The following is a 56,323-nucleotide window of genomic DNA, read 5'->3' as shown; positions in this document are numbered from 1 at the left end:
ACCCGGCGCACCCCGTCGACGAACAGGACGCAGGCGGGCGGCAGCACCCCTGGGGACGGGTCGACCGGCGCCCATTGCTGTGCCGGCACCTCGATGTCGACCGCGACCTCGGCGGTCGACTGCCCCAGCTCGGCGTCGAGGCTGGTGCCGTAGGTGGGGTCCCACGGGTCGACGCTGAACCTCACAGGTTCTCCCGCTCGACGGACGACGTGCGCTGGTCGCGGGTGACGGTGAACCGCACCGGCACGCGTTCGGCCAGCGCCGGCACGTGCGTGATCACCCCGACCATCCGGTCGCCGCGCGCGGCGAGGCTCTCCAGCGTGCTGGCGACCACTTCGAGGTTGGCCTCGTCGAGCGTGCCGAACCCCTCGTCGAGGAAGATCGACTCCAGCCGGGCGGCGCCCTGCGCGGCCAGCCCGGACATCTGCGCGGAGAGCGCGAGCGCCAGCGCCAGGCTGGCCTGGAACGTCTCGCCACCGGAGAGGGTCTTCACGGGGCGCCGCGCGTCGGCGTCGGCGTGGTCGATCACGAGGAACTCACCGCCGGAGTGGGTGAGCTCGAACTGCCCGCCGGAGAGCTCGGCGAGGCTCGCCGAGGCGTCGGCGACCAGCGCGTCGAGCGCAGAGGCCACCAGCCAGCGCGGGAACCCGTCGGAGCGCAGCAGGCTGCCCAGCATCTTCGCGACCTGCTGCGCCGAAGCGGCCTCGTCGCGATCGGCCGCGATCGTCGCGGCCGCAGCACGCCGCTCGACGACCCGGTCACGCAGGCCGCGAGCCCGTTCCAGCATCCCGACGGCAGCCGGGAGCGCCGTGCGGCCCAGCGGGGAGGCCGCAGCGACCGCGTGGGCGGCGAGGTCGTCGGCGAGCCGGCGCTCGGCGGCCGCCAGTGCCTCGCGCCCGGCGGTCGCAGCCTGCTCGGCCGCGGTGAGCTGCTCGGCGCGGGCGCTCGCCGCGCCTGCCGCCCACGCCGTGAGCGTCTCCCATGCCGGGAGCAGTGGCCCGCCCGCGTCCAGGATCGGCGCATCGAGCGCGACGAGCGGGTCGCGCGCGCGGCGCAACGCCTGCCACGCCGCCGCGACCTGCTGCCCGACCTCGGCGGCGGCCTGCTGCGCGGCGCGCGCGGCCGCCCGGGCCGCGCGCAACGCGGCGTCGGCCTTGCGGGCGGCCGACTCCAGCTCCGCCAGCCGTGCCAGCTCCGCCGCGGCTGCCTCGGCGGTGACGGCGCCCTCCAGCGCGGCCCGCAGCTCCGACGAGCGGCGTTCGAGCTGCTCGGCGACGCCGCGCGCCTCCTGTTCCGTGCGCGCCGCTGCCGTCTCCTCCTCGCGCCGCTCCTGCGCGCGGCGCTGGGCGGCGAGCAGCGCGCGTTCGGCGTCGGCGAGCGCGCGCTCCGCGGTGGTGACGGCGTTGCCGGCCTCCGGGAGCGCGGCCTCGCGGACCTCCGCCTCGGCGTGGGCCCACCTGACCAACGCGCCCCAACCGGCAAGCACGTCGTCGTCCTCGACGGCGGGCGCCCCGAACGGCACCAGCGGGTCGCGCGCCGCGCGCAGGCCCGCGGTCGCCGCCGCAACCTCCTCGCGCACCGCCTCGGCCTCGCGTGCGGCGTCCTCGCGGCCACGACGGGCCTTGCGGACTGCGGTGTCGGTCTCCTCCAGCTGCTGGGTGAGCCGATCGAGCGCGGCGAGCGCAGCCTCCAGCTCGGCGGACGTCACCACGGCGCCGGGCTCCTGATCAGGCAGGACCCCGGTCAGCGCGGAACGCAGCCCGGTGATCGTCGACGCGAGGCGGGTGACCTCGGCGACGGCCTGCGCCTGCCCGGCCGCCGCGGCGCTCTCCCGGCGCCGCGCCTGCTCGTGGGCGGCCTCCGCCTCGCGCACGGCCGACTCGGCCTCCTCGAGGTCGGGATCCGGGGCCGCGGCGGGAAGCACCTGGACGGTCTGCTCGCAGACCGGGCAGGCGTGCCCGACCTCCAGCGCCGGTCGCAGCGACGCCGCCAACCCGGCGCGCGCGGAGGCCGCGTTGCGCTCACGGGCATGGTCGAGCCGGTGGCGTGTGGCCGTCACCTCGGCCGTCGCGGCCTCGGCTGCCTTCTGCGCCGCACCGGCCCGCTCGACGGCCACCCGGTGCTGCTCCTCGGCGGCCACCAGCTCGCGGCGATCGCGGCGGGCCTCCTCCAGCGGGCCGCGGGCGGGCGCGGCGGCCAGCGCCTCGCGAGCGTTCGTATCGGCGATCTCGGCTCCGGCGAGCGCGGCGGCGGCCCGCTCCAGCGCGCGGGCCGCGCCGGAGCGGCGGCCGTCGACGGCCTCCAGACCTGCGGGAACGTGCAGGCCCCGCAGGCCGTCGCGCTCGGCGACGAGCCCGGCGACCGTGTCGCGCGCGGCCGTCGCCGCCGCGGTGGCGGCGTCGCGCTCGGCCCGGGCCGCCTCGACCGCCGCGCCCGCGTCGGCAGCGTCGCTCGCGGCCGTCTCGAACGCGGCACGGGCCTTGTCGCGGCGGTCGCGCGCGCCCGGCAGCTCGGCCTCGCACACCGCGAGCTCGGCCCGTTCGCGACGCACCTGCTCCAGCGGCCCCCGCGCCGGCGCGGCGGCCAGCAGCTCGCGCGCGGCGGTGTCGGCCTCCTCCGCGACGCTCGCCCGGTCCCCCGCCTGCTCCAGCTCCGCGGCGACACCGCGGTGGCGGGCGTCCAGCTCGGCCAGCCCGTCGGGCGCGCGCAGCGCGGCGAGCCGGTCGCGTTCGCCGCGCAGCCGCTCGACGGTGGCCTGCGCCGCCTGCAGCTCGGTGGCCGCGGCCGCCAGCTCGGGCACGGCCGCGCCGACCCGCTCGACCAACGCCTCCAGCTCGACGACCCGTGCGGTCGCGACCTGCTCGGCCTCCGCGGTGGCGTCGGCGTAGGCGTCGAGCTGCTCGGTGAGCACCTCCGCGCGCTGCCGCGCCGCGGCGGCCTCGCTGTTGGCCTCGCGGGCGATGACGTCGTAGACGCCCAACCCGAGGATGCGCACCAGCTTCTCCTGGCGCTTGCGCGGCTCGGCGTGGAGGAACTCCGCGAACTCGCCCTGCGGGAGCACCACACACGTGCAGAAATCGCCGAACGGCAGCCCGAGCAGCGTCTCGACGGCCGTGGTCGTCGGGCCGGCGCCGTCGGCGAGCGGCTCGGTCTCCTCGTCGACCGCGCCGAGACCGGCCGGGTCGCGCAGCCGCTCCAACCGGGCGCTGCGCACCGACACGCTGCCGCTGGCCGCCCGCCGCAGCTCCCGGGCGACGACGTAGCGGGCGCCGCCGACGTCGAACACCAGCCGGACCGTGCCCCGCCCGACCGTCGGGGCGAGTGCGAGCGACACCGTGCGGCTGTTGTCCCAGCGCGGCACCGAGCCGTAGAGCGCGAACGTCATCGCGTCGATCACCGTGGACTTGCCGGCGCCCGTCGGCCCGACCAGCGCGAAGTACTCGGCACCGACGAAGTCGACGGTGGTGGGCTCGCGGAAGGCGGCGAACCCCGCCATTTCCAGCAGCACCGGACGCATCAGCCGCTCCCGGACTCGGTGACGCGCTCGTGCAGCCGCCGGAACAGCTCCTCGACGCGCTGGTCGGCGACCGAGCGGGTGCCGAGGTACTCCTTGAACAGGTCGATGGGGCTGCGTTCGGCGCCGCCGCCGGACGGCCGCGACGACTCGACGGGCGCGGCGAACTCGGGGTCGATGCGCACCTCGAGCGCGTTGGGCAGCAAGGCCGTCACCTCCTCCCGCAGCCCGGCGCGGGCCGGTTCCTTCACCCAGACCCGCAAGAAGTCGTCGCCGACGGTCTCACCCAGCTCCGACAGTTCCGCGACCGTGCCCCGCAACGTGCGCAGCCGGCGCCCGGCGGTGATCGGGATGTCGGTGACGCTCGCCGGCGTGCCCGGCGCGGCCTCGACGAGCGTGACGACGGGTGTGTTGTCCTGCTCGCCGAAGTCGACGGCCAGCGGCGAGCCGCTGTAGTGCACCGGGCACTGCGCGGCGATCTGCTGGCGGCGGTGCAGGTGCCCGAGCGCGACGTAGTGCGCGTCGATCGGGAAGATCGCCGCCGGCACCGCGTACTCGAAGATCGACTGCGCGGCCCGCTCCCCACCGCCGAACGTCCCGTTCAGGACCGTGAGGTGGGCCATCACGAGGTTGACGGCGTCGTCGGCGAACCCGGAGGTCAGCGAGCCGAGGATGTCGCGCAGCTGCTGGTCGTAGGCGCTGGTGTTCTGCGCCGGGGTGTTCGTCATCAGCTCGGCGGCGCGCACGGCGTAGCGCTGCGAGAGGAACGGCAGCACCGCGACCGTGCCCCGCTCCCCCGAGGAGCGCGCGGTGAACTCGACCAGCCCGCCCTTGTCGGCGGTGCGCACCGAGCCGACCAGCGTGATTCCCGCGGCGTTGGCCAGCGGCCGGTAGGCGTCGAGGGTCTGCGCGTGGTCGTGGTTGCCGGCGATCGCGATCACCTCGGCGCCGGTGCCGGCCAGCGCCATCAGCGTGCGCACGACCAGCTGCTGCGCCTGCGCGGACGGCGCGGCCGTGTCGTACAGGTCGCCGGCGATCAGCACGGCGTCGACCTCGAGCCGGCGGGCGATCCCCACGATCTCGCGGAGCACCTGCTCCTGCTCCTCGAGCCGGCTGTGGCCCTTGAGCGTCTTGCCGACGTGCCAGTCGGCGGTGTGCAACAGTCGCATCAGGCCGTCATCGTAGGTCGCGGCACCGACAGCGCCGCGCCGCCGCGCCGCACACTCGTCGACCCGGACCTCAGCGGAACTCAGCCCTCGGGCATCCACCCGCTCGACCAGCGCTCCTGCGTCCTTTTCGCCGCCTCGTCGCCCTTGAACCGGCGGATCAGCTGCACCTGCGCCGCTACTGCGATCCGGTCCGTCGCGTCAGGTGGCACCCGGAGCTTCCGACGCAGCTGCGAGCGCCCCAACACCGCGGTGGTGAGGGCTTCCTTCCACCCGTCGGGCCCGGTCATCGCGGCGATCCGCTCGGGCCCGATCAGCGCGACGTGCCGGTCGTACCATTCCAGTGCTCCCCTGGGATCACCGTTCGCGGTGAGCTGCTCGGCCGCGATCCTGCACTCGTCGGCGTCCAGGTCCGGGTCTGCCGCCAGCGCCGCCAGCTGTTGGTCGGCCTCCGCGGGTCGGTTCTCGATGATCGCGAACAGCGCCAGCACCACGCGTGCGTAGCCGCGATCCCTGTCGACGTACCTGCCGCCGTCCTCGGCCAGCTCGGTGAACAGCCGCACCGCCCGGTCGCGGGCTCCGGTATCCATCCAGTGCCGGATCGCGTCGCTCAGCAGCAAGTCGTTCCCCGCCAGCAGCTCGAACACAACGCCGGGGCTCGCCAGGATCTCTTCGTAGATCTCGGCGGGATCGTCGTCGGCCTCGTCGTCAGGGTCGTCGAGGTCGTCGGGGTCGACCGGATCCATGGGCGAACGATATCGAGTGCTGCCCGACGGCGTGCTTGATACGGTGAACCACGTGCCAGGCATGTTGTTCTTTCTCTGATACCGCCTCTCGGGAGCTCCGGCGGCGCTGACGCGTGCGCGCTCCCACTCGGTGACATCTGGTCATTCACTCCCGAGATGGTGGAACAACCATGCAGAACGTTCTGCGTACCCGTGCACGAACATTCCAGGTCGTCCTGGACGACATCACCCGTGCGCCCGGCGGCCGGCGGCTGCTCGACGGCGTGCGCCAGTCCGTCGCTCTCGGCGAGCGCATCGGGATCATCGGCGAGAACGGGTCCGGCAAGTCGACCTTGCTGCGGCTGCTCGCCGGTGTCGACGCGCCCGACGGTGGCACGATCGGCGTGCACGCGCCGGGCGGGGTCGGCTACCTGCCGCAGGTGCCCGACCTGCGGCCGGACGACACCGTGCAGGACGCGATCGACCACGCGCTGGCCGAGCTGCGCTCGCTGGAGGCCGGCATGCGAGCCGTCGAGTCGGCGCTGGCCGACGCCGATGATCTCACCGGTCTGCTCGCCGAGTACGGCGAGCTGACCGAGGCGTTCGAGGCCCGCGACGGGTACGCCGCCGACGCGCGCGTCGAGGCGGCCTTGCACGGGCTCGGGCTGGCCGCCGTCGACGGCTCCCGGCTGCTGGGCAGCCTCTCCGGGGGCGAGCAGGCCCGGCTCGGGCTGGCGTGCGTCCTGGCCGCGGCGCCGCAGCTCATGCTGCTGGACGAGCCGACCAACCACCTCGACGCCACGGCGTTGGCGTGGTTGGAGGAGCACCTGCGCGGCCACCGCGGCGCGGTCGCGGTCGTCTCGCACGACCGGACGTTCCTCGAGCGGGTCGCAACGGCGTTGTGGGAGGTCGACGCCGACCGCCACGTCGTGCACCGCCACGGCGGCGGCTACGCCGGGTACCTGCAGGCCAAGGCGACGGCGCGGCGGCGGTGGGAGCAGGAGCACGAGGAGTGGGTGGAGGAGCTGGGACGCCAGCGCGAGCTGGCGCGCAGCGCCGCCGACCACCTCGTCGCCGGCCCCCGGCACAACACCGACCGCATCAACGGCCGGCACCAGCGCAACGTCGAGAAGCAGCTCTCCGCGCGGGTCCGCAACGCGAAGGAGCGGGTCCGCAGGCTCGAGGAGAACCCGGTGCCGCGGCCGCCGCAGCCGGTGCGGTTCACCGCGCGGGTGCACACGGCCGCCGAGGGAACCGCGCCGGCCGAGCTGCACGGCGTGCAGGTGGGCGGCCGGCTCGACGTCCGGGAGCTGACGGTCGCCCCTGGCGACCGGGTGCTCGTCACCGGCGCGAACGGTGCCGGCAAGAGCACCTTGCTGCAGGTGCTGGCGGGTGAGCTGGAGCCCGACACCGGGCGGCTGGGGCGGCCGCGTTCGATCGGGTGGCTCCCGCAGGAGTCGCCGGTCGACGACCCGGACGAGAGCCTGCTCGACGCGTTCGCAGCCGAGTTGGACGGGCCGGCCGACGAGCACCGCGGCGCGCTGCTCGCGTTCGGGCTGTTCCGGCCGGTCGACCTCACGGTGCCGGTCGGGAAGCTCTCGGTCGGGCAGCGCCGGCGACTCGCGCTGGCCAGGGTGCTGCGCAGGCCCGTCGACCTGCTGCTGCTCGACGAGCCGACCAACCACCTCTCCCCCGCGCTCGTCGAGGACGTCGAGGAGGCGCTCGCGCACTACCGCGGCTCCCTGGTGGTGGTCTCGCACGACCGCCGGTTCGCCGAACGCTTCACCGGGCGGACGGTGCGGATGGCCGGGGGCAGCATCGTGGCCTGAAGCTTCCCCACCGTTTTGCCAACCTGCACGGCCCTGGGGTTGTGCAAGTAGGCAAAACGGTGGGGACCTTTCGTGTCTGCGGGACCACCAAGCGCCAACTTCCCCGGGTCTAGATGCGTGGCTTGACCTCACGGTCGAAGATGCCGGTGAGGGTGGTCTTCAGCGCCGCGAGCTCGGTGGCGACGTCGGCCTGCTGGGTGAGGATCTTCGCGCAGGTCTTGGCCATCTCCTGGTCGGCGCCGGGGAAGAACACCCTGGCCCGGTCCTGGACGCGGGTCACGGCCAGCTGGTCGATCGCGATCTTGCTGAGCGGCGACTTCGCGATCAGCCCGGCCGTGTCGGCGGACGTCCGGACGGGCATGTAGCCGGTCGCGCCCGCGAACGTCACGGTGTTCTCCGGCGAGGTGAGGAACTTGAGGAACGTCGCTGCGGCGAGCTGGCGCTCCTTGCTGATCGCCTTCGGGATGCCGACCCCGGCGCCGCCGGTCGGGCAGACCGGTGACGTCGCGGCGGGGCCGCCGGGCAGGAAGCCCGCGCCGACGTCGAACTTCGCCGCCTTCAGGATCCCGACGAGGCTGCCCGTCGAGCTGACGGTGGCGCTGACCGCGCCGGCGGAGAGGTCGTCCGCGGAGTCCTTGCTGGCCACGCCGGCCCACTTGCCGGTGTAGACGGCGTCCTGCAGGAAGCGGATGGCGCTGACCGACTCCGGGCTGTCGCACGTGACGTCGAAGTCCTTGCTCCAGCCGCCGCCGTGGCCCCAGAGCACGTTCTGGAAGGTCCACCCCGCGTACCCGGCGAGCGCGGGGAGCTGGAACGGGTGCTGCAGACCGGCGTTGGCCGCCTGCAGCTTCGGCGCCCACTCGGCGAACTCCGCCCACGTCGCCGGCGCCCGGTCGGGCAGCCCGGCGGCCGCCCAGTGCGCCTTGTTGTAGTAGAAGAGCGGCGTGGAGCGCGCCCACGGCAGCGCCCACTGCGCGTCGCCGTACTGGTAGTCGGCCAGCAGCTGCTGACGGTAGTCGGCGGTCTCGATGCCGACGGCCGAGATCAGCGCGTCGAGCGGGATGATCGAGCCGAGCATCTTGTAGCGGAACCACCACACGTCGGAGAGCACGACGAGGTCGGGCAGCGCGCCGCCGGTCTGCGCGGTCTGGAACTTCTGCGCGATCTCCTCGTAGTCCTTGCCCGCCGAGACGAGCGAGACCTTGATGTCCTTCTGCGAGGCGTGGAAGGCGTCGATGATCTGCTGGGTGACGGCCTGCGAGCCGCCGGGGTTGTTCGACCAGAAGGTGATCTCGGGCGCGGGCTTCACCCCCGTGTAGTCGAGCTGCTCCGGGGCGGCCGGGCCGGCGCCGGGTGCCGTCGTCGTCGGCCCTCCGCACGCGGCGAGAGCGGCGGTGATACCGGCGGCGCCCGCGATGCGCAGGAAGCCGCGCCGGTCGACGTACTGAGTGGTCACGGAAACGCCCTTCGGTTTCTGGGTGGGGGGGTTCAGTCCTTGACCGCGCCCTGGGTGAGCCCGGCGATGATGTAGCGCTGCAGGGCCGTGAAGACGATCAGCACGGGCACGATGACCGCGACGGAGCCGGCCATCAGCAGCCCGTACGCGTCGGCCCCGCTCTCGCTGTTGACCAGCAGCGTCAGCCCGACCGGCAAGGTCATCATCTCCGGGTTGCTGACGATCACCAGCGGCCAGAGGTAGTCGTTCCACTCGAAGACGATGCTGACCAGCGCGACGGTCGCGATGCTCGGCGCCGAGATCGGGACGACGATGTTCACCAGCCGCCGCCAGTGCCCGGCGCCGTCGATCTCGGCCGCCTCGAGGATCGACATCGGCAGCGTCATGAAGTGCTGGCGCAGCAGGAACGTGCCGAAGCCCGTGCCGAGGCCCGGCAGGATGATCCCCCAGTACGTGTCCGCCCCACCCAGCCCGCTGACCAGCAGGTAGTTGGGAAGCAGCGACACCTGCGGCGGCACCATCAGCGTCGCGAGAATGCCGGCGAAGATCAGGTTCTTCGCCGGGAACCGGACGAACACCAGCGCGTACGCCGTGCAGATCGCGAGCGCGACCTTGATCGCCGCGCCGACGACGGTGACGATCGTCGAGTTCAGGAACAGCCGCAGGAACGGCACCTTCTCGGCGGCCGCGACGTAGTTGTCCGGCGCGAGGCTGCTCGGGAACAGCCGGACGTCGGTGGTGATCAGCTCGCTCGGTGTCTTGAACGACGAGAGCAGCATCCAGAGCAGCGGGAGCGCGACGAGCGCGACCGCCAGCACGAGCGGGATGTACGCGCTGACGGCCGCCGCCACCAGGTTGCGCGGCGCCAGCGGATGCGCGACCGGGGCGGTGGGCGGCGCCGGCGGCTGTACGACGGTCGTGGTCACCGGTAGTGCACCCGCCTCTCCAGTACGAGCACCTGCACCAGTGTCAGCACGACGAGCAGCGCGAACAGCACCGTCGACACCGTCGCCGAGTAGCCGGCGCGGTTGTAGCCCCCGAACGCCTGCAGGTACGCCTCGTAGATCAGGGTGGTGGTGCCGGTACCGAGCGGCGTCATGATCCGGATGATGTCGAAGGCCTGCAGCGAGCTGAGCACGCTCGTGATCAGCAGGAAGAACGTGGTCGGCGAGAGCAGCGGCAGCACCAGCGAGCGGAACGTCCGCCACGGGCCGGCCCCGTCCAGGGCGATGGCCTCACGCAGGTCCTGCGGGATGGCCTGCAGCCCGGCCAGGTAGATCACCGCGGCGTAGCCGACGTTCTTCCAGATGTAGACGATGATCACCATCGCGAGCGCCAGCGACGGGTCGTTGAACCACTGCGGGCTCGGCAGTCCGATCATGCGCAACAGCCCGGCGAGCACGCCGATCACCGGGTCGAAGATGAAGAGCCAGACCAGCCCGACTCCCACGCCCGAGAGCACGTAGGGCGAGAACACCGCGGCCCTCGCGAAGCCGGAGCCGGGCATCCTGCGGTGCAGCGCGAGCGCCACGAGCAGGCCGAGCACCATCGAGCCGCCGACCGTGGCCGCGGTGAACACCGCCGTCACCGTCGCCACCTGGGTGAAGTCGGACGAGGTGAAGAACTCGACGTAGTTGCCGAAGCCGACCTGCACGGCCGTCGCCGCGCCGAGCGTCCAGTCCAGCGTCGAGAAGTAGATGTTGTTCAGCACCGGGCGGTAGGTGAACGCGACGATGAGCAGGATGTTCGGCGCCGCCAACGCCAGGAACACCAGGAAGTCGTGCCGCTCGCGTTGCCCGAACCGGCGCCGCGTCGTTGCCGCCAAACCGTCCTCCCAGCTCACCGTGCCCTGACCGAGCGGGAACCTCTCAGGTGAATGTGTACGGCCGATGATCCGCAGGATTACGGACCGACAACAAAAGGACTGGACAAAATGCGCTTGACCGCTAAAGACCTGCAGTTTACTGTAGCGCTACAGACCCGCTACCACGGAGAGAGGTTTCGATCATGGACTCGCAGCTCGGAATGTTCCTCGCGACACAGTCGGTGAGGTCGGCGTTCGACGAGGTCCGGCCCGATGCGCCCGCGGTGCCGGAGGTCGAGCGGGCGCCGCGGACGAGGGCTGCGCTCCACGAGGCACGCGCCGCGCTGGCCGGGCTGCTGCTGCGCGCGTCGCAGGCCGTCGCGCCGCCGGCACGCACCCCGTCGGGATGCGTGCCGGCGAGGTAGCGTGGGCGGCGCGATGGGACGGGTGACGCTCAAGACGGTGGCCGAGAAGGTCGGGGTCAGCTCCATGACCGTCTCGAACGCGTTCTCCCGCCCTGACCAGCTCTCGGCACAGCTGCGCGAACGCATCCTCGCCGTGGCGGCCGAGCTCGGGTACGTCGGGCCCGACCCGGCCGCGCGGACCCTCGCCCGCGGCACCACCGGCACGGTCGGCATCCTGCTCACCGAGTCGTTGCGGCACGCGTTCACCGACGAGATCTCCACCGCGTTCCTGGCGGCGATCGCGGACGAGCTGACCCCGAGCGGGTTGGCGCTCACCCTGCTGCCGGCGACGGAGCCCGGCCCGATCGTGCCGGCCAGGGACGTCGCGATCGACGGGGCGCTCGTCTACTCGTGCCGGGCGGACTCCCCGGCGCTCGACTGGCTGCGCCGGCGCGGTCTGCCGCTGGTCTTCGTCGACCAGGCTCCGGTGAGCGGCATCCCGAGCGTCAACGTCGACGACCGCGGGGGCGCCAGGGCCGCAGCGCAGCACCTCGTCGACCTCGGGCACCGGCGCGTCGGGCTGCTCAACGTCGGCGACGAGGAGAGCACCACCCGCCTGAACGACTGGCACTCATCGCGCCAGCGCCGGCTCGGCTGGCTCGACGCGCTGGAACCGGCCGGTGTGACGGTGACGGTCGCGCAGTCGAAGCACTGCAATCAGGACGAGGGCTACGAGCTCGCGAAGAAGATGCTCGCCCGCGACCGCCCGACCGCGCTGCTCTGCTTCTCCGACGCCATCGCCGCAGGCGCGATGCTCGCCGCCGACGACCTCGGGCTCTCGATCCCCGGCGACCTCTCGATCGTCGGGTTCGACGACAACCCGCTCGCCACCCGGCTGCGGCCCGCGCTGACCACCGTCGACCAGGACGTCGCCGGCAAGGGTCGCGCGGCGGCGAACGCGCTCACCGAGGCCGTGCGCCGCCACCGCTCGAACCTCGCCGGCGGCACACCGGCCAAGGTGCGGCACCTGACGCTGCCCACCCGGCTGGTCGTGCGCGACAGCACCGCGGCGGTCACACCTCGCTGAGGCAGAGGGTGTAGCCGGAGAAGTCGCTGGTCTTGCGCTGGACCCCCGTCGTCGCGCCCTCGACGCTCCGACAGGCCAGCTCGACGCCGAGCAGCGCGCTGTCGTTGCGCTCCAGCACCCGGTAGCGGGCGGTCGGGTCGCCGCAGCCGACACGCGTGTAGGTGTCGCCCGACTCGGCGAGGCAGTCGCCGGCCTGCGCGAGGTCGGCCGACGCGTTCGGGTCGGCGTCCTTGGGGGCCAGGCAGAACACGAGCTCGGTGTAGAGGTTGGCGAGCGGCGCGTCGCCGCTCTTGCGCAGCGACCACGCGTAGGACTCGGTCGTACCGGGCACCTTCGAGCACTCCTGCTGGAGGCCGGCGCTGATGCTGGAGCGCTCTTCACGGGCGAGCACCCGGTGCACGGCGTCGGGAGCGCCGCAGTCGACCTTGCGGACGCCGACCGTGTCGGCCGAGGGCGCCGGCGCGTGGACGTCGGTGAGGCAGTCGTCCTTCTTCGCCACGTTGATGGCAGTGGCCGGGTCGACGTCCTTCGGGCCCATGCACAGCTCGCCGCCGACGCGGGAGTCGTAGTAGCTGTAGGTCGTGCCGGCGACGTCGTAGCAGGCGTTGTCCGTGGTCGGGCGCTCCAGCACCCGGTAGGTCGCCGCCGGGTCGGTGCACTCGACGGCGACGAACTGCTCACCGTCGAGCTTCGCGCAGGCGCCCGTCTCCAGCTGCAGGCCCGCGCAGCCCGCCAGCGCGCCGAGCAGCAGCGCGATTGCGGGCACGAGCAGGCACAGGTTCCGGACGATCCGCATGATTCTCCCTCAGATCAGCGTGGGGCCACATCATGGCGGGCGGCGGACCGGCGTCAGAACGGGGCGTCGTCGTCGCTCGCGGTGGCCGGCAGCCGCGCGAACGGATCACGGCGCCCGGCGCCGTTCGTGCTGGCCACAGGCTCGCCGGCGCTCTCGGAGAGGCGAGTGGCCCAAGCCGGGAACGGGAACTCCACGGCGAGCGGCACCGGGATCTCGGGCTGCGAGACGAACATCGTGCCCGGTTTCGCGAGCGTTGCGCGGGTGCGCTGGGACGCCGGGAGGAAGCCGTACTCGGGGCGGCCGGCCTCCGCGGGGTCGAGCCTGCCAACCACCTTGATCGAGGAGTTGGAGACGATCCGGCGCTCCACCTCGCTCGCGGTCTGCTGGGCGCCGATCAAGATGATCCCGAGCGAGCGGCCGCGTTCCGCGATGTCGAGGAGGACCTCCTTGATCGGGCTGCCGCCCTCCCGCGGGGCGTACTTGTTCAGCTCGTCGATCATCGTGAAGAGCAGGCCACCGGCCCCGGCGGCCTCCTTGCGGGCGGTCTCCGCGGCGAGCACAACGCCGACGACGAACCGCTGCGCCCGCTCGGGCAGGTTGTGCAGGTCGACGACGGTGACCTGCTGCCCCTCAGTGCTCACGCGGCGGCCCGGCGCGTCGGCAAGGTCGCCGCGGACGAGCGTGCGCAGCGGCTTCTGGCTGGAGCGGAGCCTGCGCAGGAACGCGTTGACCGTGCCCGTGCCGGTGACGGGACCGGCCCAGTCCTTGCGGGCCTCGTCGTCGGTGAGCCGGTCGGACACGAAGTCGATCAGATCGCTGTAGGTGCGCAGCACCTGGCCGTCGATGGAGACCGCGCCATCGCCGACCGGGACGGCCTCGCGGCGCAGCTTCGCGGCGACCTGGTGGATCACCATCGTGTACTGGTTGCGCTCGTCCTCGGCGTCGGCGAACACGTACGGGAGCAGCTCGCCGGCGCAGAACTCGGCGAGGGTCCACCAGAACGCGTGGACGCCGCTGGTGCGGCCGGTGACGTGCGGGCGGCCGGTCGGGTCGTCGGGCGTGGGCGGCGCGAACAGCCCGACCGACGCGAACGGCTCCGCGGCGAGCCCGAGCGTCGCGTACGTGGCACGCAGGTCGGCGCCCTCGGGGGCGTCCAGGCGGGTGTTGCGCTGGTCGAGGAACAGCAGGTCCTCGCCCTTCACGCTGAACACCAGCGCCTTCGCGTTGACCGACTTCTTGCCGAGCACGCCGCTCGTGAAGATCGAGTAGAGCAGGAAGAGCGCGAAGCTGGTCTTGGTGGCGACGCCGGAGATGCCGCTGATCGACACGTGGCCGCCGCGGGTGCCGTCGAGGAACTCCAGGTTCACGTAGATCGGGGCGCCGTCGCGGCCGATCCCGACCGGCACCTTCTTGTCCATCTTGTCGAAGTAGAGCGCCTGCGCGCGCTCCTCACCGCTGGCCCGCTGGACCGTCGCGCCCGGCGTCGGCGGCACGTAGCACTCGGGCTCGACGCGAGTGGTGGTGACCTCGGCGATCTCCTGCACCTGCGCCGGCAGCACGCCGTCGGCGATCAGGAAGACGTCGGAGCCGAACGTCGCGCCTTCGTGCCGGGCCCTGACCTGGGTCACGACCCCCGAGGTCAGCACCGGGCCGACGCCGGGCACCAGCCGGAGCGTGACGACGACGTCGTCGAGCTGGAGGTAGGCGTCGGGCCCGAGCGCGACGCTGAACTGCAGCGGCGTGGAGTCCTCGGTGCCGACGACGCGACCGACGGTGTCGCCCGGCGGCTCGGTGACCCCGCGGCGCCTCGCTGGAGCGGTCATCGGCACGGTCCTTCCGAGCGGCATGGCAAGGGGCCGAGGATAGTCGCCGCGTCCCGGCGGCCCGGCGTCGACGTGCCGCGCGGGCGGACCCTATGCGCGGAAGAGCGCGCTGTAGGCGTTGAGCGCGGGCTGGCCGCCCAGGTGCGCGTAGAGCACGTTGGAGTCGCGGCCGATCTCGCCGCTGCGGACGAGGTCGATCAGCGCCGCCATCGACTTCCCTTCGTAGACCGGGTCGATGATCATCCCTTCGAGGCTGCCGCTGAGCCGGATCGCGTCCAGCGTCGAGGCGACCGGGATGCCGTACCGGTCGCCGGCCCAGCCTTCGAGCACCGTGATCTCGTCGGGCCGCAGCTCCCGCCCGAGGTCGACCAGCTTCGCGGTGGCCCGCGCGATCCGCTCGACCTGGTCGCGGGTCTCGTCGATCTTCGCCGACGCGTCGATTCCGAGCACGCGGCGTTCGCGGTCCTGGCCCGCGAAGCCGGCGATCATCCCGGCCTGCGTGGAGCCGGTGACGCTGCAGACGACGATCGTGTCGAAGAAGATCCCCAGCTCGGCCTCCTGCTGGGCAACCTCGTCGGCCCACCGCACGAACCCGAGCCCGCCGAGGCGGTGGTCCGACGCGCCGGCGGGGATCGGGTAGGGCACGCCGCCGCCCGCGCGGACGCCCTCCAGCGCGCGTTCCCAGCTCTCCTTGAACCCGATGCCGAACGTCGAGTCGACGAGCTCGACGTGCGCACCCATGATCCGCGACAGCAGGATGTTGCCGACCCTGTCGTTCACGGCGTCGGGCCAGTCGACCCAGCATTCCTGCACCAGCCTCGCCTTCAGGCCGACCTTGGCGGCGACGGCGGCGACCTGCCTGGTGTGGTTGGACTGGATCCCGCCGATCGAGACGAGGTGCGTCGCGCCGATCGCGAGCGCGTCGGGGACCAGGTACTCGAGCTTGCGGGTCTTGTTGCCGCCGAAGGCCAGACCCGAGTTGCAGTCCTCCCGCTTCGCCCAGATCCGGGCGCCGCCCAGGTGCGCGCTCAGCCGCTCCAGCGGGTGCACGGGGCTCGGGCCGAACGTCAGCGGGTGGCGGGGGAAGTCGGCCAGAGCCATGTCCGTCTCATTCCTCTTCGAGGGGGTCGATGATCGGTACGAGGGTTCGCCAGTTGGCGCGGGCGGCGAGCGCGGCCGCCTCGGCGTCGCCCGCGGCGCAGAGGGCGATGATCCGGTCGTGCTGCGCGACGGAGTCGCGCCCGGCGAGCGAGCCGAACCGCGCCCGTTCCAGCCGCCGCATGAGCGGGGTGAACTGGTCGAGCACCGCGCGGACGGCCGGGTTGGCGCAGGCCGCGACGGCGACGTCGTGGAAGGCGTCGTCGCCGGCGAGCGCGGCGTCGACGTCCTCGCGGGCCAGCGCCTCGGCGAACCGGGTGTTGGCCGCCCGCATCGCGTCGAGGTCGGCCGTCGTGAGCAGCGGGACGGCGGTGCGCACCGCGAGCTCGTGCATGGCAGCGACAACGGCCTGCGCCGCGCGCACCTCACCGGCGTCGAGCGGGCTGACGATCGTCGACCGGCCGGGGACCGTCTGCACCAGCCCCGACCGCTCCAGCCGGGCGAGCGCCTCGCGGATCGGCGTGCGGCTCACTCCCAGCCAGCCGGCCAGCTCGGGGTCGTTCAGCCGCTCCCCGGGCGCGAGCGTGCCGTCGACGATCGCGTTGCGGATCGTGACGTAGGCGCTGTCGCGGAGCAGGGTGCGGCCGATCTGACCATGACGTGGAGGGACCGGCATGCAATATATTGCACATCGGTCCGTCCGGCGCTGTCAACCCCAGCCCCGCCCGAACGGCCGACGCCGCAGGTCAACGTCGGTGGAAGACTTCGCGGCCCGCCCGCGTCACCCCACACCGATGGAGGTGCGAACCATGACCACACGCTCCGACCCCTGGCCCGCAGGCACACCGTGCTGGGTCGACATCGCCGTCCCCGACCTCGAAGTCGGCAAGGCCTTCTACTCGGCCGTGTTCGGTTGGACGTTCGTCGACACCGGCGAGGAGTACGGCCACTACAGCCTCGCGCAGACCGATGGGAAGGCCGCCGCGGCGCTCGGCCCCGTGCAGGATCCCGGCCAGCCCACGTTCTGGACGGTCTACCTCGCCTCCGACGACGTCGACGGCACCGCGAAGCTGATCACGGACAACGGCGGCAACCTGCTGTTCGACCCGATGGACATCCCCGGCAACGGCCGCATGTGCGTCGCACTGGACAGCACCGGCGGAGCGTTCGGCATCTGGCAGGCCGCCGGCATGATCGGCGCCGAGATCGCCAACGAGCCCGGCTCGCTGACCTGGACCGACGCCAGGCTCACCGACGCATCAGCCGGCAAGGACTTTCTATGCGGCCGTCTTCGGCTACACCTACGACCCCGTGCCGGGCGCACCCGACGACTACGCCACGTTCGCCGTCGACGGTGCCATCGCGGGCGGCATCGGCGGGATGATGGGCTCCCCGCCGGGGATCCCGTCGCACTGGCTCTCCTACTTCTCCGTCGCCGACGTCGACGCGGCCATCACCACCGCCGAGTCGTCCGGCGCCACCCTCGTCATGCCGGCCGCGAACACAGCGTTCGGACGGATGGGTGTGCTCGCCGACCCGTTCGGGGCAACCTTCGCCGTCCACCAGCCGCCGGCGACGTAATCCCTGGCCCGGGCGCCACGACCCAAATCCGGTAAGGCATCCTCCACATTTGTGAAGAGCCGTACCGCCCTGCTCGCCGCAGCCCTCGTCGCACTGGTCACCGCCGGGTGCACGACGTCGATCACCGGCACGCCGACGGCCGGAACCGCCGGCCCGTCCGGCGGTGCGGCCGGTCCGTCGATCTCGGAGGAACCCGCCGACTGGGCCGTGCAGGCGCTCGACCCGTGCGCGCTGCTCGCCGACACCCCCGTCAACACGACCAGCAACCCGTTCGCCACAAAACCGCACAACTGCGGGGTCGAGTACACGCTGCCCAACGGCGAGAAGGACCGGCTCGTCGTGCGCATCGGCACGACCTTCGACACCTTCGACCGCGCGCAGAGCAGCCCCACCAGCGTCGGTGGGCTGCGCGCCTACCAGATCCGCGACACCGAGGTGGACGCGTACACCCCACCGCAATGCGTGATCGACATCCCGATCTCCGCGACCCGCTCGGTGCAGCTGGAGGCGCTCTCGCTCGGCGGAGAACTCGACAAGGCCTGCAGCAACGCCCGCGAGGCAGCCGAGCCGGTCGCCGCGAAACTCGCCGACCCCGGCGCCAACACGCGCAACGGCCCGCCCACCTCGCTGGGCCGGTGGCACGCGTGCGATCTCCTCGAAACCGCGACCGGCCTCTACGCCGAACGCAACAAGCTCGGCAGCAGCAGCGCCGACCAATGCTCAGCGGTGGCCGAAGACAGCCCCGACAGCCCGAAGACCGACATCGAGTCCACAGGGGGCCCCGCAACGCTCGAACAACCCGCGTCCGACGACCGCCTGGTCACCCTCCCGCAAGGCCCGGGCCTGCAGAAGTCCTACGGCACGTTCTGCACCATCACGTTCGTCGCAGAAGAACTCCCCGGTGCTCCCACCGACTACGCCGCGCAGGTCACGACGCTCAAGACGCGCGGCGCGCAGGACAACTGCACCGCCGCTGCCGACGCCGCCACCAAGATCCAGAACACGCTGGCGAAGCCCGCGCCCGCTCCACCCGCACCGCCCGCGAAGCTCGGCTTCGCCGATGGCCAGACCGACGACATCCTGCCCATCGCCTGCGGACGGATCGGCAACGCGGCATCCGTCAACTGCCGCGAGGCCCAGCAGGTCGACGTCCCCAAGGGAGCGCGCGCACTGCTCGCGCTCGACGGCAAGGACCCGGCCACCGCGAACGTGACCTGCACGATTCTCAAGAACGTCGCCGAGCCCGTGATCGGGCCGACCGAGGTCGCCGCGTTCGGCGACGGAAGCTGCGTCGCCGCCGGCGACACCGGCTACTCGGTCACACTCGGCTTCTGGGCGGCGGACCCCGCAACCGGCTACTGCGCGGGCTTCGACCTGGAAAGGCAAGACATCCGGATCGCCAACAGGCCGGGTATCCGCTGCTCGCCCTCAGCAGCCAACTTCAACGCCATCATGCCGGCGCTCGGGGCCGACCCCGGAGCACCCGGTGTGGTCCTCGTCGACGGCACCGTCGACCACCCGCGCGGGGCCCGCACCAGTGACCAGGCAGTCACCGACGACACCCGCGTCAGCCAGCTCACAACGAAGATCATCGACGGTGTGATCACCCAGTACCTGACTTGATCCGCGTCAACTCCGCGATCCGAACCCCTGCAGCCGGATAACGCGCTGTCAGCTCCGCCCGCCCACCGAGCCGGAACCCCACCCACTCGAACGGCGGCGCCACCGTCGTACCCACCAACGACCACGCACCGGCCGAACTCGACCCCTGCCACACCCCCGCCGGCACCACCACCTGCGGCCGCTGCCCCACGATCACATCCGGCCCGAGCACCGGCTCCGCCACCGACCCGTCCTGATGCAGGAGCAACAAGCGCAACGCCGCTCCCGCGTACCAGTGGTACGTCTCGGTCGAGCCGAGCACGTGCATCGCGGAGAACTCCGGCGCGACCACCATGAAGTAGATCGCCGACGAGAACGCGTCCAAATGCGTCCGGCGGAACAACCCACCCTCGTCCGGCAACGGCTCGAGCCCCAACACCCGCGCCACCCGCTCCCCCACAGCACGCTCGTCGCCTTCCTCCCGGGCCCCCACCCCCACCCCCTCCCCGCCCTCCCGTGCCCCCGTGCCCTGTCCCCCGGTGGCCGCGTCGCGGTCGGCGGCCGCTCCGCCGCCGGCCGCTGCGGGCACCAGCCCGCCCGCTGCCCCGCCCGCTCCCTTCGCGCAGGCCTCGCCCTCGCGCACCCCTTCGCCCGTGCTCTCGCCCATGCCGAGCTCGGCGTCCCCGCGATCGACGGCGTTGCCTTCCGCGGGGTCTCGCCGACCGGTGCCCGCACCCGTCCCGTCGCCGGTCACCACGCCGGCACCGCCGACATCCCGCCGTCGACGACCAGGTCGTGTCCGCTCACCCACCGCGCCATCGGGGAGGCGAGGAACACGCAGGCGTCGCCGATGTCGGACGGCTCGCCCAGCCGGCCCAGCGGCGCGGCGCCGCGCCAGCTCGCGACCCCGTCCGGCCAGCCGCCCTCGATGCCCGGCCGCCGCACGAGTCCCGGCGACACGGTGTTCACCCGGATCCCGTGTTGCCCGTACTCGAGCGCACCCGCCCGCGCCAGCATGATCACCGCCGCCTTCGCGGAGGCGTAGTGGGCGTGGGACCGGGCCGGGCGGCTGCCCTCGATCGACGCGATCACGGTGATGGAGCCGCCGGCCGCCCGCATCCGTGCAGCCGCGGACTGCACGGTCACGAACGAGCCCGTCGCGTTGGTGTCGACGACGGCCCGCCAGCTCGCAACGTCCATCGTCTCGAGCTCCGCCACCGGCTGGATGCCGGCAGCAGCCACCACGGCGTCGAGCCGGCCGAACCGCTCGACGGCGACGTCCATCACCGCTGCGCACGCGGCGGGGTCGGTGACATCGGCTTGCGCGGCGACCGCGCGCCCGCCGCGCCGACCGATGCCCTCGACCACCTCCGCTGCTGCCGCCGCGCTCCGGTGGTGGTGCACCACCACCGCTGCGCCCGCGTCGGCGAACCGGGCCGCAACGCCGGCGCCGATGCCGCCGCTCGCGCCGGTGACGACGACCGTGGAGCCGCTGAGATCGGGAAGCGCGTGATCACGAAGCACATGCCGAGTGTGCCCGCTCCCGCTCTCGACTCCCGACTACTAGCGCTCGGCGTGCGCGCCTTCCGGGACCTCCCGCTCGGCCGGGAGGACCGTGAGCCGCAACGCCCCCGGCGCTGTTGCCGGCACCGCCGGCCGCTCCGGTGCGACCGGGGTGAGCCGCTGGTACGGCTCGCCCTGCTCGGGACGCGGGTCGGGCGCGCCCTTGTTCGGCCAGAAGGCGAACGCTCGCTCCGCCTGCGCGGTGATCGTCAACGACGGGTTCACCCCGAGGTTGGCGGAGATCGCCGCACCGTCGACGACGGAGAGCCCTGGATAGCCGTGGACGCGGTGGTACGGATCGATCACCCCCTTCCCGGGGTCGTCGGAGATCGCGCATCCGCCGATGAAGTGGGCGGTGAGCGGGATGTTGAACAGCTCTCCCCATGTGCCTCCTGGGTCGCCGCCGATGCGGGCGGCCGTGAGCTCGTTGGCCTGGTGACCGGCGGGGATGAACGCAGGGTTCGGTGCACCGTGACCCTGCTTGGAGCTGAGGACGCTCCGGCCGAACATCCCCCGCTTGACGAACGTGGTGATCGAGTTGTCGAGACTCTGCATCACGAGCAGGATCAACGTGCGCTCGCTCCACCGCCGCACCGACATCATGCGGACGAAGCGGAGCGGGTGCCGCACCACCTGCAGGACGAACTGCACCCACCTCGGTGTCCGGGCCGAGCCGTCGGTCGCGAGCGTCTGCAACAACCCCATGGCGTTGCTGCCCTTGCTGTAGCGCACCGGCTCGATGTGGGTGATCTCGTCGGGATGGATCGACGACGTGATGGCGACCCCACGCGAGAAGTCCCGATCGGGGTCGACGGTGCGTCGCGCCGCACCGATGATCGCCTCCGAGTTCGTCCTGGTCAGCTCGCCCAGCCTCGGCGAGATCCCGGGGAGCACACCCTGCGCCCGCATCCGGTGCAGGAGGTTCTGCGTGCCCCACGTGCCCGCCGCGAGGACGACCTGCCCCGCCGTGATCGTGCGTTCCCCCTTTCTCATCGAGGCGCCCGTGCGCCTGGTGGTGACCGCCCAGCCGCCGCCGGGCAGCTGCCGCACCCCGGTGACCGTCGTCAACGGGAGCACCCGCGCCCCGCGCTGTTCGGCGAGGTACAGGTAGTTCTTCACGAGCGTGTTCTTCGCGCCGACCCGGCAGCCGACCATGCACGCGCCGCACTCCGTGCATCCCGTGCGCTCCGGTCCGGCGCCACCGAAGTACGGATCAGGCACCCGCCGTCCCGGCTCACCGAAGTAGACGCCGACCGGTGTGGGACCGAAGGTGTCGGCGACGCCCATGTCGGCTGCGACCTGCTGCATCACCTCGTCGGCCGGGGTCGTCGTCGGGTTGGTGACGACACCGAGCATCCGGCTCGCCTGGTCGTAGAACGGCGCCAGCTCCGCCGCCCAATCGGTGATGTGCGCCCACTGCCGATCCGCGAAGAACGGCGCGAGCGGCCGGTAGAGCGTGTTCGCGTAGACCAGCGACCCGCCGCCGACGCCCGCCCCGGCGAGCACCATGACGTTGCGCAGCACGTGGATGCGCTGGATCCCGAAACACCGCAACCTCGGCGCCCACAGATAGCGGCGCAGGTCCCACGAGGTCGTCGCGAACTCGTCGTCGGCGAACCGGCGACCCGCCTCGACCACCGCGACGCGGTAGCCCTTCTCGGTGAGCCGGAGCGCGGCGACGCTGCCCCCGAAGCCGGAGCCGACCACAACAACATCAACATCGACATCAACATCGAAATCGGGCGCGACATCGGGCTCGGGCTCGACGTCGGGAACCGCGCTGGGGCGTTCAGCCATGCGCCGACGTTAGATGTAACTTCCGGTAACGCCTAGGGGGTCCTGAACGACTGGGGCCGTAGCGAGCGGCGTTCAGGTGGTGTCCTCGCAAGGCGCGCGGATGCGGCGATACCGCTGTTGTATCGACGTATTCGCGCAACGCCGCGAGGGCGCCGCCTGGGCGCCGCGCAGTAGGTCCCAGTTGTTCAGGGCGCTCCTCGGGCTCCGGCCCGGGAGGCCCGTTTCGTGGATGTCGGTGCGGGGTGCTGTCCATGCTTCGACGATGGCACGGTCGGCAGGCCTTCGACGGCCGGATCCGACACCTGTGGACAACCGCCGTTCGGCCGCACCCGATCGAGCGAATGTGCACAACCTCGGTCGCCTGCACTGCTCCGAACGGCTGGTTCGAGCCTCGTCCGTCCACAGGTGACAAGGCGCACTCCCACCCGCACGGTCGTGCGCGGTAGCCTGTCGCTCACAGTACGTCAGGGGAGGTCGGGATGGCTGCCCGCCGGCTGGATGGGCTCTCCGTCCGCCTGCTCGAGGAGATCGGCCGCCACTTGTGGGGCTTCCCTCCTCGGCTGATGTCCTACATCGTCGCCCACCTCGGGGCCGTCCCGGCGCTGGTCTGGTTCGTCCGCAACATGCCGCGCTACGAGCGCACCCTCGCGACGCTCGGACCGCTGCGCACCCACCTGGCGTGCATGGCGATCTCCCTCCACAACGGCTGCCGCTACTGCACATATGGCCACGCCTATGCCGCCGACCTGGTCTACCTCCAGCAGCGCGATCGAGTCCTCCCGGTCGGTCCGAGGACGATCGTGAGTTGGATCGGCGTGCCGGCCACCGAGCTGCGCGAGAACATGCACCGGCTCCTCCAGGAAGCCGACCTCCACATCGAGGTCCTGTGGATCGACCGCACCCTCGCCATGGCCCGCGGCGAGCAACGCGCAATGGACCGCGAAGAGGCACGGATCGCCCACCTCGTACGCATGTTCAATGTGTTGAACACGGTCGGGATCGCCGGGAAGGTCGAGCCCGACCAGGCCCACGACCCGCTCAACAAGGACGTAGCCCTCACCAACCTCCACATGCGTATGCGCGAGTCGATGGCCTAGTGGGGCCCCTGCCCCGGCTCACTTCTCGATCGGGATCCCCTGCCGCTGCAGCTCGCGCTCGACGGCCTCGATCCCCCGCTGGAACTCCTGGCTGCGGATCCGCTCGGGGGTCATGTAGAGGAACCGCTGGAACGTCACACCCTGCACGTTGCGCCGGGTCGGATCGGCGCCCGCCCGCAGCAGCTCCAGCACGGCGTCGGCCTGGTTGATCTTCGCGGCCTGGTGCAGTGCGGTGTTGCCGGTGCGATCGGCCATGTTGACGTCGATCCCGCTCTCGATCAGGAACGTGACCGTCTCCGGCCGCTCGTTGAACAACGCGTTCTGGATGGCGCTGCGCCGGGTCACGGTGTTCGGCGTCGACGGGTCGGCCCCCCGCTCGAACAGGAGCTTCAGCATCCGCGTCGAACGGAGCTCCGCGGCGAGATGCACGGCGGTGTCGCCGTTCACGTCGCCGAGCGCCGGGTCGGCACCGGCGTCGAGGAGCGTCCCCACCCCGCGCTCGTTGCCGGCGAGCACCATCCAGAGCAGCGGTGTCCGCTCGTGCAGACCGCGGAACTCCAGGTCGACGCCCTCCGCCCGCAACCGCTGCACGGCGGCGAGGTCGCCCGCCCCGGCCGCGTCGACGAGCTGGACGACACGCGCGTCGGCGAACGTCTCCGAGGCCTGCGGGCCTGCGCACCCGGCCACCGCGAGCACACCCACCAGCACACCAACAGCCGACCGGAGCCACCGTCCACCCATAGGCGGAACGCTAGTGATGGTCACCGGCCGGCAGTGCCGTGGAACTACCGATTCGATGGATCTCCGGTTGGCCGCCGGCCGCGAGCACCGACGCCCGCGCGAAGCGCAGCAGCCACGGCCGCATCCGGACGAGCGTGAGGCCCGGGTCCTGCGGCCCGCCCGGCCAGATCGTGGCGGGGTCGAACCCCGCCGGCGCCGGGGTGCCCGCGAGCAACTCCCACACCCGCTTCCGCTCGATCTCGTCGTCGACCACGTCGGTGTGGCACTCGGCGACCGCGGTGTCGTGGTTCTCCCGCCAGTAGGAGCACGAGACGTGCGGCGTCGCGGCGATGTGGCGCAGCTTCGGCGTGCCCGACCGGGTCGTGAGCCAGCCGAACAGCTCACCGTCGCCGGTCACCTCCCAGACGGGATGCACCACCCGCGAGCGAGGGCGTCCGGCTGTGTCGATCGTGACGAGCGTGCACCAGACGATCTCGTGGGCGAGCGCGACGAATCCAGCAACCATATTCACAACCATAGTTGTGTAACTGAGGTTGTCAACCTGCCGTAGAGTTCGCCGGTGCCCGTCACCGATGAACAGCTCGATTTCGCCGTGGTCGCCCAGCTCGCTGGGCTCGCCTTGACCGACCGCGCGCTCGAACGGGTCCGCGCGCGTGGGCACACGGCGCTGCGCGTCAGCCACGGCTACGTGTTCCAGCACCTCCTCGACGGCCCGATCACGATCGGCGAGCTCGCGCAGCACCTCGGCGTGACCCAGCAGGCGGCGTCGAAGGTGACCACCGAGCTGGACGCCACCGGGTACGTCCGCCGCACCTCCGACGCGGCCGACGGGCGCGTGCGCCGGGTCGAGCTCACCGAACGCGGCCGGGCCGCCGTCCGTGACACGCGCGAGGTCAGGGCCGAGCTGGTCGCCGAGCTCACCGACGCGCTCGGCGCCGATCAGGTGGAGTCAGCCCGGCGCACCCTGCTCGCGGCGCTCGACATCGCGGGCGGCACGGCGGCGGTCCGCCTGCGCCGCGTGCGCCCTCCGACGTAGCCGGATGAACGCCTCCGCGACGGCGAGGTTCACCACCCAGCCGAGCACCTGCCCGATCGGGATCAGCCCCGACGCCGCGGCCGCCGCACCACCCGCCGTGACCGAACCGGTCGCGATCTGCCCCACCAGCAGCAACGGGACGATGATCCGCGCCGTTATCGCGAGGAACGTCAGCGCATAGTTGCGCGCCATCCACGAGCGGTGCGCCTCGACGTCGCCCCGGCGGATCGCCCGCACCGCCAGCCAGGCCGTGACCAGCCACAACACCGCGGGGATCGAGAGCCCGACCTGCGTGACCAGCCGCCCCGACATGATCGCGACCGGTACCGCGAGCACCGCGGAGGGCACCACGCCGGCAAACAGGTACGTGCGCCCGATGCGCTTGTGCACCCGGCGCCGGGCCCGGATGGCGGGGACGAACTGCAACGGCCCGAGCACCAGCGCGACCATCGCCGTGCCGATGTGCCCCACGAGCAGCGCGTAGTACAGCGCGCCGGTCACCGCGAGCCGGCTCGACCCCATGTCGAGCGTCACGTACGGCGAGATCGCCACCGAGCCGACGACCACGCCGAGCGCGAGCATCGCCCACACCTTGCGGGGCCGCAGCAGAGGCTGCGACCGCCGCTCGCTCATCACCTGCACCGGCTGATTGTCGGCCGCGGGATGCGGCGGTGTCGTCAGCCTGCGAGCGCAGCCCCGCCTACCTCAGGCGGAGTACACGGCCCGGACGGATCTGAGGATCTGACGGATCAGACGTTGACGCCGTAGTCGCGCGCGATGCCTGCGAGGCCCGACGCGTAGCCCTGGCCGACCGCGCGGAACTTCCACTCGCCGCCGTGGCGGTAGAGCTCACCGAACACCATCGCGGTCTCCGTCGACGCGTCCTCCGACAGGTCGAACCGGGTGATCTCGCGCCCGTCGGCCGCGTTGACGACCCGGATGAACGCGTTGGTGACCTGGCCGAAGTTCTGCCCACGCTGATCGGCGTCGTAGATGCTCACCGGGAACACGACCTTCGTGACCTCCGGCGCCATCGCCGCGAGGTTCACCTTGATCGCCTCGTCGTCGCCTTCACCCTCACCGGTGAGGTTGTCGCCGGTGTGCTCGACGGTGCCGTCGGGGCTGGTCAGGTTGTTGAAGAAGACGAAGTGGTTGTCGGAGATGACCTTGCCGTTGGCGTTGAGGAGGATCGCCGAGGCGTCCAGGTCGTAATCGGCACCGGTGGTGCTGCGGACGTCCCATCCGAGGCCTACCAGGACGTTGGTGAGGCCGGGCGCCTCCTTGCTGAGACTGACGTTCCCGCCCTTGACCAGCGTGACAGCCACGTATCGCTCCTATCCCCTCGGTGCGGACGCGGCCAACCCTAGTACGGCGGCCCTGACGAAACACCCGGGTCGTCCACCATGACGTTTCGCCGTTTCGGGAGGAGCATCGGTGTCGACCCCACGGAGGTGGACGTGCCGGATGACCGCCCTGACCTCGGGCCGCTCGACGAACTCGTCGGGCGGCTGCTGGGCAACCTCGAGTCGAGTTTCGGCTCGTTCGGCGAGCGCCCGCCGCCCGACGAGCCCGGCACCCCGAGGAACGTGCGCACGCACCGGCTCGACCGGTTCGGCCGCGACCTCACGGCCGCGGCGCGGGCGGGCACGCTCGACCCGGTGATCGGCCGCGACACGGAGATCGCCGAGGTGCTGGAGGTGCTGGCGCGGCGCACCAAGAACAACCCCGTCCTCGTCGGCGACCCCGGCGTCGGGAAGACCGCGATCGTCGAGGGCATCGCGCAGCGGGTCGTCGAGGGTTCCGTGCCCGAGGCGCTGCGAGGGGTGCGGGTGGTCTCGCTCGACCTGGCCGGGATGGTCGCGGGCACCCGCTACCGCGGCGACTTCGAGGAACGGCTCACGAAGGTGATCGACGAGGTCGTCGCGGCCCGCCGTTCGATCGTGCTGTTCGTCGACGAGCTGCACGCCGTCGTCGGCGCCGGCGCGGCCGAGGGCGGGGCGATGGACGCCGGCACGCTGCTCAAGCCCGCGCTGGCCCGCGGCGACCTGCAGCTCATCGGCGCCACGACGGCCGGCGAGTACCGCCGGCACATCGAGAAGGACCCCGCGCTGGAGCGGCGTTTTGCGCCGATCCGGGTGGACGAACCGACCGTCGCGCGCACGATCGAGATCCTGCGCGGCCTGCGGTCCCGCTACGAGCAGCACCACGAGGTGCGCATCGACGACGCCGCGCTGGTCGCGGCCGCCGAGCTCGCCGACCGCTACATCACCGACCGGTTCCTGCCCGACAAGGCGATCGACCTGATCGACCGAGCCGGTGCGCGGGCCCGGATCACCGCGGCCGGCCCGCAGGCGGCGGCGCCGGTCGAGGAGGACGAGCGGATCGTGCAGCTGCGCCGCGCCCGCGACGTCGCCGTCGACGCCGAGGACTACGAGCGCGCTCATCTGCTCACCCGGGAGATCGACGCGGCCGGGGTGACGTTCTCGGTGCCGGCGGGCGATCCGGGGGTCGGCGCCGACGAGATCGCCGCGGTCGTCGCGCAGAGCACCGGGATCCCCGTCGCGCGGCTCACCGCCGGCGAGCGCAGCCGGCTGCTCGACCTGGAGGACCTGCTGCACCGCAGGGTCGTCGGCCAGTTCGCGGCCGTCGAGGCGGTCGCCGACGCCGTGCGGTCGGGACGGGCCGGGCTCGCCCACCCCGACCGGCCGGTGGGGTCGTTCCTGTTCCTCGGCCCGACCGGCGTCGGCAAGACCGAGCTGGCCCGCTCGCTCGCGGAGGCGCTCTTCGGGAGCACCGACGCGCTGCTCCGCTTCGACATGAGCGAGTACGCCGATCGGGCCAGCGCGTTCCGGCTGGTAGGCGCCCCGCCGGGGCACATCGGCTACGACGACGCCGGGCAGCTCACCGAGGCGGTGCGGCGCACCCCGTACGCCGTGCTGCTGCTCGACGAGATCGAGAAGGCACACCAGGACGTCACCGCCACGCTGCTGCAGGTGCTCGACGCCGGCCGGCTGACCGACTCGCACGGGCGCACCGTCGACTTCACGCACACCGTCGTGATCATGACGAGCAACCTCGGCGCCCAGGAACTGCTCGCCGCCGCGGCCGCCGGGCGGTCCGTCGAGGACGTGCGCGAGCTGCTCCTGTTCGCGGTGCGCGCCCACTTCCGGCCCGAGTTCCTCAACCGCATCGACGAGGTCGTGCTCTTCCACGCGCTCGGCCCGGAGGAGCTGCGGCGGATCACCGCGATGATGGTGGGCGAGACGGCGCAACGGCTCGCCGCGCAGCGGATCACCCTCGACGTCAGCGACGCCGCGCTCGACCTGCTGGCCACCCGCGGGCACCAACCGGAGCTGGGCGCCCGGCCGCTGCGGCGCACGATCGGGCGGGAGCTGGAGCGCCGGCTCTCCCGGATGATCATCGGGAACGAGCTGGTCGCAGGCGGGCGAGCGGTCGTCGACGTGGCCGACGGGGAGATCACCATCGCCGTGCGGATATCGTGACCGCATGGGCCGGGTCGGGCCAGTCACCCTCGTCGAGGTGGCGAGGGCGGCAGGGGTATCGACGACCACGGCGTCGGCTGCGTTGCGCAACTCGGGCCGCGTCTCGGCGCGAACGAGGGAGCTGGTCGAGCAGACCGCCGCGCGGATGCGCTACAGCCCCAACACGGCGGCGCGCTCGCTGCGTGGGGCCCGCACCGGCGCGATCGGGCTGCACCTCCCCGAGATCCTGACCCGCTCCGAGTACTTCATGTCGTTCGTCCTCGGCGTCGTCGACGAGGCCGGCGCACAGGACCTCGACGTCGTGCTGATCACCGGGCGGCACGCCGGCTCCGACGGCCGCTTCCACCGCGTCGACGGGCTGGTGCTCGGCGACCCGCTCGCCACCGACCCCGTCGCCGCACGGATCATGGCGGCCGACATCCCCGTGGTCACCTGCGAGCGGTACCCCGGGCCGGGCAGCGCCGCCGGCGTGGTGCTCTCCGACCACGGCGCCATGCTCACCGAGCTGCTCGACCACCTGCTCGCGGCCGGGGCGCGCCGGCCCGCGCTCCTCGCGTCCAGCTCGGTGAGCGACTGGGGTGCCACCCTGCAACGCGCCTTCCTGGAGTGGTGCCGCGGCCACGACTGCCCGCCCATCCTGCGCGAACTGCCTTATGGGGCGACGTCCGAGGTCGTGCGCGAGACCGTCGGCTCGCTGCTCGTCACCGACCCGGGCATGGACGCGCTGGTCTGCGCCCCGGACGGGTCCGCCGTCGCCGCGCTGCCCGCGCTGCGCGAGGCGGGTCGCGCCGTCGGCACCGACCTGCTGCTCGCCGCGTGCGTCGACTCGACACCGCAGCAGCACAGCGACCCGCCCATCACGGCGATCGACCTGCGTCCCCGCGAAGCCGGCGCAGCGTCCGCGCGGCTGCTGCTCGACATCATCGCCGGGCGCGCGCCGCACGGGACGGAGCAGGTGCTGCCGATCGGGCTGGACGTCCGCGCGTCCACCCGCGGTGGGTGAGCGGGGCGGGCCGGCGGGGTGCCTGGAAAGCCACTTTCCCGGCGTGTGGGGCCGGGAAGGTGGCTTTCCCGGCAACGTGTGCGTCCCGCATCCATCCGGTGTGCGCCGGGCGCGTGCGGACGGGGCGACCGGGCTCGCAGGCTCGGCGCACGCGAGGGCAGGAAAGCCACTTTCCGGCCCCCACAGGGCAGGAAAGTGGCTTTCCTGCCCTCCCCAACCCCCAGGTGAACCATTCGCGGCCGTCAGCCGAGGGTCTGCCAGGTGTCCGCGGTCACCCGGCACGGGCCGCCGGTGTGGGCGTGCAGGCGGCCGTTCGTGACGTCGAGCGCGATCGTCGCGAGCGACTCCCACCGGTCCACCAGCGGCTGAGCGGGGTCCGCGTGCGCGCACACGGCGCCGCTCCCGTGTGATCGGAGCAGGTGCGCCCGCGCTGAGTGGTCCTCGACGCCGAGCGCGCCGGCGAGCGCGCGCAGCTGGTCGAGCCGGTCGTAGGACGTGGACTCGTGGGCGAGCGTGCGCTCCCCCGGCGCCAGCGCGGCGTCGAGGAAGTGGTTGGTGTGCAGGAGCGTTCCCGCCGCGTCGGGGTGCACGACGCCGACGCCGGCCGGGCTCAGCTCCAGCACCACCGCGTCGTCCGCGGTCACGACGGTGAGCACCGTCGACGCCGAGAGCCGCGCCGAGCGGGCCAGCGCCACCGCATCGGCGGTCGACCTGGCCTCGTCGAGGATCCGGCGGGCGACGACGTGCACGGGCACGCCGATGTCGGCGCTGTCGGTGGCGTGGCGCAGCACGTTGAAGTGCACGCCGACGCCGTGCCCCGAGACGCCGATCTTGCCGACGATCCCGACCTCGGTGAACGTGCGCACGGGCCCGTCGGGGCCCTCGATCGTCCACAGGAGCATCCCGGCGCGCAGCCAGTCGAGCCAGTCCCACGTCTGCACCGTCACCGGCGCCCCGCCGGAGCGCACCACGGCCGTCGAGCACTCCCCTTCGCCGCCGGCGCGCACCGCGGCGAGCACCTCGGTGCGCCCGTTCAGCGCGCCCACCTGCCACGGCGCGAGACCCGAGCCCTCGGCGAAGCCGTCCATCTCGGCCGCGAGGTCGGGTGCCCAGCCGCGGGCCGCGTCGAGCGCGGCCGCGCCCCACTCCCTGACCTGCGGCTCCGCCGCACCGTGCTCGGCGAACAGCCGCTGGTAGCCCTCGAACCCGTTGCGCAACGGCTCCCGGAACGCGGCGCCCAGCTCCTTGCCCCGGTCGAACGGGTCGGCAGCCGTGGAGACGTGTTGGGGGATCATTCGGCCGCGCACAGCACGGCGTCCCACGCGACCTCGGACGCGAGCGCGCCGAGGCCCGCCGACGTGCCGGTCGGCTCGACCTCGTCGGTGGTCACGGTGAACAGGATGTCGCCGTCGAGCTCGGTGTGGAACGGCTGGATCGCCCGGTGCATCGAGCTGTGCACCTGCGTGCCGAGCTGGTTCAGGGCGCGGTCGTCGAGGCGGACGTTCGTGACGAGCACCGTGAGCGTCGTGTTGCCCGCGATCGCCGGCACGGGCGCGCCGGCCGCCGCGGCGGCGTAGTCGTCCACCGGCGGTGTGCGCACGCCGCCGTTCACGTTGCCGCGCACCACCCGTCCGGACCGGTCGACCACCACCCCCACGGCGTTGACCACCGTCGCGACCAGCACCTTCATGTCCCCGAACGCCCGGTAGGCGGCGCCCTGCCCGCAGAACTCCGCCCGTCCGAAGTCGATCTTGCCGACGGACGCCGACCGGCCGGCGCCGCAACGCCCGACCGGGAACCCGCCCGCGACCGCCGACCGCAGCGCAGCCCTGCCCAGCTCGGCGTCGGGGACGACGGCGGTGTCGCGGGCCGAGAAGTCGTAGATCACCGCGCCGGACACGTGCGGCAGCGCCGCCCAGTGCGTGCGGTTGTCCGCCCTGCTCAGCAGCTCCCGGTTCACCCCGGCGGCCGCCTCCAACCCGTACACCGAGCCGCCCGCGAACACGATGGCCTGGCTGAGCGGGTAGCCGCCGCTCAGCCCGACGGCGCCGCCACGGGCGTCGACCGCCGTCCGCGCACCGGCCGGGAAGTGCAGGACGGTGCAGCCGGTCGGGCCTTCGGCGTACTCGGCCGTCCCGACCAGCACCCCGTCGATGTCGAACGGCACCACGGCGCGGCCGGGGCTCGGCTGCGGGGTCAGCCCGCCGTCGTCGTTGCCGACGGCGCCCGCGGCGAACGTCGAGGGTCGCACCAGGCGGATGTCCCCATGAGTCACAGTGCCTCCAGAACTCACAGTGCCTCCAGCAGTCGTTGCGAGTACTCGTGGGCGGGGCGTTCGTAGAAGACGGCGGCGTCGGCCGTCTCGACGATCTCACCCCGGCGCATCACCGCGATCCGATCCGCGACGTAGCGCACAGCGCCGAGGTCGTGCGAGATGAACAGCGCCGCGAACCCGTGTGCCTCCTGCAGGTCGCGGATCAGGTTCAGGATCTGGGCCTGCACCGAGACGTCCAGCGCGCTCACGGCCTCGTCGAACACGAGGAACGGCGGGCGCGTGATCAGCGCCCTGGCGATCGAGGCGCGCTGGCGCTGCCCGCCGGACAGCTGGTGCGGGTAGCGCTGCGCGAACGACGGATCGAGCCCCACCTCCGCCAGCGACTCCGCGACCTGCGGCGCGGTGTCGCCGCCGCCGAGCACAGCGAGGGGTTCGGCGACGGAGGCTCCGATCCGCATGCGGGGGTCGAGCGACCACTGCGGGTGCTGCAGCACGGCCTGCATCCGGCCGGCGAGCGCGCGTCGCCGACGGGGGAACGGGCTGCCGTCGAACCGGACGGTGCCGCTCGTCGGGGCGCGCAGCCCGAGCGCCACCGCGCTGGTCGTCGTCTTGCCAGAGCCCGACTCGCCGACCAGCCCGAGCGTCTCCCCCGGATCGACCCGCAGCGACACCCCTCGGATCGCCCGGATCGACGTGCGGCGCAGCGGGCCGCCCATGCGGAACGTCACGCTGACGTCGTCGAGCTCCAGCACCGGCGTCACCGCGCCGCCCCCACGGGCGCGGGGAGGTGGCAGAGGACGTCCCGATCCAGGTCGCCGACCAGCGGCGGCCGGTCGACGGTGCACGGTTCCAGCACCGCCGGGCAGCGCGGCGCGAATGCGCAGCCCACCGCCGCGCCGGTCAGCACGGGCGGCTGACCGGGCACCGGGACGAGCCGCTCGCCGCGGCCCGCCGCCGACGGCACCGACCTGCGCAGCGCGGCCGTGTACGGGTGCCGCGGCGCGACCAGCACCTCGGCGGCCGGCCCTGATTCGACGACCCGCCCGCCGTACATCACCGCGACCCGCGAGCACCGCTTCGCAACAGCCGGCAGGTCGTGCGAGAGCCAGAGGATCGCCGTGCCCGCGCCGGCCGCGAGGGTGAACACCAGGTCGAGCACCTCCTCGCGGACCTCGCTGTCGAGCGCCGCGGTGGGCTCGTCGGCGATCAGCAGCGCCGGTTCCGACGCCATCGCCATCGCGATCGCCACCCGTTGCGCCATGCCGCCGGAGAGCTGGTGCGGGTAGGCGGCGGCGACCCGCGCGGGGTCGCGCAAGGCCACCCGCTCCAGCCAGTCGAGGACGGCGGCGCGCCCCTGCCCGCGCAGGACGTGCCCGAGCTGCCGCCCGATGCGCATCGTCGGGTCGAGCGCCCCGATCGGCTCCTGGAACACGTATCCGAGCTGGTCGCGGCGCATCGCGCGGCGCTGAAGCGGGGTCATCGCGGCCACCGACACCCCGCCGACCCGCACGTCACCGGCGACGGTTCGCGCCGCCGCGGGCAGCAGGCCGCCGACGGCCGCGCCGAGTGTCGACTTGCCGGAACCGCTCTCCCCGACGACGCCGACGGTCGCGCCCTCCTCCACCACCAGCTCCGCGCCGTCGAGTGCCCGGACGGTGCCATCGCCGGAGCCGTACTCCACCACAAGTGCCTCGACGTGCAGGAGAACCGTCATTTCAGGGCCCTCGAATCTCTCGGCTCCAGCCGGTCACGCAGCCCGTCCCCGAACACCGTGATCGCCAGCACCGCCGCGACCAGCACCATCCCCGGCCAGACGAGCAGCCACGGCGCCGCGAGCAGGTAGATCCCGCCCTGCTGGATGAGCGCGCCGAGCGACGAGGCCGGCGGTTGCACACCGAACCCGAGGAAGCTGAGCCCGCCCTCGACGAGGATCCCGACCGACAGGGCGTAGGTGCCCTGCACGGCGACGGTGCCGGCGACGTTCGGCAGCACGTGCCGCGCCAGCACGTACCGGTGGGACGCGCCGCTGATCAGTGCGGACGTGACGAAGTCGCGCCGGGCGACCGTCTCGGCCGCGACCTTCACGAGCCTCGTCATCAGCGGGACGGTCACCAGCACGATGCTCGCCAGCGTCGCGGACCGCCCCGGACCGAGCACGGCCGCGACGAGGATCGCGAGCACGATCGTCGGGAACGCGTAGAGGACGTCCACCCCTCGCAGGACGACCTCACCCACCCAACCGCCCCGGTAGCCGGCGACGAGCCCGAGCAGCGTGCTCGCCGTCGCCGTCACGGCCACCGCGACGGCCGAGAGCAGCAGCGTCGTACCGATGCCGGCGAGCACCCTCGGCAACATGGAGCGGCCGAGCTGGTCGGTGCCCAGCGGCCACTGCCCGTCGGGTGGCGCGAGCCGCGGCCCGACGATCGCGTCCTGCGCCCCGCCGACCCCGAGCAGCGTGCCGGCGAGCGCGGCGCCGACGAGCAGCGCGAGCACGGCGAGACCGGCCAGCGAGAGCCGGTCGAGCCCTCGGATCCAGGTCATCTGGCCTCCCCCGCCGAGCCCAGCCGCGGGTCCAGCACCCCGGTCGCGGCGTCCACCAGCATGTTCAGCACCACGAACACGGCCGCCGCGAGCAGCACCCCCGCCTGCACCACCGCGTAGTCGCGCCGCCCGACCGCCGCGACGACGTACGAGCCCACGCCGGGCAGGTTGAACAGGTACTCGACGATCACCGCGCCGCCGAGCAGGTAGGCGGTGATCGTGGTCAGCACGACGAGCACCGGCATCGCCGCGTTGCGCAGGACGTGCCGCACGACGATCGTGAACGGGCTGTCGCCGCGGGCCACCGCCGCGGTGATGTAGGGCTCGACGAGCACTCCCATGACCGCGTCGCGGGTGGTGCGGGCCGTGACGGCGACCGCGAAGAACGCCAGCACGGCGGCCGGCAGCACGATCGAGCGCAGGTTCGCGCCGACGTCCTCGTCGAGCGGCCGGTAGCCGCCGATCGTGAGGCCGAGCGCGAACCGGGAGAAGACGAACACGACGAGGCTGCCGAGCACGAACTCCGGCACGCTCACGCCGATGCCCCCGGCGAGCCGGCCGGCGGCGCCCCCACGGCCACCGGCCCGCACCGCCGTGACGATGCCGAGCGGCACCCCGATCACGGCCGCCGCCGCCACACCGAGCAGCGTCAGCTCGACCGTCACCGGCATCCGCAGCAGGAACTCGACCGTCACCGGCTCACCGCTGATCATCGACGTGCCGAGGTCGCCGCGCAGCACGGCGGCGAGCCACAGGCCGTACTGCTCGACGACGCCGCGGTCGAGCCCGTAGCGGGCCGACACCTCGGCCTGCTGCTCCGGCGTCGCGAACGGGCCGAGCACCACCTCGGCGAACCCGCCCGGCATGAGCCGGGACGCCGCGAAGATCAAGATCGAGACGAGCGTCAGAGTGGCAGCCGCGCTCGCGACGCGGCGGGCCCACCAGCCGATCAGGCGCACGGCAACCCCCTCACCGACCGAGGACGCGGAAGTCGGCGGCGCGGCGCAGGACGTTGCCGTAGCCCTCGGTCGCGAACACCGTCGGGCTGACGGCGTCGGCCCGGTAGCCGACGACAACCGGCCTGGTCACGAGCGGGATCATCTGGGCGTCGCGGTCGACGGCCGCGCACAGCTCGCGCAGCGCGACCGGGCGTCCCGGGCCTTCCGGTGCGGCGAGCGCGGTGTCGACGGCAGCCGTGAGCCCGGCGTCCGGCGCCATGAAGCCGATGTTGAACTGGGCCTGCTCCGGCTTCCACCACTGCGCGACCATGCCGGCGTCGGCGTAACCGGCGAACCACGAGAGCGCCGCGTCGAACCGGGCCGGCACCTCGCCGTAGACGGCGCCCGCCCAGCTGCCCTCGTCCAGCTGCTGGATGGTGACGCGCACGCCGATGCGGGCGAGGTTCTGCTGGATCACCTGCGCGACGGCGGGCGCGGGCTCGGTGGAGAACGCGGTGAGGGTGAAGGACAGGTCGGTCGCGCCGGCCTCGGCGAGGAGCCGGCGGGCCTCGTCGAGATCGGCCGTCGCGGACGGGAGCGCTGCCGGGTCGCAGGCGTCCGGGAGGCCGGCCGGGGTGACGCCGGTGGGCGTGCCCAGGCCCGCGGTGGCGACCGCGGCGATCTGCGTGCGGTCCATGGCGATGTTGACCGCGGTGCGGACGCGCGGGTCGGCGAACTTCCCGCCCGGCGCGTTGTTGTTGAGCATCAGGTAGTAGAAGTCGGTGGTGGCCTGCGGGAGCGCGACCACACCGCGGACCCCGGCGAGCAGCTGCGGGGCGTCGACGTTGCCGAGCACCGCGAAATCGGCGCTCTGGTTCTGCAGCGCGGCGATCCGCGTCGACTCCTGCGGGACGATCGAGACGATGATCTTGTCGGCGGCCGGCCGGGCCGGCGCCCAGTAGCCGGGCCGGCGGGCGAAGCGCCACAGCACGTCCTGGCGGTGGAACTCGGCGACGAACGGGCCGGTGCCGAGCATCGTCGTGGCCGGGTCGACGGTGCCGGCGGCGATCTCACGCATCGGCAGCACCGCGGCCGGCGTGTTCGCGAGCGCGGCGAGGAACGGCGTGTACGGGCGGTCCAGCACCACCCGGACGGTCCGGTCGTCGACCGCGGCGACCGACGCGACCGGGCCGACCTGCGTCGCCCAGACGCCGGGCCCGGCGAGCAGGCGCTCGAGGCTGCCGACGACGTCAGCGGCATCCATGGGCCGGCCGTTGGCGAACGTGACGCCCTCGCGGAGGTGGAAGACGTACTCGGTCGGGCTCGGCGTCTCCCAGCTCACCGCGAGACCCGGCTCGATCCGGAAACCCGGGCCGATCACCACGAGCGTCTCGTAGACCAGCGACATCAGCTGCCACGAGACGGCGACGTCGGCGAGCTGCGGGTCGAGTCCGCTCGCGGCGCCCGTGTCGATCGGGATCTGCAGCTCCAGCACACCGCCCGGCGGGGCGGCGGGGTCGGCGATGGCGAGCAGGCCCGGTGCGACCGGGGTAACGGTCGGCGCGACGACGGGGGCCGCGCACGCGCTGCCCAGCACGGCGGCGGCAGCCACGAGCACGGTCCCGATCCGTCGCACGGAGCCTCCTGCCGGAACGTTACGCATTGGGCAGTGATTAGAGCGTCCGCCCCCTCCGCCCGTCAAGGGGTGGGTGCGGGAGGGTTCAGGAAAGCCACTTTCCTGAACTCTCAGGACAGGAAAGTGGCTTTCCTGAACCACCGGCGGAGCCGGAGGATTGCCCGACGACGTCCCAGCCGCTTATCGTCGAGGCCAGTTTGCCGCAACGTTCCGGCACGACGTCTGGAGGGCTTGTGACCCACCCGCTCGCACCGCTCACCCCCGGCGAGATCACCGCGGCGCGGGCGGTGCTCGACGCCGCGGGCGTGCTGGGGCCGTCCGTCCGCTTCGCCTACGTCGGTGTGGTCGAGCCGGGCCGTGCCGCGATCACCCGCTTCGAGCAGGCCGGCGAACCGGTCCCCCGGCTGGTGCGGGCCCTCCTGCTCGACGTCATGACCGGGCGCTCCGAGGACGTGCGGGTCTCGCTGACCGACGCCGCCGTCGTCGCCCGCATCCCCCTCGATCCCGCGCACGACGGCCACGTGCCGCTGCTCGCCGAGGAGCACGAGCGGGTCCGGGAGATCATGGCGGCCGACGAGAAGTGGTGCGCCGCGCTGCAACGGCGCGGCATCGCCGACCCGAAGCAGGTCTTCGTCGCCGCGCTCTCGGCCGGCCACTTCGCCGACGACCCGCCCGGGCACGCCGGACGCCGCCTGGTGCGCGTCCTCGCGCACTGGCGCCCCGCCGAGGAGACGATGATCTGGGCGCACCCCGTCGACGGGCTGGTCGCGACGGTCGACCTGATCGAGCGCGCGGTCGTCGAGATCGTCGACACCGGCGCCCTGCCGATCCCGCAGGAGTCGGGCGACTACGACGACCCGCAGGTCAGCGGCCCCGTCCGGACCACGCTGAAGCCGCTGCGCATCACCCAGCCCGAGGGGCCCGGCTTCACGGTCGACGACCACGTGCTGGAGTGGGAGGGCTGGCGGCTGCGCCTCGACTACGACATGCGCGAAGGCCTGATCCTGCGCTCGGTCGCGATCCGCGACGGCGAGCGGATGCGGCCGGTGCTGCACCGGGCGTCGGTGGCGGAGATGGTCGTGCCCTACGCCGACCCCGGTCCCGTCCGGTTCTGGCAGAACTACTTCGACACCGGCGAGTACCAGCTCGGCAGCCTCGCGAACACGCTCGAGCTGGGCTGCGACTGCCTCGGCGAGATCACCTACCTCGACGCCGTCATCGCCGACGGCGCCGGTGAGCCGATGACGCTGCGCAACGCGATCTGCATCCACGAGGAGGACGTCGGGGTGCTGTGGAAGCACACCGATCCGGCCAACAAGAGCCGCCAGACCCGGCGCCAGCGGCGGCTGGTGATCTCGTTCTTCGTGACGGTCGGCAACTACGACTACGGCTTCTACTGGCACCTGTACCTCGACGGCACGATCGAGCTGGAGGCGAAGGCCACCGGTGTCGTCTTCACCGCCCACTACGACGAGCGGATCGCCCCTTACGCGTCGCAGGTCGCGCCCGGGCTCGCCGCCCCGTACCACCAGCACCTGTTCAACGTTCGGCTCGACATGGCGGTCGACGGCAGCACGAACGCGGTCGACGAGGTCGAGGTGGAGCGCGTCCCGTTCGGCCCCGACAACCCGCACGGCAACGCGTTCCGCCGGCGCAGCACCCGGCTGCGCACCGAGCTGGCCGCGCGCCGCGACGCCGACCCGGCGGCCGGCCGCGCCTGGCACGTCGTCAACCCCGAGCGCCGCAACCGGCTCGGCGAGCACCCGGCATACGCGCTGGTCCCCCAGGCGCAACCGACGCTGCTCGCCGCCGAGGGCTCGGCGATCCACGGCCGGGCGACGTTCGCGACCAAGCACCTGTGGGTCACTCGCTACGACGAGGCCGAGCGGCACCCGGCCGGTGATCTCGTCAACCAGGGCGCCCCCGGCCGTGGCCTGCCGGCGTTCGCCGCCGCCGACCGCGACGTCGACGGCACCGAGATCGTCGTCTGGCACAGCTTCGGCATGACGCACTTCCCGCGGCCCGAGGACTGGCCGGTGATGCCGGTGGACCGTTGCGGCTTCGCGCTGCGCCCGGTCGGCTTCTTCGACCGCAACCCGACCCTCGATGTGCCGCCCTCGGCGCGCTGATGCACGTCTACGGGGCGTACGCCGCGCCGTCGGCAGCGGCCGAGGTGGAGCTGGTCCGCCGGCACCCGTTCGCCCTGGTGGTCAGCACGTCCGACGATGCGCCGGTCGCGACGCACGTGCCGGTGATCCTCCCGCCCGACACCCCGGCGCCGGACGCGCTCGACGGCGTGACCCTGCTCGGCCACATGGCACGGCGGAACCCGCAATGGCAGGCGTTCGCCGACGGCCCGCCGGTGTTGCTGGTCTTCTCCAGCGGCCACGGCTACGTCTCACCCAGCACCTACGGGTTCGCGCCGGCGGTGCCGACGCTGAACTACGCAGCCGTGCACGTCACGGGCACCGTCGAGCTGGCCGACGACCCCGCGACGACGCTGCACGTCGTCGAGGCGACGGTGCGGGCGTTGGAGTCGCAGCGCGACCCCGGGTGGGACATGGCTGCGTCGCGGGCCCGGTTCGCCGAGCTCGCCCCGCACGTCGTCGCGTTCCGGGTGCACGTCACCGCGGTGCGGAGCATGTTCAAGCTGAGCCAGGACATGCCGGCGGACGTCCGCGGGCGGGTCGGGGCGGACATCGCCGGCAGCAACCCCGCGCTCGCCGAGCTCATGGCCGCCGTGCAGCCGCAAGCTTCTCCGGGCTGAGCACGGCGAGCAGCTCGGCGACGCGACCCGCGCCGTCGATCTCGAAGGCGGCGACGAGGAACGGGGTGTCGCCACCGGTGACGAGAACGCCCGGTCCCCCGTTCACCGCGGTCACGCCGACCTGCAGGTCGGCAGGCCAGAACGGGGCCGCGAGGCGGAACCACGCTGCGATCGCCGCCGCACCGCGCACCGGCTCGCGGGGCGTCTCGCGGCGGCCGTCGGAGTCGGCGCGGAACTCGGCGTCGGGCGCGAGCAGCGCCAGCAGCCCCTCGACGTCACCGTCCACCGCGGCGGCCATGAACCGCTCCACCAGCTCGCGGTGGTCACCGGGCGCCGGCTCGCCGCGCGGGCGGCCGGCTCGCACGTGCTGGCGCGACCGGTAGGCAAGCTGCCGCACGGCACGCTCGCTGCGCCCGAGCAGCTCCGCGATCTCGGCGTGGCCGAAGTCGAACGCCTCGTGCAGCACGAACACCGCACGCTCGTCCGGCGAGAGCGATTCCAGCACGAGGAGCAGCCCGAGCGACGCCGACTCGCGCAGCTCCACGGCCGTCGCCGCGTCGCCGACCAGCGGCTCGGGCAGCCACGGGCCCGTGTAGTCCTCACGTCGCGCGCGGACCCGGCGCAGGTGGTCGATCGACTCGTTCGCGACCAGCCGGAACACGTAGGCGCGGGGATTCTCGACGGTGGTGCGGTCGACGCGGTTCCAGCGCAGCCACGCCTCCTGCAGGACGTCCTCGGCGTCGGTGCGGGTGCCGAGCATCCGGTAGGCGACGCCGAAGAGCGCAGCGCGCTCGGTCTCGAACGGGTCGGTCATGTCGATCTCGAACGTACCCGCGTGACGCGGCGGGCTCGGGATCCGTCTCCCCTGCATGAGCAACCGCATGATCGTCGAAGAGCTTGTGGCACTCGTCTTCGACGCCAAGGACCTCGACGCCGCCGCTGTGCTCCTGCACGGCGACTTCGTCTCCCACAACCCGGTCATCCCGCACGACCCTGCCGAACGGACCGCCCGCGACGCGTTCCTCGACTTCTTCCGCACCCCCGCGGGCGAGGCGTTGATCCACTCCGAGTCGACGGTCCGGCGGGTCATCGCCGACGGCGAGCTGGTCGCCGTGCACAGCAGCCTCACCCGGCCGGACGGGGTGACCGTCGCGATCGTCGACATCTTCCGGCTGCTCGACGGGCTCGTCGTCGAGCACTGGGACGTCGTCCAGCCGGTCCCCGCGACCCCGTTGAACCCGCACGGAATGTTCTGACCGAAGTAGGACAACTTCTGTCCGGCAAGGGCTGTTGACTCTTCCCTATGAGCAACGAGGAGATCATCCCCTTCCGGATCGACGTCCCCCAGGCGCAGATCGACGACCTGCGTGCGCGGCTCGGCGCCGCCCGGCTCCCCGCGCCGCTGCCCGGCGACGGATGGGACACCGGCGTGCCCGTTGCGTACCTGCGCGAGCTCGTCGAGCACTGGGGGACGTCGTACGACTGGCGCCAGGCCGAGCAGGAGCTGAACAAGCACCCGCAGTTCACCACCGAGATCGACGGGCAGCGGATCCACTTCCTGCACGTCCGCTCGGCCGAGGCGGACGCGATGCCTCTCCTGCTCACGCACGGCTGGCCCGGCTCGATCGTCGAGTTCCTCGACGTGATCGGGCCGCTCACCGACCCGCGCTCGCACGGCGGCGACGCACGCGACGCGTTCCACGTCGTGATCCCGTCGCTGCCCGGGTTCGGGTTCTCCGGGCCGGTCACCGAGGCGGGTTGGGACACCGCGCGCATCGCGCGGGCGTGGGCGGAGCTGATGCGCAGGCTCGGCTACGAGCGCTACGGCGTGCAGGGCGGCGACATCGGCGCGTCCGTCTCGCCCGAGGTGGGCCGGGCCGCGCCCGAGAACGTCGTCGGTGTGCACGTCAACGGCGGACCGGGCGTGATGCCCCCGCTGCCGCTCGCCGACGACGAGCTGGCCTCGCTCACCGACGTCGAGCGCGACCGGGTGCGGCGCATCGGGGCGTTCATGCAGGAGGAGTTCGGCTACATCGCGATCCAGGGCACCCGCCCGCAGACGCTCGCGTACGGGCTGGTCGACTCGCCCGTCGGGCAGCTCGCGTGGATCATGGACAAGTTCCGGGAGTGGACGCACCCGCGCCACGAGCTCCCCGACACGATCCTCGACCGCGACCGGATCCTGACCAACGTCAGCCTGTACTGGTTCACCGGCACCGCGGGCTCCGCGGCCTACGTCGGGTACGCGCAGGCGTCCGGGTGGGGCGCGAAGCCCGCGAACTCCGGAGTGCCCACCGGCGCGATCGTCTTCGCCCACGACGTCGGCATCCGCCGCTACGCCGAGCAGGAGAACACGATCACGCACTGGGTCGAGGTCGACCGCGGCGGCCACTTCGCGGCGATGGAGGAGCCGGAGCTGCTCCTCACCGACGTCCGGGAGTTCTTCCGCACCCTGCGCTGACGAACGTCCCCACCGTTTTGCCAACCTGCACGGCCCTGGGGGTGTGCAAGTAGGCAAAACGGTGGGGAAGTTGCGTCCGCCCCGCCCCGACTTCCCCATCGTTTTGGGTGGATGCGCGCCTGCGGAGCGCGCATCCACCCAAAACGGTGGGGAGGTTTGCGTTAACCCTTGCGGCCGTTTGCGCGATGTCCAGGTATGACCGCCATCGCACCCGGCAGGTCCCCGGCGCGGGGCCCGCTCACGGCGAGCGACACCGCGGGACGGATCATCGGCGTCTTGTTCGCCGGGACCGTGCTGCTGTTCGTGCTCGCCCTCATCCTGTTCTGACCGCTTCTCGATACGCAGCGGCACGGGCGGCCGCGCGCGAGGCAAGATGAGGTATGACCTCGACCTCGCCCGAGACGCGAAGCGGTATCGACCTCGACTGGGTCGATGCGGCGACCCGCCCCCAGGACGACCTGTTCCAGCACGTCAACGGCCGGTGGCTGAACACGCACGTGATCCCCGACGACCGCTCGCAGGACGGCACGTTCCGCGTGCTGCGCGATCGTTCCGAGGAAGACGTCAGGACGATCGTCGAGGAGGCCGCGGCGTCGTCGGCGGCCCCCGGATCGGACGCGCAGAAGATCGGCGACCTGTTCACGTCGTTCATGGACGTCGAGCGGATCGAGGCCGCCGGTGCCGCGCCGCTGCGACCGCTGCTCGACGACATCGCCGCGGCCGGTGACGCCACGCAGCTGGCCGCCGCGCTCGGACGCCGCCAGCGCGAGGGCCGCGCGTCCCTGTTCGGCGCGTTCGTGAGCACCGACGCGAAGGACTCCACCCGCTACCTCGTGCACCTCTCCCAGTCGGGGCTCGGGCTGCCCGACGAGTCGTACTACCGCGAGGACACCTACGCCGAGATCCGCACCGAGTACGTCGCCCACCTCGCCCGACTGGCCGAGCTGGTCGGCCTGCCCGAGCCGGCGGCGCTCGCCGCGACGGTGATGGAGTTGGAGACCGCGCTCGCGGCCGAGTCGTGGGACCGCGTCACCAACCGCGATGCCGAGAAGACCTACACGTTGCTGACGTTCGCCGCGTTGCGCGAGCAGGCGCCGCAGTTCCCGTGGGAGGCGTGGCTGGCTGGGCTCGGCGCGCCCGCGGGCACGTTCGACGAGGTCATCGTGCGCCAGCCGAGCTTCGTCACCGCCGCCGCGCGGCTCTTCGCGGAGCGCCCGCTCGCGCAGTGGCAGGCGTGGCTCGCCATCCGCACCGCCGCGACCTGCTCCGACTACCTGCACGACGCCGTCGTCGAGGAGGACTTCGCGTTCCACGGCCGCACCCTCTCGGGCACCCCGCAGCTGCGTGAGCGGTGGAAGCGCGGCGTCGAGCTGGTCGAGGGCGCCGTCGGCGAGTCGATCGGCAAGCTCTACGTCGAGCGCCACTTCCCCGGCGCGGCGAAGGAGCGGATGGTCACGCTCGTCGCGAACCTCGTCGAGGCCTACCGGCAGAGCATCAGCACGCTCGACTGGATGAGCCCCGGCACGCGCGAGCGCGCGCTCGCGAAGCTCGAGAAGTTCACCCCGAAGGTCGGCTACCCGGAGCGCTGGAAGGACTACTCGGCGCTGGAGATCAAGCCCGACGACCTGCTCGGCAACGTGCTGCGCACCGGCGCGTGGCTCACCGACCACGAGCTCGACAAGATCGGCAAGCCGGTCGACCGCGACGAGTGGTTCATGACGCCGCAGACCGTCAACGCCTACTACAACCCGCGGATGAACGAGATCGTGTTCCCCGCCGCGATCCTGCAGCCGCCGTTCTTCGACGCCGAGGCCGACGACGCCGCCAACTACGGCGGCATCGGCGCCGTGATCGGCCACGAGATCGGCCACGGCTTCGACGACCAGGGCTCCAAGTACGACGGCGACGGCAACATGACCGACTGGTGGGAGGCCGCCGACCGCACCGAGTTCGAACGCCGCGCCGACGCCCTGATCGCCCAGTACAACGCGCTGTCCCCGGCCGGGCTGCCCGACCACAAGGTCAACGGCGCGCTCACGGTCGGGGAGAACATCGGCGACCTCGGCGGCCTCACGATCGCGCTCAAGGCGTACACGATCGCGACGGCCGGGGCGGAACCGCCGGTGCTCGACGGCCTGACCGGGCTGCAGCGGGTGCTCTTCGGCTGGGCGCAGGTGTGGCGGGTCGTCACCCGCGAGGCGGAGGCCGTGCGTCGGCTCGCGATCGACCCGCACTCGCCGCCGGACCTGCGGTGCAACGCCGTCGTCACCAACCTCGACGCGTTCCACGACGCCTTCGACGTCAAGGAGGGCGACGCCCTCTACACCGCACCGGAGGAGCGGGTGCGCATCTGGTGAGACCGTCCCCGAGCCGGTCGGGCCGGTCTATCCGACCGGCCCGACCGATTCGATGCCGGTGAGGGTGAAGTCCCGCTCGGCCTTGCGGGTGTGGCACCACGACGTGAGCCACCTCCCGCGCAGCTGCAGCGGGCGGATCACGCGCTCGGACCGGTTGTGGGCGGAGTTGCGGTAGACGATCCGCACGTCACGGCCGTTGTCCAGCGCATCGGCGAGCAACGTGACCTGCGCGAGATCGAGGTGGCGGGCCAGTTCGGTGAGCCGGCCGAGCGACGCCGGCGCCGGTACGTCGACCTCGCCGGCCAAGCGGTCGACGAGGTCCGCGGCGGTGATCCGCGGGCGGGCGGCCACGCGAAGCTCCTGCGGCGCCTCGGTCACCTGCCGCCGCTGCAGCACGACGACGCCGTCCTCGTTCTCCGGCATCGGCGCGAACCCGGCGGCGCGCAGCGCGGCAAGCACCTTTCCCGCCTCGGTCGACGTGACCAGCACGGTCGGCGCGATCCGGCGCAGCGCGAGCGGCTTGAGCGAGCGCGTGTGCTCGATCTCGCCGATGTCGCCTTCGGCGCCGGTGACACAGCACTTCACCGTGCGGACCCGGACCGCGCCGTGCCGCCGCTGCACGTCGGAGATCAGGTAGTCCAGCGGTTGCGGCAACGGCCGGCCCGACACCTCCACGAAAGCCGCCCGCAGCTCGTCGGCCGTGTAGCCGGTGTCGAAGGCGGCCCGCATGCTGGCCGGGGTGAACCGCCAGGTCGCGGCGACGTCGTTGGCCTCCAGCACGGCCGTCGCGGTGAGCAGCCGGTGCGCAGCGACGCTGACCTGGCCGGACACGACTGCGGAGAGATCCGACTGGAACACCACCATGCCCTCGGTCGCCGCGAGCAGCTCCGAGGCGCGCGCCGCCAGCTCATCCGGCCGGTCTTCCAGCTCGACGAGCAGCTCCCCGAGCTGCGTCAACCGGTCACCCGACAGCACACCGAGCGCGGTGGCCTCGTCGCGCACCGCCCGCACCTTGCGGGCCAACCCTTCGTCGTCGTAGCCGTTCATGGGGCAGAACCATCCGACGGTCGCGACCACCGCGCGGAGCGACCGGCCGCCCGCTGCCGCCCGCAACACCGCACGTCGCACCAGCCCCGCGCCGGACTCCATGTGGACGGGCGGCGGCGCTTCGCCGTCGTCGGTCTCGCGGCTCGTCGGGGCGAAGTCGAGGTCGAACCAGGCTTGCACGAGCCCCGCCCAGCGCCGCCCCGGCGCACCCGCCCGCCACCCGGGGAAGTCCGGCGACGGCACGTACCCGTCGGCGCCCTCGGCGAGCAGCCCGGTCGCGTAGGCCGCGTCGATGGCCAACGCGGGCAGCGTGACGCCGGCCTGCTTGCCGAGCCTGGTGCGTTCCCTGCTTCCGACGCCGCCCCTCTTCAAGGCCGCGAGCGGGCGTCGCGCGGCCTCGTCGAGCAGAGCGGTCACCATCCCGACGGCCGCCTCCGCCGCCGCTCGACCCTCGTCGAGCGCTTCGGTCGCCGCGGGGAGCCGAGGGCGCCCGCTGACTCTCCTCGAATCGCCTGCCGCGAACACGACGGCCACCTCGCGCGGCAGCTCCACCCGCCCGTACAGCCCGCGGACCAGCAAACCGGCCCGGACCAGCACACCCTCCTGGACGCCGGCGGGTGATCCGAACACGATGCCACCCGGCTCCCGCAGCCGGTCCAGGTGGAGACGGGCGGGCACCGGCAGCTGGTCGTAGGCGGCCACGATGCGGTCCGCGGAAGCGAACCGCCTGATGACCTCCTCGACGGCCGCCGGCTTCGTCAGACCGGCCGGGTTGCCGCCGAGCGAGCCGAGCAAGGTGCGCACGTCGTCCGCGTACGCCTGCTTGAGGATGGCGCGGAGCGGGCGGAACGGTGCGACGCCACGCGCGAACAACTCGTCGAGCAGGTCGGGGAACCGGATCCGCTCGCCGACCCGCCATGCCAGGCCCCTGGCGAACAGCCCGTCGAGCACCTCCACGATGGTCGCGGCATCGGAGAGGAGGGACGCGGCAAGCATCTCCGGCTCGGCCATCCCGGTGAGCACGATCATGCGAGCGACCGACAGCTCGTCGGCGTTCATCGATTGCAGCGCGAGGGTGAGCGAGTCGACGCCGTTGAGCCGCAGTTCGAGTTCCTCGAAAGAGCGCGGCGCCGGCTCCACGAGCACGTCGGGGCGCTGGTCGAGCAACGTGACCAGCGCCTTGCTGTCGAGACCCGCGAGGTGGTCGGCATACGACATGCCCTCCATCGCACCATCACGGCGACGAAGCCCGTGCAGCGCCTGGCCGAACCGGATGGGCCACCCGATTGAGTGACCGACCAGTGCGTCTATGGCTGCAAGGTGATCGTCAGCGCGATAAGGTCCCGGCCAGGTTGTCTCGTTCACCGGCGAAGGGGGCCGTCATGGCTGGCAAGTTCGAGGTCTACGAAGGCAAGGACGGGAAGTTCCGGTTCCGTCTGAAGGCTGGGAACGGCGAGGTCGTCGCGTCGGGCCAGGGCTACTCGTCGAAGGCGGCCGCGCACAAGGGCTGCGAGGCGGTGCAGAACGCCGCCAACGGCGCGAAGATCGTCGACACCGAGGACTGACTCTGCCCGCAACGGGCACGAGTTGGTCGCATTTGTCTGATCTGTCGTCCTGAGCGGGTGCGCTCAGGCAGGATGTCGCGGTGCTCATCACCGTCGACGGAATCCCGGCGCACCCGCTACTCGTCCATGCCGTGGTCGTGCTGGTCCCACTGGCCGCCGTCGGCGCGATCGCGCTGGCGGTCCGGCCGGTGTGGGGTCGCACCTACGGCGTGCTCGTGGCGCTGGCCGCGGTTGTCGGCGCCATCACGGCCACGATGGCGAAGCTCGCGGGCGACCAGCTCGAAGCGGCCATCGAGATCACTCCCGGCTTCGCGCCGGTGATCGCGCAGCACGGCCGGTTCGGCCTCTACACCGTCGTCGCGAGCTGGATCTTCGCCGTGCTCACGGTCGCGTCCGTGGTCCTCGAACGCCGCATGACGGGCCCGGCGCCGCGGGTCGCCGCGACGGCGAGCGCGCTCGCCGGCATCGCCGCGATCGTGTGCACCGTCCTCGCCGGCCACAGCGGCTCGGCCGCCGTCTGGGGGCACGTCACGCCGTAGTCAGGGCGCCCGCCCCCGTCAACCGTCAGCACGGCTCTCCGAACGTGATGCACCCGCTGCAGTCACGGCCGGTCTCGCCGTTGACCTCGATGTAGCCCCGCTCGATCCGGCCCTGGCTGACCCGCGCGCAGCACGGCCGGATCAACCAACACCAGACCAGGGGCCGCGCGGCGGCCGTCGAACGGGGCACCACGCGCTCCAGGAGCCGGTCCCCGGCATCCGTCACTCGTCGATCGATGAAGTGCAGGAGGTTCACGGTCAACCACTCCCAATTGTCGGATACGTCCACCGGCGGCCGACCGTAACCGCTGGTCCTGACGAAATCCTGGACGCGATCTGACACGTCACGCGGCAGGCGTGCGCCCGACCGCGAACCGGAACGCGTTGACCGTCCGGTAGCCGCCGTCAGCAGTGCGGAACGGCTCGGCGGCGGCGACCACCGCAGGTGCCGCCGCAGCGATCCCCTCGTCGTCCTCGCCCATCAGGACGCCCCGGACGAGCGTCTCGTCGTCGGCGACGGCCCACGGCACCTCGACCAGACCTGCCGCGACGACCTCGAAGCCGGCCTCGCGCAGCACCCCCTCCAGCCCGCCGGGCTCACGCAGCTCCCCGCCCGGCCGGACCTCCTCCCCCGCCGCGGCCGCGACGGCGGCCTCGATGGTGTCGAGGTCGTTGCGCGCGGCCTCCGCCCAGTTCACGATCGCAACGAGGCCCGCCGGCCGCGCGACCCTGCCGAACTCGGCGAGCGCGTCGAAGGTGTCCTCGGCGAACTGCAGCGCATTGAACGCCGTGACCAGGTCGAACGTGCCGTCGGGCCAGGGCAGCGGCTCCGCGGTGCCCTCGCGGATGTCGGCGCCCGGCACGCGCGCGCGGGCGAGCCGGACCATGTGCGGCGCCGGATCGACGCCCGCCACCTCCGCACCAGCAGCCGCGGCGAAGGCGAGGAAGTTGCCGGAGCCGCAGCCGACGTCGAGCACCCGCGAACCGGCCCCGACACCGGCCGCCTCCAGCACGACCGCCCACGCCGGTTCGGCGAACCGGCCCCACAGCTCGTCCCAGACGTCCGCGACAGCGGACCAACGGTCGGGCTCAGGACCATCCACGTCTCGATCATGCCTCGCCCGGGGCTCCGCCCGGTGCGGCACGTGGCTGGGAAGGGCAGGAAAGCCACTTTCCTGCCCTCACAGGGCCTGAAAGTGGCTTTCCTGCCCTCGCGTGCGGAACCCGCGGCGGTGGAGATCAGGCACCAGTTGCCGACGTGGTGGTCGGCTCCGGGTCCTCGGTCGGCGCCGGCTTCGTCGTCTTCGTCGGTTTGGTCGGCTTCGTGGTCGGTTCGGGGTCGGGGTCCGGGCCGCCCCCGTCGATCGTCGTGCGTGGCGGCCGCGTCGGCTCAGGCTCAGGCCGCGGCGGCTCCGGCACCCGCGGCGCCTCGACCGTGTCCTCGGTCCAGCACGTCAGCCGGATCCCGGAGCCCCACTCGGGTGGGGCGATGTCGATCACGACGACGCCTTCGTCGTCGGTGCCGGTGTTGCACGGCAGCCCGGCGAGCTCGTCGAAGCTGGTCAGGGCGTCGGGCTCGGGATGCGACTGCGACTGGGTCGCGTACGCCGTCCCGGCGATCAGCACGCCGAGCGTGGCAACAGCGAGGCCGAGGAACGCGAAGCGGTGTGCACCGAGCACGGTTGATCTCCGATTCAGGGGTAGAGCGATCGGCGGTTCGGCTCGCGGCCGACGGGGAGCGCCGATGTGCGGGGGGCGCCTGGAATTTCGACGACGCAGCGCAAGCCGTTACGCACGATCGGTGACTGAGGCCGTTCGGCGCAGCGTGTTCGTCCGATATGTATAAGCACTGTTACAGTGCCTGCATGTTCGACCCGACCGAGGACAGCGTCTGGCGGCCACTGCGGCTCCTGCAGTCCGCGATGGACAACGACATCGCCCTGCTGTACGCCGAGGCGGAGCTGCCCGAGCTGAAGCCGAGCTGGGTGATGGAGCTGCTCCGCCTCCACGCCCGGGGCCCGATGACGATCCGCGAGCTGGCCGATTCCGTGCAGCGCACGCACTCGGCGATGAGCCAGAAGGTCGCGGCGATGCGCGACGCCGGGTTCGTCCGGACCACCGCCGGTCGCGATGCCAGGAGCAAGCGGGTGGCGCTCACCGAGAAGGCGGAGGCGCTGGCCGCGAAGCTCGCCGCCGAGTGGCGGGCGACGGAGGCGGCGATGATCGAGCTGGAGGCCGAGCTGCCCTACCCGCTGAGCCGGGTCGTCGCCGACATGGAGGAGGCGTTGCGGCGCCGCAGCTTCCACGACCGCATCCGCGACCAGCTGCGGCAGGCACCGGAATGGCACTGAGCAGGGCGTTCATCGATCTCACCCCGCTGCGCGTCTCGCAGCAGTTCCGGATGCTGTGGCTCGGACGCGCGTTCTCGGCCATCGGCGGCCAGATGAGCGCGGTCGCGGTGATGTTCCAGGTGTGGCAGCAGACCGGCAGCACGATCTGGACCGGCGCGGTCGGCCTGGCGCACGCGCTGCCGCTGGTCCTGTTCGGGCTCTTCGCCGGGACGGTCGTCGACCGGGTCGACAGGCGCCGGTTCTACCTGTTCACGACGACCGGGCTCGCGGCGTGCTCCGCGGTGCTCGCCGTACAAGCGTTCGCCGGCGGGATGCCGGTGCTCGCGGTGCTGGGTGTGCTCGCCGTGCAGTCCACGATCGCGGCGGGCTCCGGACCGGCCGCCCGGTCGTTCATCCCGGCGCTGCTGCCCAGGGAGCACGTTGCTGCCGGCATGGCGCTCAACGGCATCTCGTTCCAGCTCTCGATGCTCGTCGGACCGGCGCTCGGCGGGCTCGTCATCGGTGCGTGGGGGCTCGGCGCGTGCTACCTGGTGGACGCCGCGTCGTTCGCGCTCGCCTTCCTCGGCGCGTTCGGGCTGCCGGCGATGCGCCCGTCCGGACCGTCGCTGCCGGGGCTCGCCGCGACGGTCGAGGGTGTGCGGTTCGTGCTGCGCACCCCGGTCGTGCGCGGCGCGCTGCTGACCGACCTCGCCGCGACCGTCCTCTCCATGCCGATCAGCTTGTTCCCGCTGGTCAACGCCGAGCGGTTCGGCAACGACCCGCGCACGCTCGGGCTGTTCCTCACCGCGATCGCGGTCGGCGGGGTGGCCGCGTCGCTGCTCTCGGGCACGTTCACGCGCCGGCTGCGTCCCGGCTACGTGATGATCGGCGGCTCGGCGGCGTGGGGCGCCTTCCTGGCGGTGTTCGGGCTGGTCACGGACCCGTGGGTGGGGCTCGCGGCGCTGGTGCTGGCCGGCGCCGCCGACACCGTCACCGTCGTCTCGCGCAACACGGTGATCCAGCTGAGCACCCCGGACGGCCTGCAGGGCAGGGTGCTCGCCGCGGAGATGATCGTCGGGGCGGCCGGGCCCGACATCGGCAACGTGCGCGCCGGTCTCGTCGCGAGCGGGACGTCGTCGGTGGTGTCGCTGGTCAGCGGTGGTGTGCTGTGCGTCGTGGCCGTGCTCGGGGTTGCCGCATCCACGCCGGCGCTGCGCACGTTCACCGCCGTCAAGCAGGGAACGCCGTCCACCGAGCCGCCGCCACCACCCCCGCCGCCATGAGCGCCAACGCCAGCCCGACGAGCCAGACGCTCACCTCCACGTCGCGCTGCTGGGTGGAGACGGTGCGTGGCAGCTCGTCCAGCACGGTCTGCAGCCGGTCGGCGTCGGCGGCGGAGAAGTACTCGCCGCCGGTACGGTCGGCCACCTCCTGCAACGTCGACTCGTCGGCGACGAGGTAGCTCCGCCCGACCCGGTCGGACCTGCCGAAACCGCCGCCGGAGCCCTCGAACCCGGAGCCGCCGAGCTGCGCCGCCGAGCACACCATCGACGTCGGGTTGCGGGTGCCGAAGCCGATCGGGTACACCCGCACGCCACGTTCCGCGGCGATGTCGGCGGCCTCCTCCGGCTCGATGCCGCGTGTGTTCGCACCGTCGGTCAGCAGCACGACGATCTCCGGGGCGTACTGCCCCTCCGCCCGCGGCGGGGCAGCGGGGCCGGCAGGAGCGCCGGCAGCCGGGTCGGCCGGAGCGACGTCCGGGTTGATCTCCGCGATCGCGTCGACCGACTTCAGGATGGCCGCGCCGATCGTGGTGCCGCGGCCGGTGGTGAGTGAGTCGATCGCACGCAGCAGTGGGTCGCGGTCGGTGGTCGGGGCCACCGCGACCTGCGCGAACCCGGAGAACAGCACCAGTCCGATGCTCGTCGAGCCGTCCTGCTTCGTCACGAACTCGCGGACGGCCGCCTGTGCGGCGGTCAGCCGGTTGGGCGCGACATCGGTCGAGCACATCGAGCCGGAGACGTCCAACGCGATGATCAGCGCCGACTCCGATACCGGGACGTCCATCCGCACCTGCGGACGCGCCGCGGCCACCCCCAGCACCGCCAGCGCGCCGAGGACCAGCGCAAATGCGACGTGCCGCCGCCACGCCGAGCGCGGCGGCGCAGCCGCCTTGATCAGCGCGACGCTCGAGTAGCGCACCGCCTGGCGGCGGCGCCTGCGCAGCTGCCGGACATAGAGGTAGGCCACCACCGGCACCGCGAGGAGGGAGAGCAGGACGAACGGCCACTGGACACCCATGCGCTACACCGCCCTGCCGAACCACGTGACCGAGAGCGCGACGCCGAGCAGCACCAGCACCGCGGCCGCCGCGGCGACGAGCGCGGTGATCTCGATGTGCTCGGCCTCGACCGTCCACTCCAGCTCGATCGAGTCGTACACCGCCGCCAGCGCCCGCTCGTCGGCCGCCGGGAAGTACCGGCCGTCGGTCCGGGTCGCGATGTCGCGCAGCATCGGCTCGTCGAGCGCCGTCGCCACCTGGAACCCGTCGATCTCCAGGACCGTGCCGTCCGGGCTCCCGATGCCGATCGGGTAGACGCGCACGCCCGCGCTGGAGGCGATCTCGGCGACCTCGATCGGGTCGGGATCGTCGGTGTTCTCGCCGTCGGAGAGCAAGATGATCGCCGCGGATCCGTGATAGCCCAGGTCGGGGCCTTGCGGCTCGATCGAGCCCGCCCCGCCTTCATCGACGAGCACCGGCTTGCCGGCGACGGCGCTGAGCGAGGTCTGCAGTCCGCGCGCGAGCGCGGTGCCGCCGTGGGGCGCGAGCCGGTCGATCGCAGCGAGCACGACGGCGCGGTCGGCCGTCGCCTCCTGCGTCACCAGCCCGCTGCCGCTGAACGCCACCACGCCCACCCGCACGGTCGGCGGCTGCCGGTCCACGAACGCGCGGGCGGCGACCTTGGCCGCCTCGATCCGGCTCGGGGTGATGTCGGTGGCCGCCATGCTGGACGACACGTCGAACGCGAGGATCACGGTGCCCTCCTGGCGCGGTTGCGGCACGACCGCCTCCGGGCGGGCCAGCGCAACCAGCATCAGGGCCAGCGCGACGAGCAGCAAGACGGGCGGGATGTGCCTGCGCCGCCCCGACGCCGATGCGGGGGCGACGAGCCCGATCGCGGCCAGCCGGGCGCGGCGCTCCGCGCGGGCTCGCAGCAGCCGCCGGTACCAGAGCACGGCGAGCGGCACGGCGACCAGGCCGAGCAGCATCCACGGCCACACGAAGCTCATGGCCGGCGCCTGCGCAGGTGCGCGATCCGCAGCAGCGCCCTGACCATGTCCTCGTCCGTCGACACCGTGAACAGCTCGAGACCCGCGGAGCGCAGGTCGGCGGCGAGCCCGGCCTGCCGCGCGCCCGCGCCCGCGCGCAGCCGTTCCTGGAAGCCCGGGTCGTCGGTGTCCACGAAGATCACCTCGCCGGTCTCGGCGTCCTCGACATAGACCATCCCCGCGGCCGGAAGCTCGAACTCGCGCCGGTCCACCACCTGGATGGCCACGACGTCGTTGCGCCGGGCGAGCTGCCCGAGCGGCCGCTGCCACCCGGGCTCACCGAGGAAGTCGGAGACCACCACGACGAGCGAGCGGCGGCGCACGATCCCCAGCGCCGCCCGCAGCGCCGCGGTCAGGTCGGTCGTGCCGCGCCTCTCGGCGGGGACCACCGCGAGGAGCCGGGCGAGGATGCGCAGCACCTGGTTGCGGCCGCTGCCCGGCGGCACCGTCTCGCGCACCTTCGAGTCGAAGAGCAACGCGCCGACCCGGTTGCCGCCACGGGAGAGCAACTGCGCGACCGTCGCGGCCACCTCGGCCAGCACGACGTGCTTGCGCCGCTCGACGGGACCGAAGTCCATCGACGCCGAGCCGTCCAGCAGTAGCCATGCCGTGACCTCGCGGTCCTCGTGGAACTCCCGGACGTGTGTGACGTCGGTGCGGGCGGTGACGTTCCAGTCGACGTGCCGCAGGTCGTCACCGACCTGGTACTCGCGCAGGTCGGCGACGTCGACGCCGGTGCCGCGGAACACCGTGCGGTAGTCGCCCTGCAGGCGACCGTCGAGGCGGCGCAGCACCCGCCACTCGATGCGGCGCAGCACCCGTTCGGGGGTGAGCGCCGCGGTTCCCGTCACTGCTTCGGCGCGCTCAGCGCGCCGCGCTCGGGCACCTCGATCTCCGGGAGCGGAACGGCCGCGATGAGCGGATCGAGCAGGTCGTCGGCGGAGACGTCGTCGGCGAGCGCCTCGTAGGAGAGCACGATCCGGTGCCGCAGGACGTCCTTGGCCAGCTCGCGGGCGTCGCTCGGCAACGCGTAGTCGCGGCCGCGGAGGAACGCGAGCGCCCGCGCGCCGAGCACCATGTTGATCGACGCGCGCGGGCTCGCCCCGAAGGACACGTACTTGGCGAGGTCGGGATGGCCGGCGGCCGAGAGGTCGCGTGTTGCGGTGCTGAGCCGCACGGCGTACTGGATGATCTCCGGGTCGACGTAGACGGCGTCGGCGGCCTGCTGGAAGCCGAGCAGCGTCGGGAGGTCGATCACCGGCGCGACCGCCTCGACCGCCGCGATCATCCGCTCCACGACGACGAACTCCTGCGTCGCGGTCGGGTAGCCGACGAGCACCTTGAACATGAAGCGGTCGAGCTGCGCCTCCGGCAGCGGGTAGGTGCCTTCGGACTCGATGGGGTTCTGCGTGGCCATCACCAGGAACGGGTCGGGCGCCGGGTAGCTCTCGCGGCCGATCGTCACCTGCCGTTCCTGCATCACCTCCAGCAGCGCGCTCTGCACCTTCGCCGGGGCGCGGTTGATCTCGTCGGCGAGCAGGAGGTTCGTGAACACCGGGCCGAACGACACCTGGAACTCGCCGGCGCGCTGGTTGTAGATGCGGGTGCCGACGACGTCGGCGGGGACGAGGTCGGCTGTGAACTGAATGCGTTGGAACTGCCCGCCGACGGTCCCGGCGAGCGTCTTGATCGCCATCGTCTTGGCCAGCCCGGGCACCCCCTCGACCAGGAGGTGACCGCGCGCCAGCAGCGCGACCAGCATGCGTTCGAGCAGGCCGTCCTGCCCGACGATGGTCTTCTTCACCTGGTAGAGCGCCGGTTCGAGTGGAAGCTCGTTGCTGGTCATTGCTCCCCTGTTCATTGCTGGGGCCCACCGGCCCCACCGGCGGCGGTGGCGATCGGGACGGCGAACCCGATCCCGACGAAGAAGTCCTGCTTGGCCGGGTTGGCCAGGCCCGTCACGATGCCGACGACCTGCCCGGCCGGGTTGATCAGCGGGCCGCCACTGTTGCCGGGGTTGACGGCGGCGTCGAACTGGATGAGCCCGAGCAACGGTGGCCCCGAGCCTGACGAGATCCCGCGGTCGGTAGCGGACACCACCCCGGCGGTCAGCGTCCGTTCCAGGCCGAGCGGGTTGCCGACGGCGAACACGTCCGCCCCCACCGACGGCGGGCCGGCGAGCACCGCGGGCACCACGATCTCGGGCAGCCGGTCGACGGCGAGCACGGCGATGTCGCTCTCCGGCTGGCTGCCCGCCACGCTCCCCGTGGCCGTCGTGCCGTCGGCGAACTCCACCTGGATCCGCTCGGCCCCGGCGACGACGTGCAATGCCGTGAGCACCACCCCGTCGGCATTGACGATCACCCCACTGCCGAGGCCGGCATTCGCACCGAACGTACGGACCGTCGCCAGCGAGGGACTGATCGCCTGAAAGGCGACGGACGCATCGGGCGGCAACTCACGCTCCTGCCGCTCGGCCTGCTCGATGCCCCGCTGCACGGCAGCATCAACATCCGCCGAGGTCAGCGGGGTGGGCGAGGCAGGGATGAACCACCACAGCGCAAGCCCGAGCAGCACGACGGCGGCCCCTGCACCGAGCAGCACCACCCGCCTCCGCATTTATCGCACACTACGCCGGGAAACCGAGAAACGATGTGGACGAGGATGAACACATAGTTGATCCACACAGATCACGGGGAGATTACGACATTCGGCGTACGGGCGCGCGAGCGTCGAGCGCGGGCAGGCTCGGGCGAGTCGGGCCGGCCCGGTGCGCGAGCCGGGGCCGGGCCCGGGCGCGAGTCGGGGCCGGGCAGGGCGCGAGTCGGGGTGGACGGGGGTGACGTCCCCGCTGGTGGTGTAAGTCCCGGTCGTCGCGCGCGTCGCAGCGCATGGGAGAAGCCATCGCGTGA

Annotated in this window: 53 protein-coding genes and 2 pseudogenes (1 of these 55 cut by a window edge); 20 read left to right on the top strand and 35 right to left on the bottom strand. The window is 72.6% G+C overall.

Features of this window, described 5'->3' with window-relative positions:
• The 4 genes from LL648_RS26120 to LL648_RS26105 all read right to left on the bottom strand — a co-directional run.
• Positions 1–185, bottom strand: the 5' end (the start) of a protein-coding gene (locus LL648_RS26120; RefSeq protein WP_232665373.1) for a hypothetical protein. It extends 769 nt beyond the left edge of the window; 185 of the gene's 954 nt are visible here — the first part of the coding sequence; its start codon is at positions 183–185; its stop codon lies beyond the left edge, outside the window.
• Positions 182–3,517, bottom strand: coding sequence for an AAA family ATPase (locus tag LL648_RS26115; protein ID WP_232665372.1), 3,336 nt, complete (start codon positions 3,515–3,517; stop codon positions 182–184). The genes LL648_RS26120 and LL648_RS26115 overlap by 4 nt, the downstream gene beginning before the upstream one ends.
• Positions 3,517–4,683, bottom strand: a complete 1,167-nt coding sequence (locus tag LL648_RS26110; protein WP_232665371.1) for an exonuclease SbcCD subunit D — start codon at positions 4,681–4,683, stop codon at positions 3,517–3,519. The genes LL648_RS26115 and LL648_RS26110 overlap by 1 nt, the downstream gene beginning before the upstream one ends.
• A gap of 80 nt (positions 4,684–4,763) precedes the next feature.
• Complete coding sequence (locus tag LL648_RS26105) at positions 4,764–5,426, bottom strand: hypothetical protein (RefSeq protein WP_232665370.1); 663 nt, start codon at positions 5,424–5,426, stop codon at positions 4,764–4,766.
• 170 nt (positions 5,427–5,596) lie between these two features.
• On the opposite strand from LL648_RS26105, the gene LL648_RS26100 reads away from it, so the two are divergent.
• Positions 5,597–7,234 carry a TlrC/CarA/OleB/SrmB family ABC-F type ribosomal protection protein gene (locus tag LL648_RS26100; RefSeq protein ID WP_232665369.1) on the top strand — a complete coding sequence of 546 codons (1,638 nt, stop codon included), beginning with the start codon at positions 5,597–5,599 and terminating at the stop codon, positions 7,232–7,234.
• 109 nt (positions 7,235–7,343) lie between these two features.
• On the opposite strand, the gene LL648_RS26095 is transcribed toward LL648_RS26100, so the two are convergent.
• From LL648_RS26095 to LL648_RS26085, 3 genes are read right to left on the bottom strand one after another with little or no spacing between them, the layout of a single operon-like run.
• Positions 7,344–8,690, bottom strand: a complete 1,347-nt coding sequence (locus LL648_RS26095; RefSeq protein ID WP_232665368.1) for an ABC transporter substrate-binding protein — start codon at positions 8,688–8,690, stop codon at positions 7,344–7,346.
• Between the two features lie 32 nt (positions 8,691–8,722).
• Positions 8,723–9,616 carry a carbohydrate ABC transporter permease gene (locus LL648_RS26090; protein ID WP_232665367.1) on the bottom strand — a complete coding sequence of 298 codons (894 nt, stop codon included), beginning with the start codon at positions 9,614–9,616 and terminating at the stop codon, positions 8,723–8,725.
• Entirely contained in the window at positions 9,613–10,515 is a 903-nt protein-coding gene (locus LL648_RS26085; RefSeq protein ID WP_232665366.1) for a carbohydrate ABC transporter permease, read from the bottom strand. The genes LL648_RS26090 and LL648_RS26085 overlap by 4 nt, the downstream gene beginning before the upstream one ends.
• A gap of 182 nt (positions 10,516–10,697) precedes the next feature.
• Here LL648_RS26085 and LL648_RS26080 point away from each other — a divergent pair, with 182 nt between their 5' ends.
• A complete protein-coding gene (locus tag LL648_RS26080; RefSeq protein WP_232665365.1) occupies positions 10,698–10,919 on the top strand; it encodes a hypothetical protein in 222 nt (73 codons plus the stop codon).
• A 13-nt stretch (positions 10,920–10,932) separates the two neighbouring features.
• A complete protein-coding gene (locus LL648_RS26075) occupies positions 10,933–11,985 on the top strand; it encodes a LacI family DNA-binding transcriptional regulator (protein ID WP_232665364.1) in 1,053 nt (350 codons plus the stop codon).
• Here the strand turns inward: LL648_RS26075 and LL648_RS26070 are convergent.
• The 4 genes from LL648_RS26070 to LL648_RS26055 all read right to left on the bottom strand — a co-directional run bounded on the left by LL648_RS26070 (position 11,972) and on the right by LL648_RS26055 (position 16,378).
• On the bottom strand, positions 11,972–12,781 hold the full coding sequence (locus LL648_RS26070; RefSeq protein WP_232665363.1) for an LppU/SCO3897 family protein: 810 nt from the start codon (positions 12,779–12,781) through the stop codon (positions 11,972–11,974). The genes LL648_RS26075 and LL648_RS26070 overlap by 14 nt on opposite strands.
• A 53-nt stretch (positions 12,782–12,834) precedes the next feature.
• Entirely contained in the window at positions 12,835–14,604 is a 1,770-nt protein-coding gene (locus tag LL648_RS26065; protein ID WP_232665362.1) for an ATP-binding protein, read from the bottom strand.
• Between the two features lie 90 nt (positions 14,605–14,694).
• Positions 14,695–15,705, bottom strand: coding sequence for a 1-aminocyclopropane-1-carboxylate deaminase (locus tag LL648_RS26060; protein ID WP_232665361.1), 1,011 nt, complete (start codon positions 15,703–15,705; stop codon positions 14,695–14,697).
• A 7-nt stretch (positions 15,706–15,712) separates the two neighbouring features.
• A complete protein-coding gene (locus LL648_RS26055) occupies positions 15,713–16,378 on the bottom strand; it encodes a GntR family transcriptional regulator (RefSeq protein ID WP_232665360.1) in 666 nt (221 codons plus the stop codon).
• Here LL648_RS26055 and LL648_RS45815 point away from each other — a divergent pair.
• Positions 16,377–16,802: pseudogene (locus LL648_RS45815) on the top strand (VOC family protein); the annotation flags it as partial. The gene LL648_RS26055 and the pseudogene LL648_RS45815 sit on opposite strands and share 2 nt — an antisense overlap.
• Here LL648_RS45815 and LL648_RS26050 read toward each other — a convergent pair.
• Positions 16,736–16,954 (bottom strand): hypothetical protein, encoded by a 219-nt coding sequence (locus LL648_RS26050; protein WP_232665359.1) that lies wholly within the window; start codon positions 16,952–16,954, stop codon positions 16,736–16,738. The pseudogene LL648_RS45815 and the gene LL648_RS26050 sit on opposite strands and share 67 nt — an antisense overlap.
• Positions 16,955–16,971: 17 nt before the next feature.
• Here LL648_RS26050 and LL648_RS26045 point away from each other — a divergent pair.
• Both LL648_RS26045 and LL648_RS26040 read left to right on the top strand, forming a co-directional pair.
• Positions 16,972–17,283 (top strand): annotated as a pseudogene (locus tag LL648_RS26045) (VOC family protein); the annotation flags it as partial.
• A gap of 51 nt (positions 17,284–17,334) precedes the next feature.
• Positions 17,335–18,906 (top strand): hypothetical protein, encoded by a 1,572-nt coding sequence (locus LL648_RS26040; RefSeq protein WP_232665357.1) that lies wholly within the window; start codon positions 17,335–17,337, stop codon positions 18,904–18,906.
• Here the strand turns inward: LL648_RS26040 and LL648_RS26035 are convergent.
• Genes LL648_RS26035 through LL648_RS26025 form a run of 3 tightly spaced genes read right to left on the bottom strand, consistent with a single transcriptional unit; the run spans position 18,887 to position 22,245 of the window.
• On the bottom strand, positions 18,887–19,642 hold the full coding sequence (locus tag LL648_RS26035; protein WP_232665356.1) for a cupin domain-containing protein: 756 nt from the start codon (positions 19,640–19,642) through the stop codon (positions 18,887–18,889). The two genes, LL648_RS26040 and LL648_RS26035, sit on opposite strands and share 20 nt — an antisense overlap.
• A complete protein-coding gene (locus LL648_RS26030; RefSeq protein ID WP_232665355.1) occupies positions 19,636–20,409 on the bottom strand; it encodes an SDR family NAD(P)-dependent oxidoreductase in 774 nt (257 codons plus the stop codon). The genes LL648_RS26035 and LL648_RS26030 overlap by 7 nt, the downstream gene beginning before the upstream one ends.
• Positions 20,410–20,448: 39 nt before the next feature.
• Positions 20,449–22,245, bottom strand: coding sequence for a GMC family oxidoreductase (locus LL648_RS26025; RefSeq protein WP_232665354.1), 1,797 nt, complete (start codon positions 22,243–22,245; stop codon positions 20,449–20,451).
• 479 nt (positions 22,246–22,724) lie between these two features.
• Here LL648_RS26025 and LL648_RS26020 point away from each other — a divergent pair, with 479 nt between their 5' ends.
• A complete protein-coding gene (locus tag LL648_RS26020) occupies positions 22,725–23,342 on the top strand; it encodes a hypothetical protein (protein WP_232665353.1) in 618 nt (205 codons plus the stop codon).
• Positions 23,343–23,360: 18 nt separating this feature from the next.
• On the opposite strand, the gene LL648_RS26015 is transcribed toward LL648_RS26020, so the two are convergent.
• Positions 23,361–24,083 (bottom strand): ankyrin repeat domain-containing protein, encoded by a 723-nt coding sequence (locus LL648_RS26015; protein ID WP_232665352.1) that lies wholly within the window; start codon positions 24,081–24,083, stop codon positions 23,361–23,363.
• 10 nt (positions 24,084–24,093) lie between these two features.
• Entirely contained in the window at positions 24,094–24,588 is a 495-nt protein-coding gene (locus tag LL648_RS26010; protein WP_232665351.1) for a pyridoxamine 5'-phosphate oxidase family protein, read from the bottom strand.
• A gap of 54 nt (positions 24,589–24,642) precedes the next feature.
• On the opposite strand from LL648_RS26010, the gene LL648_RS26005 reads away from it, so the two are divergent.
• Positions 24,643–25,119, top strand: coding sequence for a MarR family winged helix-turn-helix transcriptional regulator (locus LL648_RS26005; RefSeq protein WP_232665350.1), 477 nt, complete (start codon positions 24,643–24,645; stop codon positions 25,117–25,119).
• On the opposite strand, the gene LL648_RS26000 is transcribed toward LL648_RS26005, so the two are convergent.
• Entirely contained in the window at positions 25,033–25,752 is a 720-nt protein-coding gene (locus LL648_RS26000) for a DUF2306 domain-containing protein (RefSeq protein ID WP_232665452.1), read from the bottom strand. The two genes, LL648_RS26005 and LL648_RS26000, sit on opposite strands and share 87 nt — an antisense overlap.
• A gap of 116 nt (positions 25,753–25,868) precedes the next feature.
• The gene (locus LL648_RS25995) at positions 25,869–26,444 is read right to left on the bottom strand and encodes a TerD family protein (protein WP_232665349.1); all 576 of its coding nucleotides are present in this window, start codon (positions 26,442–26,444) and stop codon (positions 25,869–25,871) included.
• Between the two features lie 132 nt (positions 26,445–26,576).
• On the opposite strand from LL648_RS25995, the gene LL648_RS25990 reads away from it, so the two are divergent.
• Together LL648_RS25990 and LL648_RS25985 are read left to right on the top strand one after the other, a co-directional pair.
• Positions 26,577–28,622, top strand: coding sequence for an ATP-dependent Clp protease ATP-binding subunit (locus LL648_RS25990; RefSeq protein WP_232665348.1), 2,046 nt, complete (start codon positions 26,577–26,579; stop codon positions 28,620–28,622).
• A gap of 4 nt (positions 28,623–28,626) precedes the next feature.
• Complete coding sequence (locus tag LL648_RS25985; RefSeq protein ID WP_232665347.1) at positions 28,627–29,625, top strand: LacI family DNA-binding transcriptional regulator; 999 nt, start codon at positions 28,627–28,629, stop codon at positions 29,623–29,625.
• Positions 29,626–29,867: 242 nt separating this feature from the next.
• Here LL648_RS25985 and LL648_RS25980 read toward each other — a convergent pair whose 3' ends face one another.
• Genes LL648_RS25980 through LL648_RS25950 form a run of 7 tightly spaced genes read right to left on the bottom strand, consistent with a single transcriptional unit; the run spans position 29,868 to position 37,015 of the window.
• Positions 29,868–30,920: a C45 family autoproteolytic acyltransferase/hydolase gene (locus tag LL648_RS25980; protein ID WP_232665346.1), complete on the bottom strand. Its 1,053-nt coding sequence runs from the start codon at positions 30,918–30,920 to the stop codon at positions 29,868–29,870.
• On the bottom strand, positions 30,917–31,900 hold the full coding sequence (locus tag LL648_RS25975; RefSeq protein ID WP_232665345.1) for a P1 family peptidase: 984 nt from the start codon (positions 31,898–31,900) through the stop codon (positions 30,917–30,919). The genes LL648_RS25980 and LL648_RS25975 overlap by 4 nt, the downstream gene beginning before the upstream one ends.
• 14 nt (positions 31,901–31,914) lie before the next feature.
• A complete protein-coding gene (locus LL648_RS25970) occupies positions 31,915–32,652 on the bottom strand; it encodes an ATP-binding cassette domain-containing protein (RefSeq protein ID WP_232665344.1) in 738 nt (245 codons plus the stop codon).
• Between the two features lie 5 nt (positions 32,653–32,657).
• Positions 32,658–33,614, bottom strand: a complete 957-nt coding sequence (locus LL648_RS25965) for an ABC transporter ATP-binding protein (RefSeq protein ID WP_232665343.1) — start codon at positions 33,612–33,614, stop codon at positions 32,658–32,660.
• The gene (locus LL648_RS25960; RefSeq protein ID WP_232665342.1) at positions 33,611–34,441 is read right to left on the bottom strand and encodes an ABC transporter permease; all 831 of its coding nucleotides are present in this window, start codon (positions 34,439–34,441) and stop codon (positions 33,611–33,613) included. Before LL648_RS25960 ends, LL648_RS25965 begins: the two co-directional genes overlap by 4 nt.
• The gene (locus LL648_RS25955) at positions 34,438–35,400 is read right to left on the bottom strand and encodes an ABC transporter permease (RefSeq protein ID WP_232665341.1); all 963 of its coding nucleotides are present in this window, start codon (positions 35,398–35,400) and stop codon (positions 34,438–34,440) included. The genes LL648_RS25960 and LL648_RS25955 overlap by 4 nt, the downstream gene beginning before the upstream one ends.
• 10 nt (positions 35,401–35,410) lie before the next feature.
• Positions 35,411–37,015, bottom strand: coding sequence for an ABC transporter substrate-binding protein (locus tag LL648_RS25950; protein WP_232665340.1), 1,605 nt, complete (start codon positions 37,013–37,015; stop codon positions 35,411–35,413).
• Between the two features lie 233 nt (positions 37,016–37,248).
• Here LL648_RS25950 and LL648_RS25945 point away from each other — a divergent pair, with 233 nt between their 5' ends.
• Entirely contained in the window at positions 37,249–39,144 is a 1,896-nt protein-coding gene (locus LL648_RS25945; protein WP_232665339.1) for a primary-amine oxidase, read from the top strand.
• Positions 39,144–39,782, top strand: a complete 639-nt coding sequence (locus LL648_RS25940) for an FMN-binding negative transcriptional regulator (protein ID WP_232665338.1) — start codon at positions 39,144–39,146, stop codon at positions 39,780–39,782. Before LL648_RS25945 ends, LL648_RS25940 begins: the two co-directional genes overlap by 1 nt.
• Here LL648_RS25940 and sigJ read toward each other — a convergent pair.
• Entirely contained in the window at positions 39,745–40,596 is an 852-nt protein-coding gene (sigJ, locus tag LL648_RS25935) for an RNA polymerase sigma factor SigJ (protein WP_232665337.1), read from the bottom strand. The two genes, LL648_RS25940 and sigJ, sit on opposite strands and share 38 nt — an antisense overlap.
• 55 nt (positions 40,597–40,651) lie before the next feature.
• On the opposite strand from sigJ, the gene LL648_RS25930 reads away from it, so the two are divergent.
• The 4 genes from LL648_RS25930 to LL648_RS25920 all read left to right on the top strand — a co-directional run bounded on the left by LL648_RS25930 (position 40,652) and on the right by LL648_RS25920 (position 44,600).
• The gene (locus LL648_RS25930) at positions 40,652–41,038 is read left to right on the top strand and encodes a nuclear transport factor 2 family protein (RefSeq protein WP_232665336.1); all 387 of its coding nucleotides are present in this window, start codon (positions 40,652–40,654) and stop codon (positions 41,036–41,038) included.
• A 47-nt stretch (positions 41,039–41,085) separates the two neighbouring features.
• Positions 41,086–42,243, top strand: coding sequence for an epoxide hydrolase family protein (locus tag LL648_RS25925; protein WP_232665335.1), 1,158 nt, complete (start codon positions 41,086–41,088; stop codon positions 42,241–42,243).
• A gap of 195 nt (positions 42,244–42,438) precedes the next feature.
• Positions 42,439–42,570, top strand: a complete 132-nt coding sequence (locus LL648_RS44305; protein WP_255686479.1) for a hypothetical protein — start codon at positions 42,439–42,441, stop codon at positions 42,568–42,570.
• A gap of 53 nt (positions 42,571–42,623) precedes the next feature.
• Positions 42,624–44,600: a M13 family metallopeptidase gene (locus LL648_RS25920; protein ID WP_232665334.1), complete on the top strand. Its 1,977-nt coding sequence runs from the start codon at positions 42,624–42,626 to the stop codon at positions 44,598–44,600.
• Positions 44,601–44,627: 27 nt separating this feature from the next.
• On the opposite strand, the gene LL648_RS25915 is transcribed toward LL648_RS25920, so the two are convergent.
• A complete protein-coding gene (locus tag LL648_RS25915; protein WP_232665333.1) occupies positions 44,628–46,865 on the bottom strand; it encodes a helicase-associated domain-containing protein in 2,238 nt (745 codons plus the stop codon).
• Between the two features lie 164 nt (positions 46,866–47,029).
• Here LL648_RS25915 and LL648_RS25910 point away from each other — a divergent pair, with 164 nt between their 5' ends.
• The gene (locus LL648_RS25910) at positions 47,030–47,212 is read left to right on the top strand and encodes a YegP family protein (protein WP_232665332.1); all 183 of its coding nucleotides are present in this window, start codon (positions 47,030–47,032) and stop codon (positions 47,210–47,212) included.
• An 80-nt stretch (positions 47,213–47,292) separates the two neighbouring features.
• Positions 47,293–47,751: a DUF2231 domain-containing protein gene (locus tag LL648_RS25905; RefSeq protein ID WP_232665331.1), complete on the top strand. Its 459-nt coding sequence runs from the start codon at positions 47,293–47,295 to the stop codon at positions 47,749–47,751.
• Positions 47,752–48,095: 344 nt separating this feature from the next.
• Here LL648_RS25905 and LL648_RS25900 read toward each other — a convergent pair whose 3' ends face one another.
• Together LL648_RS25900 and LL648_RS25895 are read right to left on the bottom strand one after the other, a co-directional pair.
• On the bottom strand, positions 48,096–48,854 hold the full coding sequence (locus LL648_RS25900; protein ID WP_232665330.1) for a class I SAM-dependent methyltransferase: 759 nt from the start codon (positions 48,852–48,854) through the stop codon (positions 48,096–48,098).
• 136 nt (positions 48,855–48,990) lie between these two features.
• Entirely contained in the window at positions 48,991–49,431 is a 441-nt protein-coding gene (locus LL648_RS25895; RefSeq protein ID WP_232665329.1) for a hypothetical protein, read from the bottom strand.
• Between the two features lie 185 nt (positions 49,432–49,616).
• On the opposite strand from LL648_RS25895, the gene LL648_RS25890 reads away from it, so the two are divergent.
• A complete protein-coding gene (locus tag LL648_RS25890; RefSeq protein WP_232665328.1) occupies positions 49,617–50,102 on the top strand; it encodes an HVO_A0114 family putative DNA-binding protein in 486 nt (161 codons plus the stop codon).
• On the top strand, positions 50,093–51,364 hold the full coding sequence (locus LL648_RS25885; RefSeq protein WP_232665327.1) for an MFS transporter: 1,272 nt from the start codon (positions 50,093–50,095) through the stop codon (positions 51,362–51,364). Before LL648_RS25890 ends, LL648_RS25885 begins: the two co-directional genes overlap by 10 nt.
• On the opposite strand, the gene LL648_RS25880 is transcribed toward LL648_RS25885, so the two are convergent.
• From LL648_RS25880 to LL648_RS25860, 5 genes are read right to left on the bottom strand one after another with little or no spacing between them, the layout of a single operon-like run.
• Positions 51,312–52,382 (bottom strand): vWA domain-containing protein, encoded by a 1,071-nt coding sequence (locus LL648_RS25880; protein ID WP_232665326.1) that lies wholly within the window; start codon positions 52,380–52,382, stop codon positions 51,312–51,314. The two genes, LL648_RS25885 and LL648_RS25880, sit on opposite strands and share 53 nt — an antisense overlap.
• A gap of 3 nt (positions 52,383–52,385) precedes the next feature.
• On the bottom strand, positions 52,386–53,372 hold the full coding sequence (locus LL648_RS25875; RefSeq protein WP_232665325.1) for a vWA domain-containing protein: 987 nt from the start codon (positions 53,370–53,372) through the stop codon (positions 52,386–52,388).
• Positions 53,369–54,262, bottom strand: coding sequence for a DUF58 domain-containing protein (locus LL648_RS25870; RefSeq protein WP_232665324.1), 894 nt, complete (start codon positions 54,260–54,262; stop codon positions 53,369–53,371). Before LL648_RS25870 ends, LL648_RS25875 begins: the two co-directional genes overlap by 4 nt.
• On the bottom strand, positions 54,259–55,257 hold the full coding sequence (locus tag LL648_RS25865; protein ID WP_232665323.1) for an AAA family ATPase: 999 nt from the start codon (positions 55,255–55,257) through the stop codon (positions 54,259–54,261). The genes LL648_RS25870 and LL648_RS25865 overlap by 4 nt, the downstream gene beginning before the upstream one ends.
• A gap of 11 nt (positions 55,258–55,268) precedes the next feature.
• A complete protein-coding gene (locus LL648_RS25860) occupies positions 55,269–56,030 on the bottom strand; it encodes a S1C family serine protease (RefSeq protein WP_232665322.1) in 762 nt (253 codons plus the stop codon).
• Between the last annotated feature and the right edge of the window lie 293 nt (positions 56,031–56,323).

Origin of the sequence: Pseudonocardia sp. TRM90224 (assembly GCF_021245725.1) — a bacterium.
Classification (GTDB): Bacteria; Actinomycetota; Actinomycetes; order Mycobacteriales; family Pseudonocardiaceae; genus Pseudonocardia.
This window is presented reverse-complemented; position numbering and strand designations above follow the sequence as displayed.

What these genes read in the sequence shown, in the direction of transcription:
- LL648_RS25890 (WP_232665328.1), top strand. Translation starts at nt 49,617, where the DNA reads ATGTTCGACCCGACCGAGGACAGCGTCTGGCGGCCACTGCGGCTCCTG.
- LL648_RS25985 (WP_232665347.1), top strand. Translation starts at nt 28,627, where the DNA reads ATGGGCCGGGTCGGGCCAGTCACCCTCGTCGAGGTGGCGAGGGCGGCA.
- LL648_RS25920 (WP_232665334.1), top strand. Translation starts at nt 42,624, where the DNA reads ATGACCTCGACCTCGCCCGAGACGCGAAGCGGTATCGACCTCGACTGG.
- LL648_RS26115 (WP_232665372.1), bottom strand. Translation starts at nt 3,517, where the DNA reads ATGCGTCCGGTGCTGCTGGAAATGGCGGGGTTCGCCGCCTTCCGCGAG.
- LL648_RS25880 (WP_232665326.1), bottom strand. Translation starts at nt 52,382, where the DNA reads ATGGGTGTCCAGTGGCCGTTCGTCCTGCTCTCCCTCCTCGCGGTGCCG.
- LL648_RS25980 (WP_232665346.1), bottom strand. Translation starts at nt 30,920, where the DNA reads ATGATCCCCCAACACGTCTCCACGGCTGCCGACCCGTTCGACCGGGGC.
- LL648_RS26000 (WP_232665452.1), bottom strand. Translation starts at nt 25,752, where the DNA reads ATGAGCGAGCGGCGGTCGCAGCCTCTGCTGCGGCCCCGCAAGGTGTGG.
- LL648_RS26010 (WP_232665351.1), bottom strand. Translation starts at nt 24,588, where the DNA reads ATGGTTGCTGGATTCGTCGCGCTCGCCCACGAGATCGTCTGGTGCACG.
- LL648_RS26015 (WP_232665352.1), bottom strand. Translation starts at nt 24,083, where the DNA reads ATGGGTGGACGGTGGCTCCGGTCGGCTGTTGGTGTGCTGGTGGGTGTG.
- LL648_RS25910 (WP_232665332.1), top strand. Translation starts at nt 47,030, where the DNA reads ATGGCTGGCAAGTTCGAGGTCTACGAAGGCAAGGACGGGAAGTTCCGG.
- LL648_RS26070 (WP_232665363.1), bottom strand. Translation starts at nt 12,781, where the DNA reads ATGCGGATCGTCCGGAACCTGTGCCTGCTCGTGCCCGCAATCGCGCTG.
- LL648_RS25965 (WP_232665343.1), bottom strand. Translation starts at nt 33,614, where the DNA reads ATGACGGTTCTCCTGCACGTCGAGGCACTTGTGGTGGAGTACGGCTCC.
- LL648_RS26105 (WP_232665370.1), bottom strand. Translation starts at nt 5,426, where the DNA reads ATGGATCCGGTCGACCCCGACGACCTCGACGACCCTGACGACGAGGCC.
- LL648_RS44305 (WP_255686479.1), top strand. Translation starts at nt 42,439, where the DNA reads ATGACCGCCATCGCACCCGGCAGGTCCCCGGCGCGGGGCCCGCTCACG.
- LL648_RS26075 (WP_232665364.1), top strand. Translation starts at nt 10,933, where the DNA reads ATGGGACGGGTGACGCTCAAGACGGTGGCCGAGAAGGTCGGGGTCAGC.
- LL648_RS26020 (WP_232665353.1), top strand. Translation starts at nt 22,725, where the DNA reads ATGGCTGCCCGCCGGCTGGATGGGCTCTCCGTCCGCCTGCTCGAGGAG.
- LL648_RS25885 (WP_232665327.1), top strand. Translation starts at nt 50,093, where the DNA reads ATGGCACTGAGCAGGGCGTTCATCGATCTCACCCCGCTGCGCGTCTCG.
- LL648_RS25930 (WP_232665336.1), top strand. Translation starts at nt 40,652, where the DNA reads ATGAGCAACCGCATGATCGTCGAAGAGCTTGTGGCACTCGTCTTCGAC.
- LL648_RS25915 (WP_232665333.1), bottom strand. Translation starts at nt 46,865, where the DNA reads ATGTCGTATGCCGACCACCTCGCGGGTCTCGACAGCAAGGCGCTGGTC.
- LL648_RS25940 (WP_232665338.1), top strand. Translation starts at nt 39,144, where the DNA reads ATGCACGTCTACGGGGCGTACGCCGCGCCGTCGGCAGCGGCCGAGGTG.
- LL648_RS25865 (WP_232665323.1), bottom strand. Translation starts at nt 55,257, where the DNA reads ATGACCAGCAACGAGCTTCCACTCGAACCGGCGCTCTACCAGGTGAAG.
- LL648_RS26060 (WP_232665361.1), bottom strand. Translation starts at nt 15,705, where the DNA reads ATGGCTCTGGCCGACTTCCCCCGCCACCCGCTGACGTTCGGCCCGAGC.
- sigJ (WP_232665337.1), bottom strand. Translation starts at nt 40,596, where the DNA reads ATGACCGACCCGTTCGAGACCGAGCGCGCTGCGCTCTTCGGCGTCGCC.
- LL648_RS26080 (WP_232665365.1), top strand. Translation starts at nt 10,698, where the DNA reads ATGGACTCGCAGCTCGGAATGTTCCTCGCGACACAGTCGGTGAGGTCG.
- LL648_RS25875 (WP_232665325.1), bottom strand. Translation starts at nt 53,372, where the DNA reads ATGAGCTTCGTGTGGCCGTGGATGCTGCTCGGCCTGGTCGCCGTGCCG.
- LL648_RS26065 (WP_232665362.1), bottom strand. Translation starts at nt 14,604, where the DNA reads ATGACCGCTCCAGCGAGGCGCCGCGGGGTCACCGAGCCGCCGGGCGAC.
- LL648_RS25925 (WP_232665335.1), top strand. Translation starts at nt 41,086, where the DNA reads ATGAGCAACGAGGAGATCATCCCCTTCCGGATCGACGTCCCCCAGGCG.
- LL648_RS25860 (WP_232665322.1), bottom strand. Translation starts at nt 56,030, where the DNA reads ATGCGGAGGCGGGTGGTGCTGCTCGGTGCAGGGGCCGCCGTCGTGCTG.
- LL648_RS25960 (WP_232665342.1), bottom strand. Translation starts at nt 34,441, where the DNA reads ATGACCTGGATCCGAGGGCTCGACCGGCTCTCGCTGGCCGGTCTCGCC.
- LL648_RS26100 (WP_232665369.1), top strand. Translation starts at nt 5,597, where the DNA reads ATGCAGAACGTTCTGCGTACCCGTGCACGAACATTCCAGGTCGTCCTG.
- LL648_RS26025 (WP_232665354.1), bottom strand. Translation starts at nt 22,245, where the DNA reads ATGGCTGAACGCCCCAGCGCGGTTCCCGACGTCGAGCCCGAGCCCGAT.
- LL648_RS26110 (WP_232665371.1), bottom strand. Translation starts at nt 4,683, where the DNA reads ATGCGACTGTTGCACACCGCCGACTGGCACGTCGGCAAGACGCTCAAG.
- LL648_RS26055 (WP_232665360.1), bottom strand. Translation starts at nt 16,378, where the DNA reads ATGCCGGTCCCTCCACGTCATGGTCAGATCGGCCGCACCCTGCTCCGC.